The following is a 57,671-nucleotide window of genomic DNA, read 5'->3' as shown; positions in this document are numbered from 1 at the left end:
AACGCCCACGGCTTACCCGGTGAAACCAGCCGTAGTAGTTATTCTGAAGCATAGCGGCGGCGGTGGGTACGCCGCTACGCTTCCGCAGCTCGGCCGGAGTGATACCGGCCGAGCGGGGAGCGCTTCCTGCGGCCAATACGGCCGCTGGAAGCGTGCTTGAGGCAGCGCTAGGGGCACCGCTTCGCGTGCCTGCCGCCAGCGCCTCCCGTGCTGCCGCGTCCCCGGCAGCACGGCTCTCCGGCGCTGAGCTCAGCGCCGGAACCTGTTCAGCGGTGCCCGCCGCTGAACGTTTGGCTGCTGCAAGTGAAGCCTTCGCAGTCCTTCTCTGCAGCGGCGGCGGCGTCCGCCTCCGCGCTTGCAGAGAAAGCGCGACACGCGCGCTTTCTCGCGGTAGGCCGTCACGAGCTTGACGCGCGTGCTGCCGCCGGTGTTGTAGTCTCCGCTGCGCTCGCGGAACTCATAGAGCAGGCGTTCGCGCCGCCGCTTATTGCTGCGCTGCGCAGGCGGCTTCTCGTCTGGCTCTACGAGCACCTCGACCAGCGGTGCTTTGGTCTTATAAAAGATAACAGTGATCAGCCCAAGACCGAGCCGGCGGCATAATCCGCTAAGCTCGCCCCAGCGCTGGTTCACCGCTCCTTTTTTATCACGGACACGTTCCACTGCGAGATAGACGGTGGGACTGAGCTTCAACCGTTCTACCCCTTGCAGCAGTAAGGCGAGATTGAATGATTTTTTCATCTCCACGATCAGAGGCTGTTCAACGTCCTCCCGAATCCCCACCAAATCGCAGGTCCGAACCTCACCTTTGATGCTGTAACCCTGCTTTTCAAAAAAAATCTTCAAAGGAGCATATAGCTCCGTTTCATGTCGTACCGCCATCTTGTCACTCCCGTAGGCCTTTATTTTCGGGTTTCCCAATAAGGTTTTACAGCCATTTTCTGATTCTCTATTATAGCACAGTAAAAAAGAGGTCAACTATTCCGCGCTTGCCGCATAGGTATGTAATACACTTTTTAACGCTATAGGAGAGCAAGTAGAAGAGCAAGTAGGAGCGCAAGAGGAGGCAGCGAGCAATGGACATTTTTGAGCGTATAGCTTCGTATCGGGCTGAGAACGACCGGTTGGCGTGGAGCGGCACCTTCAAGCAGTATATAGAACTGTTGAGAAAAGACCCCTCTCCCGCAAAAACCGCTCACTCCCGCGTTTATGACATGATTAAGTCGCACGGCGTAGAGGACATAAACGGACGCAAACGGTATAAGTTTTTTGAACAGGAGATTTTTGGACTTGATCGTGCAGTCGAAAAGTTGGTCGAGGAATATTTTCACTCTGCAGCACGTCGGCTTGATGTTCGCAAACGGATTTTGTTATTGATGGGACCTGTCAGTGGGGGAAATCGACCCTGGTCACGCCGCTTAAACGTGGTTTGGAACAGTACTCGCGGACAGATGCGGGTGCGGTATACGCAATAGAAGGCTGCCCGATGCATGAGGACCCGCTGCATTTGATCCCGCTGGAGCTCCGTCCGGAGATTGAGAAGGAACTTGGTGTACGTATTGAGGGCAACTTGTGCCCATCCTGCCAGATGCGTCTAAGAAATGATTATGCTGGTGACATTGAGCAAGTTAAGGTGACGCGTGTTATTTTGTCAGAAGAAGAGCGGGTAGGGATTGGTACTTTTAGTCCATCTGATCCGAAGTCTCAGGATATCGCCGATTTGACAGGAAGTATTGATTTTTCGACCATTACTGAATTTGGTTCGGAATCTGATCCGCGTGCCTACCGTTTTGATGGGGAGTTGAACAAAGCTAACCGTGGGCTGATGGAATTTCAGGAAATGCTCAAATGCGACGAAAAGTTTTTATGGAACCTGCTGTCACTGACGCAAGAAGGCAATTTCAAGGCTGGCCGCTTCGCGTTGATAAGTGCGGACGAAATGATAATTGCTCATACAAATGAAACCGAGTATAAGTCGTTTATTTCTAATAAAAAGAATGAAGCGCTCCAATCCCGTATGATTGTTATGCCTGTTCCGTATAACCTCAGGGTTTCGGAAGAGGAAAAAATCTACGCGAAGCTGATCGCCCAGAGTGATATGAGTCATGTGCATATTGCACCACATGCGCTGCGTGCCGCCGCTATTTTTTCTATCCTAACCCGTCTTAAAGAAAGCAAAAAACAAGGTATGGATCTGATCAAAAAGCTGCGGATGTACGATGGCGAAGAGGTCGAAGGCTATAAAGAGGCCGATCTTAAAGAGATGCAAACGGAGTATTTAGATGAGGGCATGTCCGGAATTGATCCGCGTTATGTTATCAACCGCATTTCCAGCGCTCTGATCAAAGGAGATCTGCAGTGCATGAACGCACTGGATGTCCTGCGGGCGATAAAGGATGGCCTGGATCAGCATCCATCGATTACAAAAGAGGAGCGGGAGCGTTATCTGAACTTCATCTCCATTGCCCGCAAGGAATATGATATTTTAGCGAAAAGCGAAGTACAAAAGGCATTTGTCTACTCCTTTGAGGAATCTGCGAAGACACTTTTCGAGAATTATCTAGATAATATCGAAGCTTTCTGCAACTGGTCGAAAATTCGTGATCCGCTGACGGATGAGGAAATGGAGCCGGATGAACGGTTAATGCGTTCGATTGAAGAGCAAATTGGAATCTCTGAGAATGCAAAAAAAGCGTTCCGTGAAGAGATCCTGATCCGGATTTCTGCGTATTCACGCAAAGGGAAGAAATTCGAGTACAACAACCACGACCGCCTGCGGGAAGCGATTGAGAAAAAGCTGTTCACAGATCTCAAAGATATTGTCAAAATCACCACCTCGTCCAAAACACCTGATGAAAGTCAGCTCAAACGAATCAACGAGGTATGCGCCAGACTTATTGATGGACATCACTACTGCCCAATTTGCGCCAACGAGCTGCTGAAATACGTGGGAAGTCTGCTTAACCGTTAAAAAAGAGTTCATTTATGCGGGGTGTTCCAAAAGCCATGAAAATGGCTGTGGAGCACTCTTTTTTTGCCCTCCCATGTTGTATTTTCTTCCTTTTACCCTCCTAATGTTAATCTAAACGCCGCAACCCGTCTGACTAATTTGGCTGTTGTGCGTAAGAAGTTGCTAAAGGACACAGGTGACACTAAACGTAGATTTTGAGCATATTTCGCAGGCTATCGGACCCCATGGTCGCTATTAGCAGGAAAAACCCTAAATATGAGCCGTTTTTGACTAATAGCTGCACTGGAGTCCGAAACTCCGCTCAAAAGGCGATATTTTTGCAATTAACGTCATCTGGGTCCTTTAGTCAGTCGTTGGGAGCAACAGAACTGAAGAGTAAGTAGTTACGTGGATCCAGCGTTGTCTACTTCGAGGCTTACCCAAAATGATGGTGACTAAGAATACGCAGAGTTGTGATCTTTTTGTAAATGGAGGATCACTGCTCTGTTTTTCTATACAGGCAATAATGCAGCTCAGCAAAACAGGAACAGTCCATTTCCAGCGCAGTTGATATAATGAAATCACCGTACGGGGAAAGGCTGGTGCTGCACTTGAATTACAGTAAAGATATAGAAAAATGTGTTGAATATATAGAAGCTCATATTAAAGAAAATATAACGGTTGAAGAAATAGCGACGGAGGTCGGATATTCGGTGTATCATTTTTGCCGAGTGTTTAGCTTGTGCAAAGAAATGTCTGTGATGGAGTATGTGCGGAGCCGAAAATTATCCTTAGCCTCAATTGAATTATTTGCTGGAAAAAAGATCATTGATATTGCGCTGGACTATGGTTTTGAAACACAAAGTGGCTTTACTAAAGCTTTTCGCAAAACCTTTGGTTATAGTCCGACACAATATGCGGCACGGATGGATGGGTTTAGTAAAGGAAATTCAATATTTGATATCGGAGGTTATATTATGAATCCTGTTTTTGTTCGTAAGCCTGCTTTTAAGGTGGCTGGTTATGGTATCCAAACTAATGTTGCGGGTAGTATGTACACTAAGGATATTGCTTCTTTTTGGAGCCATTATGAGGGTGAAAACCTGGAGTCCAAAATGTATAAAATACTAAACCCGCCTAAACACGGAGAAGTTGGTTTATGTATTCCGTCTTCAGATAACGGCAATGCCACCTATCTTTTGGGTGTTATTGTTGAGGACTACTCCAAGGTAGAAGCTGATATGTTGACGATGGATGTGCCAGAAGCCGAATATGCCGTGTTTACAACACCTCCAGTGGATACTTCAACGGATACAGAGCAAATAGAGTTTGCCCAAGTCATAAAAAGCGCTGGAAGTACATCTTCGAAGAATGGTTTAAGGACAGTGGTTACGTTTATGACGAGACTAAGCTGGATTTTGAGTTTTACGATGAACAGCGCCATTCGCGGCCAGATACAGTGATGGAGATTTACGTTCCTGTGAAAAAGTTGACTGAATAGTCGATAAGGGCAAAGACCGCGCGGTGATAATTGTAATTTCAGAAATGTTTGGACTTTAGGTCGCTGACAAAGGCGAACGCTACGCGCCTACATTTTCAAACTTCCTTACGTTACGTTCACCTGAGCATTTGCCATGTGCAGTTATTAAGTTGATATGAGGGTGTCGATGGAGGTCCGCAACAGTTAAGTTGCGGACTTTTTTTTAATGCTTAAAAGGACTATCCCTAGGTGGATTTTTTAGACATGAAATCTGCTTACTCTCGACAAAAAGAGACACCCATGTAAAAAACAATATGATATGATCTCTATGAATTATCTAGCACTATTGTACTAGAAGTTAAGGGATTAGAAGTGGTTTGTAGTTCATTTCGTAGATAAGTAGGAGGAGAAACGTGGTTATTAAAAAGATTTTATCTAAAAAGGCTATTGTATTCATGCTTATTGTTTGTTTAACTTCATTACCTTTAGGTACTGTTTTCGCAAGTAAGGTTTCAGATATTCAAGGGAGTTGGGCGGAAGCGCAAATTTCTAAATGGATGGAGAAGGGGCTAATATCAGGTTATCCAGATGGGGGCTTTAAACCTGACCATTCGATTACTAGGGCTGAATTGGTTGCATTAATCAATAAGTCATTTGGATTTGTTGAGTTGGAGGAACGTTCTTTTAAAGATGTAAAAGCTTCAGACTGGTATTATTCTAGTCTTTTAGCGGCAAATGCTGCTGGTTACATACAAGGTTATTCAGATGGATCCTTTGGACCTAATAAAAAGGTAACACGTCAAGAGTTTGCAGTGATTGTTAGTAAATTACTTGCACTGCCTTCTTCCGATTCTGCTAATAAATTTAGCGACACATCAACAAGTCCTTTATGGAGTAAAGTAGCTATCGGCTCTGTATACGATAAGGGTATTATGTCGGGGTATTCAGATAACACCTTTCATCCCGAATCGTTTACTACTCGTGCTGAGGCTGTTGTAATTTTGGACAGATCGTTAACAATCAAGGGTGAATCCTCATTTGGAACCCTCTCTTACGATATAGCGGGTACTTATGGTCCTGCAACAGGGGAAGAAAGTAAGCCAAAACGTAATCATTAACTCTTCTGATGTAACTCTACAAAACATGACGATCTTAGGGAACTTATTACTAGCAGAAGGAATTGCTGAGGGAGAAGTGTTCTTAAAAAATGTTACTGTTAACGGTGTTACTACGGTTAGCGGTGGGGGAGCGCATAGTGTTCATTTTGAGAATGCTAGACTAACCTCGGTGATCATTGATAAGAAGACAGGGATTATTAGAATTGTTGTTGAAGGCTCTACAGTTATTAGTGATATTCAAGTTCAATCCCCTGCAACAATTCAATCTTCTAGTGGGGCTACTATTCATACAGTTACTCTATCCAAAGCGCTTCCTAAAGATTCGCAGATGAGTTTGCTTGGAAGCTTTAAGAATGTAATTGTTTTGGCGCAAAATATCAATATTGGATTGCCACAAGGCGGCGTTCAAAATTTTAGTTTTAATAAAGATGCAAGTGGAAATAAGCTAAACAATGGGGCTAGTATTCTTTCTTTGATTATGAACGCTAGCACGAATGTTGTAGGGAATGGGACTATTGATCAAGCGGTTATAAATGCATCTGGAATTACTATGGAACATGCTCCACGCAATTTAGAAGCTGGAAAAGATGTCCCATCAAATGTGAATGTGAATATTGGTGGTGTAAATAGACCGGCAGCAACACCTACACAGGCACCAGCAGTAACAACACCAATTTCACCAGTGTCCCCGGGAACATCAGATGGAACAGTAACGCCAACAGCGACACCAGCGGCAACGCCAACAGCAACGCCAACAGCGACACCAGCGGCAACGCCAACAGCGACACCAGCGGCAACGCCAACAGCGACACCAACGGCAACGCCAACAGCGACACCAGCGGCAACGCCAACAGTAACGCCAACAGCGACACCAGCGGCAACGCCAACAGAAACACCGATAGTCACGCCATCAGCAACGCCAGACGTGACTCCACTGCCAACGTTGTCTCCAATTCCGACAATGGTGCCGACTTTTACTCCGGAACCGACACCGCCAGGGCCAACACCGCAACCAGAACAGTATAATGTAAATGGAACTATTATACGTGCAGATGGGAAGGAAATATTTAAAGAGGGTATTCTTTATATAAGTAAAGTTCAAGATAATATGACTATTGGTTATGAGACTAAATTGGTTGACGGGAAATTCAGTATTAATTTGTACGATGGGGATTACCAGATCACAAAAGTATCTGATTTGAATTCTTCAGATTTTATTTCGCTTTTCTATACCTTTAAGGTATCTAATGAGAAACCTATTCCTAGCTCGCTTGATATTGTAATTCCAGAGAGGCATGAAGGAACTATAAAATATCAAGATGGTACCTCAATAAGTAATGGTTCGTTATTAATTTTAAGAATAGAACCTAATTTATCTGTCGGGTTCAGTGCGCCGATCAAAGATGGTAAATTCACTTTGTATTTACCTGATGGAGACTATCTAATAAAAAACCAGAATAATTATGCTACTGAAGAGCAAATTTCACTATATTACACATTCAAAATTGTTAATGGGCTGACTGAGCCAAGTCAAATTGATATAGTCATTCCTTCAAAAATCAAGGGGACTATAGTTAATTCGGAAGGGGTAGCAGTTCCTTCTGGAACACTTATGGTGCATAGAACAGATACTCCAGAATTAAGTATTTATTATGCTCAAATTTACGGGGGGAATTATAGCTTATTTTTACCTGACGGTTCTTATCAAGCCGATGGTTTCTATCCTGTTAATATGTCAAGTCGGATTTCAATTGACTATAGATTTACAGTGAATAATGGAAAGACCACACCAAATCCATTAGCCATTACAATACCGAAAGGATACAACGGAACGATAAAAAATGCAGATGGAAGAATCTTTAGATATGGATCGATAACTGTTTATAAAAATAATGAAGATGGTTCTCAGTCTTTTTACACAGCCCCTATATTCTCAGGGGAGTTTAAGTTGTTTTTGCCAGAGGGTACTTATCAAGTGAATAGTTTATTTAACGGTGAAGATCAAATCCCATTTAACTATACCTTCACCATTGCTGAGGGTCAGTCTGACCCGAATCTATTAAATATTCTAGTGCCATAATGAACTTCGGCTTTATTTACCGGAAGACTCATAACAAAATATGACGATTGATCAATCCTATCATCTTAATCTTATAGGGTATATGAGTGAGTTTGCATCCCAAAACATTGGAACTTCCATATGGAAACCATTGATAATTTTGGGGTGTTTTTTTATCTAATCAGTTTATGTTTGACGAGTATGATCTTCCGTAGTGTAATAGAGTCAATAAGTAAGGTAATTCGAAAATAACAGGGAGTGAAGCAGATGATTAGAGAAGCGAGAGCTGATGACTGGAAAGACATAGCGGAATTATTAGAACAGTTGGGATATCCGGATACAGAAGTGTTCATGCAAGAAAAAATAGAAAAGCTAATCCTACATCCGGACGAGGAATTATTGGTTTTTGAGGAAGATGATCAAGTGGTAGCTTGTATTTCCATGCATTACATACCCCAATTAGGTCTGGTAGGAGAGACTGCAATTATAAGTTATCTTGTGGTGAGCAATGCCATTAGGAGCAAAGGTATTGGACGAAAGCTTGAGGAGTATTGCGCTGATTTAGCTAGAAAAAGAAACTGTGATAAAATTCAGGTTCATTGTCATTCCAGAAGAACTGATGCGCATAGATTTTATGCTCGACAAGGATTTGTTGAGGCTCCAAAATATTTCTCGAAGTCGTTAAAAGAATCTGAATCCTCATTTTAGTCATAGCAAAAAGCGGCAGACCAGGGTGTTAATACCCGTTTAGGTCTGCCGCTTTTTTTAGTTTAAATAAACTTCCGCTGCACCTTTTTGCCATCGTATGAAAAACGCGCCTTTTTGTCTTCCACAACCGTCTGTAGATGAACCGTCCGCCCCCATAAAGAGTAGATGTGAGGGAGTGTGCGCTCCAGATACTTCAGATCCAGCTCGATGCTTTCATAGCGATGAGTTATAAATAATTCACCATTCTTCTCGAAGTCTGCGTCCTCAATGACCAAGTAAGGAGACCCGCCATTGACCCGGGCGAGCACCAGTTGATCTCGTACATTTTCCCATGCTTTATCGGTGATTTTCCATTCGGGGCCTTTTTTCTCAAAAACATAAAGATCGAGGTCGTTCACCAATTCCTTCGACAGATAGCTGCGGATAAAGGAGGTATCGGATTCCAACTCACGTACTTCAAAGATTTTCTCACGGTCCCAGCGGCGTTCGATGTCTTCAAAGATTTTCAGCCCCAGATAGTAAGGATTCAGGCTTTGCCGTGAGGGCTGCACGACGGATGAATTTAGTTTTGCGTATTCCACTGTTTCCTCTTCGGTCAGATCTAGTTCGCGAACGATGCGCTGATGCCAGTAGGAAGCCCAGCCTTCGTTCATGATTTTTGTCTCCATCTGTGGCCAGAAGTAGAGCATTTCGTCATGGAGCATCGTCATAATGTCACGCTGCCAATCCTCCAAAACAGTGGAATATTGCTGGATAAACCAGACCATATCTTTTTCTGGCTCAGGGGGGAAAGCACGGTTTCCAGAGGATGCTTCCTGCGGCCCGGTATTGCTTTTATCTAAATTCCATAATTCGTCATAAGGATTGGTTGATTTCGAGCCGCCTGGAGGGGCGTCTTTGAGCTCCTTCATCTTAGCTTCCAGTAGGTGAGTTTTGCCCAGCTTGCGTGGCTGGATCAGACTGGGGTCTATATGCTCCTGGATAGCCAGCACTGAATCGATGAAGCTCTCCACAGCATCAGTTCCGTAAGTTACAGAATAACCGGCAATCCGATCTGCTGTAGCTGACATGCTCTCGACCATATCTCGGTTGGACATGGAGAAACGCATATTATTTTTGAAAAAATCACAGTGCGCTAGCACATGGGCAACGATCAGCTTATTCTGAATCAGTGAATTTCCATCCAGCAGGAAGGCATAACAAGGGTTGGAGTTAATAACGAGCTCGTATATTTTGCTCAGTCCGAAATCGTATTGGGATTTCATTTTATGAAAGGTTTTTCCAAAACTCCAGTGTCCAAATCGTGTAGGCATTCCATAAGCGCCGAATGTATAAATAATATCTGCGGGGCAAATTTCATAACGCATGGGATAAAAATCTAAACCGAAGCCAGTGGCTATTTCCGTAATCTCGGCAATGGCCCGCTCTAGCGCATTAATTTCTTCGCTTGGCATGAATCTTTCTCTCCCTCCAGCTTGGGCTTATGCTGCAACCTATTCTGACAAGGCTGCAAAGGTTCCGCGACAACGTCCGGGACTGTTCCATTTAAGTATATGGGAGAGAAGATGAGTGTATGACGTTCTGAATTTCTGAGTGAAGATAATGTGATTTTGTATACATTATTGGAAGGAAGCACTAGCTTTTTTTGTATGCGAATTCTATCAACGGTATCCTTCTCGGTGAATTCGGACTCAGCTGACGTTATTTGCAAATTTCCAGCCTTTTGAGCAGGGTTGCGGACCCCACAGACGCTATCCCGCAGAAAGAGGCTCATATGTGGTGTCTTTCTTGCCAATAGCGGCAATGGGGTCCGTTAGCATACCAAAAGTGGAATAATACTGCGATTAGTGTCATCTGTGTCCGATAGGTGCCCAATAGGTGCTCCATATGTGTTCGAGGAGCAGTTCCATAGGTGCCCGATAGAAGCTCCACAAGTATCCGATTAGTACTCCATAAGTGTTCAAAAAGTGCTCCACAAGTGTCCAATTAGTGCTTCACAAATTCCCAATTGCTCACCACACGAGCATAAGCAGTTCAGAGAACGTAACCTTCCCCATAGTTCCCAAACCCTCAGTACCCAAACTCTCAATACACAAACCGCCGTTGCGCCCAATAGCTGAAAAGGAAGATTGAAGCCTCGGTCAGTAGCTTGGCGGCGACAAGCGGAATAATCAGCTTTTCATTATAGAAATAGAGTAGCCCATAGTTGAATAGCAACACGAGGATCACCAGCGCAAAATATTTGGGAAGCGAAGCCTGAATCTTGGAGCGTTTGCCGCCTGTGAAGACGTATTTTCGGTTCATAGAATAGTTAAAGACAGAGCTGCACAATCTCGCGGCCGCGACGGACAGGAATAGGTTATGGCTGAGCCTCTGAAACAGGAATAAGAGTGTGAAGTCGAGCAGGGCTGACAGCAGCGAAGAAGTGCTGAACATCAGTATCGGCAGATAAATCCGGAAGGAGTCCATCAGAGGCCGGAAATGGGATGATTTATTATCGTCCAGATAGACGGTATCGATGTACTCTTCCGTAATGGTGTATCCCTCTTTATGGGCAGTCAGCAGCATGTTCATTTCATATTCAAACCGTTCGCCGGGAATCTGGCATAGCCAATCAAGCATTGATAGGGGGTAGCCGCGCAGCCCAGTTTGTGTATCATAAATCTTAGTACCTGTAGTTAAGGAAAAGACCGTCCGGGTTACAGAGTTGCCGAAGCGGCTGCGCAGAGGAATGGTTCCGGTGAACCGGCGGCTGCCGAGTACGATTCCCGGAGTAGTCTGGTTCCGCAGAGATTCAACGATCCGGTTAATATCATAAGGCAGATGTTGGCCGTCGCTATCCGCGCAGACTACATAATCCGGCAGACCGGCCTCCTGAATATACTGGAACCCTGTCTTCAGAGCACGTCCTTTTCCGAGGTTGACTTCATGGGTTAGGACAGTGCAGCCGAATGCTTCGGCCATATCGAAGATTCCACGGTAGTGCGGGCCGCTGCCGTCATCCACAAGAACAATAGGTTCAAGCTGGAAATTATGCAGCTGTAAAATCAAATCGAGCAGTCGTTCATCGGGCTCATAGGCTGGGATCAGTATAGTCATGATGTTGCATCCTCCTTGATATAAAGAATGTCGCTGACGCCCCGCTCCTTGTTTTTGCCCTGCGGATTATTTACGACCCGTCCCATGAAGTACATAGTGGATGAACCACCGCCGTCCAGATTGTAGGCTTCTGTGGCGCCAAGGTCGGACATTACATCAGCTAGCTCAGTAAGGGTCATCCCACGGCTGTACCCTTCCTTGCGCCCGTCAACTACGACAAACACATAATGGTTTGGTGCGATCATACCAACTGCGGTGCGGGGATTCGCGTTCTGGATGGAATGGTTGCCGAAGTTGGTATCGATTTTGACATTGCTGAAATCACTGGCAATCTCCCCGTCCTGAATCAGAATCGGACCAAAGGAAAGGGTATCGGTGGCCCCTTGCGCCAGCAGTTCAGAGGAAGAAATCTCTTCCTCGTTATAGGTTTGCATTGTCCCATCATCGAACAGCGCCATTGCATCCCGCACAGGATCATCACGATACACCGTGCCGTTACGGATTATCACTCCGTCATTGCGGAAGCCATAGTAATCACCATTGATGGCAAAAATCGCATGGTTCGCGGAAGCAATGTCCGAGGTATCCTCAGTGATGTTTGTTCCAAAGCTGTTGTCGGCAAAAGCAGTGCGCAGACTGCTCGCTTCCTTGAGGACGATATCAGCGACAAAATAAGTGATCTGGTCTGAACCGGAACCGGTCTGCACTTGGTCGATCTGGATCTGAATATCATCGCTGGAGTAATTCCAGTCGTCAGAGGTTGCGTTAACTTCGGCAGTTGTAACGGCTGTAGCTCCTGAGCTGCTAGTTGTAGCTGCATCATCCGCAACTACGACTTCCACATGTTCGATTAAGTAACGATCTGCCAGACTATATATCACTGTGCCGAGAAGCAGGAGGACAATGATCATCACGATCAGCAGCTTTCGTTTGAAGCTCCAGGCTTGCTTACTTCTCTTGTTCAACATTGAAGCATCACCTCATTTTGTAAGTTGTTATGGCCATAATACCTGGGCTACCTTTAATGAAACTGAAATAAAAGCTGAAATAAAAACCGAAATAGTAAGAGCACCGGGAAATTGGTATAATTTAACGAAGAGGTTTTCGACTACGGGGAGGTTTGGACATGACACAGCGTGTGCTGCTGATTGAGGACGACGAAGCAATCAGTGAAATGGTCAGGTCTTATTTGGTAAAAGAAGGTTATGAGATTGAAGCTGTATTTGACGGTGAAGTAGCGGAGAGAACATTTCGGACCGGTGGTCCATTTGATCTTGTACTGTTAGACCTTATGCTGCCGAAGCGTAGCGGGACTGACATTCTTCAGACTATTCGTGCGGGGAGTCTGGTTCCAGTGTTGATCATGTCCGCCAAAGACAGTGATGTAGATAAAGCGCTTGGGTTAGGCTTTGGGGCGGATGATTATATTACGAAGCCCTTTTCTATGATTGAGCTAGCGGCTAGGGTGAAGGCAGCGATCCGTCGTGCAGGTTATGCATCTCCCAGTATCCAAGTGGAAGATCAAGCTCCGGTGAAGCAAATGATCTCCATTGGCCGATTGACTGTAGATTTAGATAACTTCTCTGCGTTGAAGAACGGGGAAGAAGTAAAGCTAACGTCGAAGGAATTTCATATTCTTAAGCTGTTTGTGACGCATCCGGGCCGAGTATTTACCAAAGCGCAGATTTATGCGAGCGTATGGGAGGATGATTATTTCGGGGATGAGAACGTCATTAATGTACATATGAGAAGATTGCGTGAAAAAATAGAAGACGATCCCTCCCATCCCGAATACATTAAGACGTTATGGGGCATCGGGTATAAGCTGGGAGAACAGCTATAATGATTGCGGTGCTAGGTGTTGTCATTGTGCTCTTACTCGCCGTCATTGTGTGGCAATATCAGAATTCGCGTAAAGCTTCTAATGATTTGCGATATATGCATGACAAGTTAAGCAGCATTATGGAGGAAGGCTCACATGAAAGATTGCTGCTGTTCAGCGGTAATTTGGAGCTGCAAAGCGTGCTGATTGACCTGAACCGGCTGCTGGATATCAATCATAAAGGAAGCATTGAGCGCGTTAGGCTGGAGAAATCCATGCGTAATATGCTGTCTAATATTTCTCATGATCTTAAGACTCCGCTAACGGTTGTGCTTGGTTATATTGAGACCATTCAACAGGATGAGCATTTGCCGGCCGGGGAACGGGAACGAATGATGAAGATGATTCATCAAAAAGCCAATGAAGTGATCCAGCTGATGAACAAGTTTTTTGATTTGTCCAAGCTGGAATCAGGGGATCGGGAAATTGCGCTTTCACGAGTTGAGGCAGGTGAAGTATGCAGACGCAACATCCTTTCTTTCTATGATATCCTCAGCGCTAAGGGCAGTGAGGTGGAGATTGAGATTCCGGATGAGGCTGTTTACTTCATGGGAAATGAAGAGGCTCTTGATCGAATATTGTCCAATCTGTTGTCGAACGCAATTTCTTATGGCGACGCTGGGAGCGTATTAGGATTAAAGCTCTATAGTGATGAGAACAAAGTATACATAGAGGTGTGGGACCGGGGAAAAGGCATCAGTGAAGTACACCAGGATAAAGTATTTGAGCGTCTGTATACGCTGGAAGACTCAAGAAATCGGGCTTATCAAGGCAGCGGTCTAGGTCTGACGATCACCAAAAGATTAACGGAGCAAATGAATGGAACGATTACACTGGTTAGTCAGCCGTATGTGAGAACGGTGTTTACCCTTACTTTTCGCAGATTACGCTTCTAAGGAATAGAATTGTGCGCAGCTTAAGATTTTCGTAAGAAACGAGTAATAAAAAAGAAAATTCTGCTGTGTACAATAAGAACTAAGGAAGACGAGACGAAAACAAAGGGGAGCGCGGAATTGACTACAATACTTCGGACAAGAAATTTAACGAAAACCTATCAAGGTAAAGAAGTCGTCAGCAATGTGAATATGAATATTAAGCAAGGTGAAATTTACGGGTTTCTTGGACCCAATGGTGCTGGCAAAACTACCGTGATGAAAATGGTCACGAACCTCGTTAAACCTACGAGTGGAGAAATTGAATTTTTTAATGAAAAAATGACTGAGCATTCTTACGAAATGCTGAAGCGGATGGGCTGCATCATTGAATATCCAGTGTTTTATGATAAATTGACAGCCAAAGAAAATCTGATTTTGCACGGAGAGTACATGGGCTATTATGATCCGCAAGCGATTGGTGAAGCGCTGGAGCTGGTAAAGCTCACAGGTGTCGATAAAAAGCCGGTGAAGCAATTTTCACTTGGGATGAAGCAACGTCTGGGTATTGCCAGAGCCTTCATGACGAAACCTGAGCTGCTCATTTTGGATGAGCCGATTAATGGGCTAGATCCTGTGGGAATCAAGGAGATGCGTGAAGTGTTCCGGATGCTTAGCCGTGAATATGGAATGACGTTACTTGTATCTAGTCATATTCTGGGGGAAATAGAGCAGATTGCTGATACGATCGGTGTGATCCGGCAGGGTGCTCTGGTAGAAGAAGTGGCGATGGATTCCATTCGTGGCCAAAATACTGAATATATCGAAGTGGTTACGAATGAGATTAATAAAGCAGTGTATGTGTTGGAGCATAAGCTTGGGCTTAATAATTTCAAAGTGCTGGACCATATTACAGTTAGAATATATGACGGTGGAATCTCACAACGTGATCTGAATAAGGCGTTAGTGCTAGCAGATGTGGAAATTGAAAGTATCAGCAAAAAACAACATACGCTTGAAGATCATTTTCTGCAATTGATTGGGGGTGAAGGCATTGCTTAAATTAATATCTTTGGAGATTCGGAAGAATAAGCTAAAAACGCTTCTTACAGGTGCAGCAATCGTCAATCTTGCGATTCTTGCGTTTATGATTATGGTTTTATTCGTTGATCAAAATGAGAGCGAACCGTCATTTGCTTCTTATGCAGAGTTGTTTGAGGGCGTGTTCGTTTTTGTAAAGGCTGCTTATATTATTTTCGCTTCGGTTATTATTAGCAAGCTGGTGATTGATGAGTATAAGAACAACACCATTACTCTTCTCTTCATGTATCCTATCTCACGTAAAAAGCTGATGACTGCGAAAATATTGATAGTGTTCGCCTTCACATTTGTTGCCATAATCGTGGCAGACATTGTAGTCGGCGCTATCCTAATAGGATTCAATTCCTTTGCAGGGCTTATTCCGGGTGAACTGACCCTTCATGTAATCACTTCAGAGCTGATTAAGTTAGGCGCAAACGCTTTTTACGCAGCGGGTATTGCTCTAATCCCATTGTACTTTGGAATGAAGAAAAAATCGGTCCCTGCCACCATCGTCTCAGCTGTGTTAGTTACCTCCTTAATTTCTGGGGGATTTGATCAAGCTCGCTTAGGTAATTTAGCGGCGGTGTCGATCTCACTTGGATTGCTAGGAGCAGGTATTGCCTATATGGCTATTCGCAACATTGAACATAAAGATATAGCCTAATAGATTCGGAATTCACCCCCTTTTATAACCCTTTTGTAACGATGAAAAAGCATCGTGATTGGGATTATAAAGGGGGGATTTGACGTTTATCTACGACTGATTTCCGTAATTTTGATATAATAGATATGAAATATATTTTAAATTTTAGATGAACATTGCTCGTTTAGGGGTAATGATAATGGATGAGAGAGCCTGAGGGGATGTGAACTGTGGATAAAGACTGGACGTCCATTCTGAGACGGTTGCTTTCGGAAGAGAGCGCTTATAAATCGTTATATGACCAACATCCTGATTTGATATTCGTTCTGGATAGACAAGGTCGCTGCGTAGGAACCAACCGAACTTTTCATCTAGGCTTGAGCGCAGAAGCGAAGTTGCAAAATACAAGTCCGATATCAGCAAAGAGAAAAAATCTTGGCAATATTGCTAGTTTTGAGGCTGCTCTGCAGGGGAACTCCTCAAGCTTTGAGCTACAAGATTTAGAGAATCCCAAAAAAGGCTCGGATTGCGTAGGCGTTAAACTTTTACCCATCAGAACGGAAGAAGGGATCGCCGGGGTATTCGCGATTACCCAAGTGGCTAACGGAAGCGCTCTTTTACATGCGGAATTGTTACAAGACTGGCTAGATGAATTAGCGGACACCTTAGATACTGAATTACCTATCACGGGCGAAGTGGAGATAAGCTCCAAAGATAGCTCAATAGTAGCTGTGAAGGATCAACAATCGAGTCTCATTCTGAATTCCGTCTCTGCGGGAATCTTTGTGCTGGATACAACGGGGCGCGCTCTATTTATTAATCGTGAGGCAGCGGATATGTTAGGCTACCAACCAACAGAATTGATGGGTCTGAAGCTTATGGATTATATCCATCATATCCAAGGTGATGGTTCACGTTATTCGACACCTGATTGCCAGATTAGTCTTACGATAGAGGATGGAATCATCCGCAAGAAAGATGATGAGATCTTCTGGCGTAAGGATGGCACCAGTTTTTTTGTTAATTATCGGGTAGCACCTCTTATTGATGAAGGGCTGATCGCAGGTGCGGTTATTGCCTTCAGTGATATTACGAATGAGCGAGAAATCATTCGTGCGAAAGAATCAGCAGAGCAGGCAGCGCAAGCCAAATCTGATTTCTTAATGATGATGAGCCATGAAATTCGGACGCCGATGAACGGGATGATCGGAATGGCTGATCTATTGTTGGATACTGAACTTGGAGAAGAGCAGCGAGGTTATGCCGAGATTTTACGCAGCAGTAGTTATACGTTATTACAGATCTTGAATGATATTCTTGATTTCAGCAAAATGGAAGCAGGTAAAATGTCACTGCAATCCGAGAAGTTTGATCTCCGCGAGATGATCTCAGACGTCATTGATTTATTTGCACCGAAAGCGGAAGAGAAGAAGCTGGCATTACGTTGGTGGATGGATACTAGCGTTCCAACCATAATCATTGCTGATCCGATCCGCTTACGGCAGATTGTCGTGAATCTGGTAGGCAATGCGCTGAAATTCACGGAACGTGGGAGCGTGACCCTATCGGTGAAGAACATTCCACTATCTGATGAACAAGAATTTTTGTTGGAGTTTTCAGTGCGGGATACAGGTGTAGGAATTGCCGGTAACAAACTCAATCTATTGTTTCAATCTTTCTCACAGCTGCATCCGTCCATAAACCGTAAATATGGAGGTACAGGATTGGGACTGGCTATTTGCAAGCAGCTCGTTGAGCTGATGGGTGGGACGATCTTTGTAGAAAGTGAAGAGAATCACGGTTCTACGTTTCGTTTTATGTTGCCTTGCAGAGCAGAAGATATAGAGCTGGAAGTAACTTCAAACTAGGGGGGGTACACACAAATCTCCGGTCCATTTGCTTAAGAGGCAATGGCCGGAGATTTGTGTGTTATTAGTCCTGAAGCATATACATGAGACCTACAGTATGCGGCCCACAATGGCTGCCAATTACACAACCCGCATGGAGGATTGCTATTTCATTAACTTGAGTTTTCTCTCGTAGTGCTGCCTCCAGATAGAGCGCATCTTCTTCCGCCAAGGTATGGACCACGATGAGCAACTCATTATCCATTCGATCGACATGAACCAAAGCGTTCTGGAGCATTTGTTCCACAGCTTTTTCTTTTTTGCCACGGATTTTGCTGGTAGGTATGATGCTTCCATCTACCAGTCTAAGAACAGGACGGATTTTGAGCAGACTACCGATGAAGTTCTGCATGCCTGAACAGCGTCCACCCATATATAAGTAATCTAGCGTATCCACAACGAATTCAGTTTCCACAAGGCTGCGGCTGTGCTCCAGCATGGCTGCAATCTCTACGGCAGAGTGGCCCTTTTCAGCAGCTCTGACAGCCTTCATAACAAGGAGGGCAATGCCTCCGCACAAGGTTTGTGAATCTATAACCTGTACGCGTCCCTCAGGAAATTCCCCGGCAGCCAAAAGTGCATTCTGATATGTAGAGGATAGTGAGGAGGAGAGACTGATATATACAATATCTTGTCCGCTGCTAATCACGGGTTGAAATGCAGCAATGAAATCTGCTGGCGAAGGTGCTGCCGTTTTCGGCAATACTCCACTAGCGGCTACACGGCGATACACTTCCTCGGGTGTAATATCTTCACCATCTTTGTAGGTACCTTCTTCAAATACAACATAAAGAGGAACGATGCCGATGTCATAAGTATCCTTCCAGTTTTGAGGTAAATCGGAAGTGCTGTCTGAAAATATTTTTACAGTAGACATGAAATTCTCCTTCACCGATAATTCGGATGACAATAATCATTATAGAACTACATAATCTATTTATTATACCAAGACTATGCCAATTCTCAAAATGAAATAGTAGGCAATCACAAGAAAAAAAGACTATCGGGATTTCGATAGTCTTTTTAGTTCTATTCTTTTTTCGTAACAGGGATCCATATCTCACAGCGATAGTCCTCTGCGTCTGGTCTCCCTGGAAGATATAGCTCAAACTCAGGTCCGCCTGTGTGCTCGTAGCCTGTGGAAGGGAACCACTCCTGGAAAATGCGTGCCCATACCTGCTGGATCGCATCAGGCATCGGCCCTACTGAGGTGAACACAGCCCAACTTGCAGCTGGGATTGTTGTAGAAGCAAAGCCCTGTGCATCAGTCTCTGGAGTAGCTTCGACAGCGATCCAATAGGAGAAGGTTTCCTTATCATGGTTCATGTCAGAGCAGATGCCTAATAAATCCTTATCTTCACCGAGCTCAATCAGCTTATCTGACGTACCATTTTCATTAGCTTCTATCCACAACTGAGGGATGCGGCGCAGATTCTCCCCATCCTTCGTTGTCATTTCCTCTACTAGTCCGATAACATTAAAAGCGTCTCTTTTCTCAATTCTGTAGTCCATTTCTTTATCTCCCTTCAGTGATAGATGGAAGGAGAGTCTAGGGAAAGCCTTGAGCTGTACCCCTGACTCCCGCGCAGCAGAAGGAGTAATTCCATGTGCCTTGCGGAATGCTTTGGCAAACGACTCGGGCGAGTCATATCCGTATTTCAGTGCAACATCCAGCACTTTAACTTTAGAAATAGCAAGCTCCTGTGCAGCCAGAGTTAATCTGCGCTTACGGATATAGTCTTTGATAGATACTCCGGTAAGCATATTGAACATGCGCTGGAAATGAAAGGGGGAGGAGTAAGCAACCTTGGCGATTTCTTCAATGGTCACAGATTCCTCCATCTTGCTCTCCATATAATCTAAAGCTTCTTTCATGCGGATAAGCCATTCCAAGTCCGTCATCTCCCTTTAAGTTCATACTATCAGGCTGCATTTGCAAAATCCTGTTATTCCGTGCTCTCTAATGACAGGTAGCAGGCAGAAGGATAATCTCATAAAAAATCATCCTAAATAGTATAACTCAGGAAGATAGACAAAGTTAGTCTTTCAATCGATACACTCTTGCTTCATAAGGTCGTAATAATTCCCGTGTGGGTGCATCATCAGGGTAATTTCCAATAATAAGTTCCGTAGCCTTACTTAGCTCTGCGGAAAGATCAACAGTCTGTGGAACCTCATTGAAATTGAGCAGCACCAGCCACTTCTCGTCATCCAGAGTACGCGTATAGGCATAAATATCCTCATGCTCTGGCAAAAGTAGCTTGTATTCGCCATAAGCCATGATCGGATTTTTTTTGCGCAAAGCAAGCAGCCTTTGGTAATAATAGAAGATGGAATCCGAATCCGCCAGGGCCTGCTCCACGTTAATTTCCTTGTAGTTCGGATTAACTTTGAGCCACGGCTCCCCTTCAGTAAAGCCGGCATTCGCAGAATCATCCCATTGCATCGGAGTGCGCGCATTATCACGGCCTTTGATATGAATAGCGTTTAGCACGCTGTTAGGATCAGCGCCGTCTTCGGTAACCTTTTCGCGATACATATTGAGGATTTCAATGTCTTTATAATGTTCAATGGCTGTGAACTTTACATTAGTCATCCCGATTTCTTCGCCTTGATAAATATAGGGCGTTCCTTTCAGCGTGTGCAGTAAGGTAGCGAGCATTTTGGCAGAGATCACACGATACTTACCGTCATCCCCGAATCTTGAGACCATACGTGGCTGGTCATGATTGTTAAGATAAAGACTATTCCAACCCTTATCCGCCAGACCCACTTGCCATTTATGAAGAATATCGCGCAGCTTCGACAACGTCCACGGGGCTACGTCCCATTTGCCGTCAGGACCCGAGTCCACATCCATATGCTCGAACTGGAATACCATTTGCAGCTCTTTGCGTTCCTCGTCCGTGTAAAGGATGGCATCTTCAACTGTAGCACCAGGAGTTTCGCCGACAGTCATAATGTTATAGTTGGATAACACTTTGTCATTCATTTCATGTAAAAACTCATGAACACGTGGTCCATTCATATAATATTCGCCACCCCAAGCAAGTTCCCCGGGAGCAAGGCCGTCTCTATGAGAGGAAGGGAGACCTTCCACTTTGGAAATCATATTGATTACATCCATTCGTAGACCATCCACACCCTTGTCGAGCCAGAAGGTGATCATCTTGTATAACTCCTCACGCAGCTGCGGATTCTCCCAGTTGAGATCCGGTTGCTTGCGCGAAAACAGATGCAGATAGTATTCACCAGTGGTTTCATCCAGTTCCCAAGCCGGGCCGCTGAATACAGAACTCCAATTGTTGGGGCGCTCACCATCTGGTCCACCCGGACGCCAAATGTAGTAATCGCGATATGGATTATCTTTTGAAGAACGGGATTCTACGAACCAAGGATGCTCATCTGAGGAATGATTGATTACAAGGTCCATCATCAGTTTTATGCCACGGGCGTGCAATCCAGTCAGTAATTCTTCCCAATCCTGCAATGTGCCGAACTCATCCATAATATCTTGATAATCGCTGATGTCATAACCGTTATCGTCATTTGGTGATTTATATACAGGTGACAGCCAAACTACGTCGACACCTAGCTTTTGCAAATAATCCAGACGTGAAATGATTCCCTGCAGATCTCCAATCCCGTCACCATTGCTATCTTGAAAGCTGCGGGGATAGATTTGGTAGACAACGGCTTCTTTCCAAAAGGTTCTGTTCATTCAAAATCACTCCTTATATAAGTTATCTTCCTAAAAAATAAAGAGACCCCAAAAGCATTAAGCTTCAAGGGTCTCTTGGGTGTAAGTTTTATACTGTAACGGAATTGCTATCAGCAGTGATGCTGCTTAGTCCGTTTACGGTATATTCTTTGTCGTAGATAGTAATAGAAGCAGGGATATCAGTTTCATTCGTAACAGTAACTTGTGCATCCGTAACACTTACTTTCAGACGGGAGCCGCGGAACATGATTTTAAAAGAGTAAGCGGTCCAGTGACCTGGGTTAGATGGGCTCAGTGTCAGTCTGCCGTCATGCACGCGGAGTCCGCCGAAACCATGTACGATTGACATCCAAGTACCAGCCATGCTAGTGCTGTGCAAGCCGTCTTCTGTATCATTGTTATAGTTATCAAGATCCAGTCTTGAAGTACGCAAGTACATTTCATAGGCCTTATCCTTATATCCCAGCTCACTGGCTAGAATGGAGTGGATACAAGGGGAAAGGGAGGACTCATGAACAGTGATCGGTTCATAAAAGTCGAAGTTACGTTTTTTGGTATCGAGATCGTAACGGTCACCCAGGAAATATAATCCCTGCAGAACGTCTGCTTGTTTAATGAAGCAAGAACGCAGGATACGGTCCCATGACCATTTTTGGTTGAGTGGCAGATGCTCACGTTCCAGATCTTTGACTTGAATGATCTCTTTGTCCAGGAAGCCATCTTGTTGTAAGAAGATACCCAGCTCTTCATCCGCAGGATAATACATCTTAGCAATGATGTCTTTCCATTTTGTAGTTTCGCTCTCTTGCAGCCCTAGTTTGTCAACTAGCTCAGCATAACGAGTAGGCTCATTTTCTTGCAAGTATGCCAGTGCTTCCATGGTATATTCCATAGTCCACGAAGCCATACGGTTCGTATACCAGTTATTATTAACGTTATTCTCATATTCATTCGGGCCCGTTACGCCGAGCATTACGTATTTGTCTTTGCGTGATGCATAGTGAACACGTTCTTCCCAGAAGCGGGAGATTTCCACGAGAACCTCAAGGCCATATTGTCCCAGATAAGCTTTGTCTCCGGTGTAGTTCACATAGTTGTAAATAGCGTAGGCAATGGCACCATTCCGGTGAATTTCTTCAAATGTAATTTCCCACTCGTTGTGGCATTCTTCACCGTTCATCGTAACCATTGGGTATAGCGCACCTTTTTTGAATCCAAGCTTACGGGCATTTTCTTTAGCTTTCTCTAAGTGCTTGTAACGGTAGATCAACAAATTGCGGGCAATGGAGGAGTCCGCCGTACTGAGATAGAAGGGAACGCAATACGCCTCAGTATCCCAGTAAGTGCTGCCGCCGTATTTTTCACCGGTAAAGCCTTTCGGGCCAATGTTCAGGCGGTCATCTTCACCATTATAGGTTTGATTGAGTTGGAAAATATTAAAGCGAATCGCTTGCTGAGCCGAAACGTCACCTTCAATGATGATGTCGCTTTCTTTCCATTTTTCTCTCCAAGCTTCAATTTGTTCGGTCAAAAGAGTTACAAATCCGGCTTCCTTAGCAGCTTGCAGAGCAGTTTGGGCGGCGTCGACCAATTGTCCCAGACCGTGATTCCGAGAAGTAACATTGGCTACATATTTATAAATGACGATTTGATTGCCCGCTTGTGCGGTTACGTCCAGTTTGCTGGCTACATATTTCTCTTGTTCGATCGCTTCTGCTTCGGCAGTTACCTTCTCACCATTGACAAGGATATCAAAAGCCATAGCAGAGGTGACATGGAAGTCGAGTTTCTTAGTCTTAAGAGTGAGATGTCCATGATCAGGTCCCGCTTGTTTCTCAACTTCATTCCAGAATTTCTCGTCATAGTTGGAATCCTTGTTCTTCACATCACCATCAAGATAAGGAGTAATCGTAATCTTGCCTGAGAAATTAACAGGAATGATGGAATAGCGAATCGCGCCGATTTCTTGACGAGTCATGCTTACGAACCGGATACTTTCTACTTTAACTTCCTTACCATCTTCGAGAGTGGCAGTGAAGCTACGGGAGAGCGTTCCTTCTTTCATATTAAGTACACGGCGGAATTCGGAAACGGTGCACTTTGCCAGATCAAGGGGGGTACCCTCGATATCAATGTTAATACCGATCCAGTTCGTGCTGTTAAGTACTTTGGCAAAATATTCAGGATAGCCGTTTTTCCACCAGCCAACACGTGTTTTGTCAGGGTAGTAGACGCCCGCCATGTAGCTGCCTTGCAGGCTGTTGCCGCTATATTGCTCTTCGAAATTGGCCCGGCCACCCATAAATCCGTTACCAAGACTAAATACGCTTTCAGAAATTTCTTGCGTCTGTGGATCAAAGGATTCCTCAATAATGGACCATTCATCAATTGTTAAATATTGTTTCACGATAACCGCTCCTTTAAATATGTTAGGGGGATATATAAAATGAACAAATCTTTTGTTAAACTTCCGGTGATATAAAAGTGACTGCGATGAATCTTTGGACTTTCGATCGCTGTTATAATCAGATTTCTATATTTAAACCACATTTTGCGGATGAAATCTGATTATAAAGGCGAACGCTATGCTTCTACAGTTCCAAAATTCCTCTCCGTCACTTCATCACCAGAAAGTTAACGATTAATTATTAGTTCATTTAATCTCTGGTAGGAATGTCCATAACAACTCAAATCAGTACTATTTGAGTTCATTATGTTCACTATATTTATGCAAAAGATTCTTTGAGCATGGACACACTCATATGAGCGAGCGATGGAACCACAATATTCGCGGCACTGAGGGTTTCCGGCGAACCAATGCCAACACTGAACATACCGGCCCGGGTAGCGGCCTCAATTCCCGCTTCTGCATCTTCGAAGACTACACAATGTTCAGGTGCGGCATCCAGTGCATTGGCTCCTAACAGGAACACTTCCGGATCTGGTTTAGCAGCACTAGTATGAGTTCCATCGATGATTGCATCAAAGTAAGGGGTTAATCCGGTATTATTCAAGATCGTCATAGCGTTTTTACTGGCAGAACCGAGAGCGACTTTGATGCCATTCGTACGGCACTCTTTTAGGAAATCAAGCGCACCTGGCAGAATCTCAGAACTGTCCATTTTTGCAATATATTCGACATAACGATTATTTTTCTGTTCCGCAAGCTTAGCTTTCTCTTCTTCAGCAATCGTTAGTCCACCGATTTCCAGCAAAATATTTAGTGAAGCCGTTCTGCTGACTCCCTTAAGGCGTTCGTTATCTTGTTCTGTGAAAAGAAACCCCAGTCCATCTGCAAGCTCTTTCCAAGCGATATAATGGTATTTGGCTGTATCGACGATTACTCCGTCCAAGTCGAACAAGCAGGCTTTAATTTCCGACATTGTAGTACCTCCTAAAAGTTTTGACAGCGTCGTGATCCAGCGGATGCCGTATTAGAATCTTATTAAACCGTTTAAACTTTGATTAAGATGTGTAAGTTTATCCTAACCTAAGATCCTAGAAATCACCCATAAAGAACTGGATCATTAAGTATTGTATGATTTAGCGCAAACGTTTGTACAGATTTTCAAAAAATAAATGAAGCGATTAAACGCTTCACTTATTCATTCGGTTTTATGCTTTGCCTGAGAGTGCATGGATGACTCTCTCACGATCAGACGATGGGGAATGACAAATCGGTTGGTATGACCTGAACCGTTATCCGGACTCTTGATATTTTGGATAAGTACTTGTGATGCGGTGTAGCCAAGATGATAAATTCCTATATCAATACTGCTGATCGGAGGACTAGATAATTCAGATAATGGAATATTGTTAAAGCTTACAATGGCGAGATCGTCTGGAACCTTGTATTTCAGTTCATTCAACCCGCGCAAAATTCCGAACGATACCATGTCATCCACCGCTACCAGCGCAGTGGGTCGATTCGGCAAATTCATGAAAAAGGACATCGCTCTATAGCCGCTATCCTGTAGAAATTCACCCTCTACAATCCATTCATCCCGCATTTCTAAACCGCTATTCTGCAATGCTTTACGATATCCGGCGAGACGGTCACGAGAAACGATTAGATTAGGTGGTCCACTTACGAAGCCAATACGTTTATGCCCCATGGAAATGAGGTGGTTCGTAGCATCGTATGCTGCCATCACATTATCATTATCGACTGATAAAATATTCTCATATTTATCACTCCGGCCAACAAGCACGAATGGATAATCGTTGCTCTCTAGAAAATCAATAACGGCATCATCCGTACGAGAGTAAAGCAGAATAACGCCGTCAACACGGCGACCCTTCAGAAGTCGTGAAACGGCTTCCAGTTCTTCTTTCTCGTTCGCTCCGGAGCTTATCAGCACATCATAACCGGAACGGCTGGCTTGTGTAACGATCCCGCGAATTAATTCCATAAAAAATAGATTAGAGAACAGCTCTTCAGCAGGTTTAGGAAGACTGAAGCAGATGCTGTTAGTAGTTTTCGACACCAAGCTCTTAGCCATCATGTTAGGGGTATAGCCCATATCCTCCATAATAGCTTTAACTTTGCGGGAAGTTTCCAGGCTGATTCTGGGATGGTTGGACAATACCCGGGATACCGTGGAGGGAGATACTCCCGCTTTCTTGGCCACATCCTTAATGGTAACTGTCATTGAAACCTCCTTATGGAACCGTTTGCTTTACACAGTAATATTAATCTAAGAGTTCTAAATTGTAAATAGATAAAGTCATTCAAAAGGAGGAAATTGCTACTTTTGGAAGGAACACAAGAAATTTCAATGCAATATTGTTGCTTTTCACCAAAAAAGTATGAATGATTCGGGAATTTTGATCTTAATATGTATAAATGCGGTCTGAATTTTGTGAAAAGAGCATTCGCTGAATGCAAACGTATGGCTTAAAGGATGCAAGAACTTAGCTGAAAGGAAGGGAAGAACAAGTTTCGTTTTTATTGCGGCTTTAAATTGAGATTTTATTTTAGAAAATACTGGTTGACAATACCGTAAATTCGGCATTAGTATGTAAATCAAAATACAGCAAGCGTTTTCATTGGGTATTTTTAGGTTGTAATCAGTTGCGCTAACGATCGGGTTTTATGGACTAGTGTTTGTGCATAGCTTTTTGCAAACGATTGCACTAATTTTGACATGATGTATCAAGCTTTTACTTTGATAGAAGGATGGTGACAGCGTTGAATTGGCTTGACGAGCCCTACATATAGACCTTCTTCACCTTCAGAAGGAATTCGCATGATTTATAATCTCATAAATTGGTGGGGTTTGTGAAATCATGTATCCGCTTGCAAAAAGGGAATTCATAATTATGGGAGGTTTTGCAAAAATGAAAATAACTTTATGGGGGAAGAGGGCATTTGCGATCTTTATGATCATTGCTCTCGTGTTCTCTGGTCTTGGACTACATCCTGTTAATGTTACAGCAGCAACGACGAAGGTTGTATTGGTTGGGGATCTGCAGTCTAAATTTACATCGACAGATGCGGAAGCGCCGGGTAAGGATTGGGATGAGACATCGGTAGTTACCCAAATGACCTATTCAGATAATGGCCTATATTCTTTTACAGGCACACTGCCGGCAGGAGAATATAACTACAAGGTTACTCTAAATGATTTATGGGATGAGAACTATGGATTCACAAGTTACACCAATCCTCAGGGGAGCAATGATGGGGAGAATATTCATATCAAGCTAGAAACAGAGACTGCCGTGACCTTTTATTATAATGACTTAACTCATAAAATAGCCGATTCCACGTATTACACACCGATTGCTTCCGCTAAACTACCAAGATTGACAGGAAACCTGCCGGCAGAAGCACTTACCACATTATCTGATCCTGATTTTGATGATGTTTACAGTACGGTGGCTACCCTTCCTAAGGGAGATTACACCTACCAAGTTTCTGTTCCAGGAGACGGTGAAGCCGGGGATCAATTGTATCCCGAAACTGCTAATAATCTGAGTCTTCCTTCCGATCTGCCGGTTACCTTTAAATTTAATCCACTGGATGGCAGTGTGACAGCTGAATATAAAATTCCTTCTGAACCTGTTGAGGTTACCCCTGTTCCGGCTGGACACATCCGTATTCACTACAATCGGACAGCTGGTGACTATGAAAATCAGGGATTATGGACATGGGATGATGTTCAATCCCCTTCCGCAAATTGGCCAACAGGGGCAACTTCATTTCCTGAAGGGCAAATCGATTCTTATGGTGCTTATGTTGACGTGCCAGTGAAGGATGGAGCCAAGAAAATTTCGTTCCTTGTGGTAAACCGAGTCACTCAGGCTAAGGATGAAGGCGATAAACTCTTTGCTATTAACACGCCTGAGACGAATGAAATTTGGATCAAGCAAGGGTCAAATGATGTAACACCGTATGAACCAGTTGCACTTGCTCCTAATACAGTGCGAATTCACTATACCAGAGCTGATACAAATCATGATCAATACGGACTGTGGCTGTGGGATGACGTCGTAGCCCCATCCGAAAATTGGCCGTCTGGTGCCACTCCTTTTGTGGCAGATCAAACAGATCGTTATGGTGCATATGTTGATGTTCCGCTTATTGAGAACGCGAAGGAAATTGGCTTTATTGTGATGAAACCTTCGAACGGTGATAAGGACGGTGACAATAAAACCTTTAGCCTGCTGGATCGATACAATCAGCTATGGGTTAAAGAAGGAGACAACAATGTTTATGTTTCTCCGTTTGGAGAGACACCAATTGGCTTAGTATCCGCAGAGGTGTTGTCGACGAGCAAAATCCTTCTCGGCTTCACACTGACTGACGGTTTGGATCCAGCAGCCTTAAAGTCAGCAATTACAGTTAAGGATAAAGAGGGTGCTGCAGTCCCGATTACTGCTGTAACCCTTACAAGCAAAACTTCAATCGAAGTGGATACAGAAGCTTTTGATTTGGAAAAAGTTCCGCTTAGCGTTACCTATTCAGGTAAAACAGTCTCCGCCGCAAGTGGCTGGAGAATGCTTGATGAAATGTACAATTATACAGGAGACGATCTTGGAGCTACGTATAATGCTGACAAAACAGCCACATTGAAATTATGGGCACCTAAAGCAAGCGGAGTCGTTGTAAATCTTTACGATAAGAATGACTCTAACGTGCAAGTGGGTAGTGTTGCTTTAACACTCGGCGAGCAAGGGGTTTGGTCAGTCCAGCTGAAGCCAGCTGATTTGACAGGCACAACGGCAACAGATGTAAGGGGCTTCTTTTATCAATACGAAGTAACGAATGACGGTGTAACCCATAAGGTCCTTGATCCTTATGCTAAATCAATGGCGGTATTCACTGTGGATACCACAGGTGCTGCTGGTGCCGGCGGGGATACAGTGGGCAAAGCGGCTATCGTTGATTTAAGCCAGACGAACCCTGATACCTTTGGGTATGCTGATATAAAAGGCTACGAAAAACGTGAGGACGCCATCATCTACGAAGTCCACGTGAGAGATTTTACATCGGATGTATCGATCGAGGATAGTCTGAGTGGGGAAAGATGGGGTTCTTATAGCGCTTTTGAAAAGAAACTTGATTATATTAAATCTCTTGGTGTAACGCATGTTCAGTTGCTTCCTGTGATGGCTTGGTATTACGGGGATGAGACGAAGATGGGGACTAGAGAGCCAGATTATTCCGCAAAAAACAATGAATACAACTGGGGGTATGATCCTCATAGCTATTTCTCTCCGGACGGGGCTTATTCACAGAATCCTGCCGATCCAGAAGAGCGGATTAAAGAACTAAAAGGTTTGATTGATGCCGTGCATGAAGCTGGAATGGGTGTCGTTCTGGACGTAGTGTATACTCACATGGCTAAAAAAGAATTTTTAAACGACATCGTACCTAATTACTATGCCTTCCAAGATGCAAACGGCAACTTTATCGGGGGGTTCGGCAACAATTTAGCCACCAACCATAAAATGGCTGAGAAGCTGATGGTTGATTCGGTAAAATACTGGTTTGAAGAGTATAAGATTGATGGAATGCGCTGGGATATGATGGGCGATGCGACAGCTGATGCTGTTCAGCATGCTTATGATGCCGCGGCAGCAGTGAATCCGAAGGCACTCTTTATTGGTGAAGGCTGGAGAACATTCGGCGGCGCTGCGGCTGATCCTTCTCTCGCTGGGCAAGGTGCAGATCAGGATTGGATGGACAAAACGGATAGTGTCGGTGTTTTCTCCGATGAATTCCGTAATGAATTGAAGTCTGGTTATGGTTCCGAAGGTCAGCCTAGATTTATTACCGGTGGAGCACGTCCGATCGCTACAATCCTGGACAATATTAAAGCTCAACCTTCGAATACACCAGCAGATGATCCGGGTGATATCGTCCCATACATCGAAGCTCATGATAATCTGACACTTCATGATGTCATAGCACAATCGATCAAGAAGGATCCGGATATTGCTGAGAATGAGCTTGAAATTCAGCAGCGGATCAGATTAGGAAATATGCTCGTATTAACTTCTCAAGGTACAGCCTTCATCCATGCCGGTCAGGAATATGGGCGGACTAAGCAGTGGAAGGGCACAACGGATCCTGAGGATAAATTCACAGAGATGTTCGACAATAACAACCAATCGTTTGGCTATTTCATTCATGATTCTTACGATTCATCGGATGCAGTTAACATGTTTGATTGGACCAAAGCAACGGATGAATCTAAGTTCCCAGTACAGAACACGACAAGAAAATATACGTCGGGTCTGATGGAGCTAAGAAAATCAACGGATGCCTTCCGATTGGGCGATAAGGATTTGGTTGACTCTAACATTAACCTGATCCCTGCTCCAGAAATGAAGGATAACGATCTTGTCATCGGTTATTCCAACAAAGCAACAGATGGTACTGGCATCTATTATGTCTTCATGAATGGTGACAGCACAACTAGAAAACTGACCTTATCTGAGGATTTGACGGGTGGTCAAGTGCTTGTGGACAACGATGAAGCTGGTGTTACAGCGATACCGGCTGCGCAGCAGACAGGTTTTATTTTGACAGCAAATTCAATTACATTAGAGCCTTTGACGGCTGTGATTATTCAAAAGGAAGCTGCACCAGTTAAGCTGACCTCTTTGGAAACAGATAGTGCAAGCTACACGCTGGCAGCAGGAAATACGCATCAAACCGCTGTTTTTGCGAAATATGATGACAATAGCAGAAGTAATGTTACTAAGAAGGCTACTTACCTTTCCAATAAACCTGAAGTGGCTACAGTAACTGATAAAGGTCTAGTCAAAGCGGTTGGGCTAGGAACGGCAACCCTTACTATCTCTTATGAGGGTGTTTCCACAACCGTCACCGTTAAAGTTACTGACAAACGATATGTTCAATTCACTTATACCCGTAGCGATAAGGACTATAAGGATTGGAATATCTGGGTTTGGAACACTGGAGCTAAAAATGACCAGATTGATTTCACAACCTTTAAGAATGGCACAGCGAGCGTTCTGATTGAGGTTGCGGAGAATGCAACAAGCGTTGGATTTGTCCTGCGCAAAGGTACGGATTGGAACACGGGAAAACAAGACTACCCGGACGATCGTGTCATACCGTTGACCCCTGGTGAACCGTTCACTAAAGTGTATGTAACCAGTATGGTTAAAGAGCTTGATATCAAACCAAGTATTAGCGGCCCCATTTTAAAAGATGGAACGATTACTTTCAGATACCGCGACGACGCTTTGTTCCGTACTGGAAATATGGACGCAATAACAGCTGCTAAAGTAAAAGTGAACGGCACTTCGTATCCAATGATCTATGATCCGGCTAACGAGTGGTTCACTTATACACTGGCTGATTTAAAAGAAGGTATGTATAAATATACTTTCTTGATTACTAAAGACGGCGTCACTACCGAAATTACAGATCCAAAGAATACGGTGAATGATGAATCTGTTATTGATTATCATCAACCTGTCGTTACGATTACGGCATCCGTAAGTCCAGAGGCAGTCACATCCAATCAGAATGCTGTTGTAAGCATCAACGCTTCCTCTTCGGAAAAAGTAACTTACTCTGAAGCATATATGGATTTAACCAATCTTGGAGGACCTAGCAAAGTTAAGCTGGATACGGAACTCTTGAGACAAACGGTTGCTGTGAAAGACACGGTGTCAGCGGGCATCAAGGATATTCCGATTACGCTCGTAGACCAATACGGCAATGCACATAAGGAAAAGGCTACACTTGAGGTGAAAGCAAGAACCTATACAGGGGATAAGCTGGATTTTGATTGGGATGAGGCCCGGATTTATTTCGCGCTTACAGACCGGTTTAAAGACGGTGACCCAACGAATAATGAGAATGTAAATAAAGATCATCTGGAAGCTTATCATGGTGGAGATTTCCGGGGGATGATCGACAATCTCGATTATTTGCAAGAGCTAGGAATTAACACGTTATGGATCACGCCAATCGTAGATAATATTGATTTTAACAAAGGCGTTGACTTTGGCAGCGAACAATATGGATACCATGGGTATTGGGCAAAAGATTTTACCAAGCTCGACGAGCATCTTGGCGATATGGCAACCTTCAAGGAGCTGATCGAAAAGGCGCATGACAAAGGGATCAAGATCATGGTTGACGTTGTACTCAATCATACGGGTTACGGTCTGAAAGCTGAGGATACCTATCCGACAATTACAGCTGAGGATAAAGCACGTTTCGAAGGGATGCTGCGCACGGATGGTGTATCCGCAGATACAGATCCAATTAAGGGTGAGCTTGCTTTCCTGCCAGATTTCAAGACGGAAGATCCAGCCGTTCGTGAAAAAATTATCGCTTGGCAAACAGGCTGGTTAGACAACGCACGTACGGAACGTGGAGACACGATTGATTATTTCCGTGTGGATACAGTCAAGCACGTGGACGATACGACTTGGAAAGCCTTTAAAAATGCACTGACAGCGATTGATCCAAACTTCAAAATGACCGGCGAATACTTCGGTGGAACCATTGATAACAATGGTGGAATGCTCGAAACTAGCCAGATGGATGGTCTGCTTGATTTTGGATTTAAAGATGCAGCCAGAGATTTTGCAAATGGTAAGGTAAACAGTGTGGATGCTTATCTGCAGGAACGTGAATTAAAGATCGATAATACGAAGATGATGGCTCAATTCCTGAGCAGTCACGATGAGAATGGTTTCTTGTCTGATTATGTGGGAGGCGATAAAGGCAAGCTGAAGATTGCTGCAGCTCTGCAAATTACCGCCAAAGGACAGCCGGTAATATACTACGGAGAAGAACTGGGGAATTCCGGAAGCAATGCTGGAAATATGTCTGAAGGTCAATTCAGTGAGAACCGTAAGGATATGCCTTGGGATCAATTGACGGCAGAGAAGCCACTACATGACCATTATCAAAAGCTGTTGAATATCCGTGCGAAGTACTCCAAAGTGTATTCCAAAGGTGCGCGCACGAAGCTCGCAGGTTCAGATGATTCAGGTTATTTAGCTTTCAACAAATCTTATGAAGATGAGAACGTAGTGACGGTAATCAATACTAAAACTAGTGGGAATTCTGTAACGATTCCAGTACCGTTTGCTGCCAATTCATCGGTAACCGATGAATACAGCGGTAAAACATACATGGTTTCCGAAGATCAAAAGGTAAATATTGATCTGCCAGGCAGAGATGATGGAGGCACGGTTATTTTGGCGGAGGTATCGGATGTTATACCGACACCAACGCCGACGCCGACACCAACGCCGACGCCGACACCAACGCCGACGCCAACGCCGACGCCGACACCAACGCCGACGCCGACACCAACGCCGACGCCAACGCCGACGCCGACACCAACGCCAACGCCGACGCCAACGCCAACGCCGACGCCGACGCCGACACCATCGTCGACGCCAACGTCGACGCCAACACCAACACCAACACCAACATCAACATCGACGCCGACGCCGACACCAACATCGACGCCAACGCCGACACCAGAAGTGACACCGTCGCCTGAGGTGACACCAACGCCAGAAGCCACAGCGGCACCAACCTCTGGAGTTGTTGTTAACCCTAGCCCTACGCCGCCAGCGGATACTCAGGTTGTGAATGAGGATAGCTTGAAGAATGGTAAAGACGGCAAGGTGCAAATTGATGTTGCTGCCGGTAAGACAGCGGTACGCTTACCTTTACAAGCTGCACAAATACTAGGAACTAATGATCTTGTGTTTAAAATGGGAGATCTGTTAGTTACTATCCCTAGCCAGCTTTTAAGTACAATGCCAAGTTTAGCTTCAGGTATTGATGGGGTAGGTGCCCAAATCTTGCTTGAACTGAACCCACTGGCGCAGTCTGCTGCGAAAGCCATAGTAGACGGTATAAACAAAGATAGTGCTCATATTAGCTCTCTTTCCGATGTATTTGAATTCAGACTTAGCGTGCTGATGAAAGACGGTACTCGGATTGTAATTAAGCAGTTCGATGAGCCGATTACGATCTCATTCAAGATTAAAGGGCAATTCAACAAGGACTTAATCGGAATCTATTATTTAAGTGATAATGGCGGGTTAGAGTACGTGGGAGGACAGCTGAATGGAGAGGTGATCACGGCACAAGTCACACATTTCAGTAAGTATGCTGTGCTTGAAATCGATAAGTCGTTCAAAGATGTTCCTGCAACCTATTGGGCATTTAAGGCGATTCAATCACTTGCCGCCAAACAAATTGTGTCAGGGGTCACTACCTCTGAGTTTGATCCAAAAAGTAATGTTAGCCGTGCGGAATTTACAGCACTACTAGTACGTGCACTTGGCTTAAAAGCGGAAGGGCAGGTCCTGTTTACTGACATCAGGTCAGATGCATGGTATGCCTCATATGTAGCCACAGCTACTAAGCTGGGTATTGTTAGTGGACGGAGTAATAATAGTTTTGCGCCGAATGCATCAATTACCCGTGAGGAAATGGCTGTTATGGCGATCCGCGCACTTGAAGTGAAGTCTGGTAAGAAGCTTGAACCTGTAGCAGCCTCTACGGCATTTACTGACGCTTCAAGTATTAGCAAGTGGGCGGAAGCCTATGTGAAGACTGCAGCAGACTTAGGACTCCTGCAAGGCCGAGAGAACAATCGATTCGCTCCAAAAGCATGGATGACCCGCGCAGAAAGCGCACAGGTTATTTATACGCTGCTGAGCAAGTAGGCTAAACTAAGGTGTGCTGAATTCTGGCACCCCTTAGTTTGAGCAGCGGTTAGCATTTTAGTATGCTCCAAAAGAAAACAGGGTATCCCGAAGCGATTATCGCTTGCGAGATACCCTGTTTTGTTATGCTGTATGGCTGGGCAGTGGGAAGAAAAGAAATCTTTTAGATGATTGCCTTTAGGATAGCGAATCCATAGGCTGGCATTTTCACGATCAGCTTGCTGCGTTCTGTGCGCATTGTTTCGCCTGTAAACAAGTTCTCCCAATCCCGCTCGTCTACGTCAATACGGAAGGTCTGAGCGGTCTCTTCACTGTTGATTAGTACCACAATCGTCTGCAGATCCAGCCGGCGCTCATAGGCTAGCTTGCTGCCTTGTTGTCCTGCCTCAAGGAAGGTAAATGTACCTGTGCGGAGAGCAGGGTGGTCATTGCGTATTTTAATAAGCTGACGATAGAACTCGAAGAGCTCTCGATCCTGCTTTTCAGGGTTCCACTCCATGCATTTGCGGCAACCAGGGTCACCTTCACCGTCCATGCCGATCTCGTCACCGTAATAGATGCAGGGAGTGCCCATAAAGGTGAATTGGAACAGTGCCGCTAATCGCATCTTGTTTTTGTCTCCAGCAGCCAGCGTAAGCAGTCGTGGAGTATCGTGGCTATCCAGCAGATTAAAAGCAACTTCACTAGCCTGCAGCGGGTAGCGTGATAACTGTTTACCAATGGAATTGGCGAATCCTTCAGCATCAAGAGTGCCATGCACAAAGAAGTCAAGGACGGCGTCAGTGAAAGGATAGTTCATAACGGCATCAAATTTATCGCCTTCCAGCCAAGGTGCAGATTCATGCCAGATTTCCCCCAATATGTAGGCCTCAGGATTAGCACGTTTAACCACCTTGCGGAATTCCCGCCAGAAATCATGATCCACTTCATTGGCAACGTCCAGACGCCAGCCATCGATCCCGACTTCTTTGATCCAGTATTCTGCGACTTTCAGTAAGTATTGTTTAACTTCAGGGTGTTCTGTGTTTAGCTTTGGCATTAGCGGTTCAAAAGCAAAGGTGTCATAAGTAGGGACACCGTTTTCAATCTGAAGCGGAAACTTACGAATATGGAACCAATCTTTAAAGGCGGAAGCCTCTCCTTTTTCTTGAACATCTACAAAAGGAGCAAAGGTTTTGCCAGAATGATTGAATACGGCATCTAGCAGGACACGAATCCCACGTTTATGGCAGCTATCGACGAGCTTTTTTAAAGTCTCAATATCTCCAAAATGCGGATCGACTTTCATATAGTCTTCTGTATCGTATTTGTGATTAGTAGTTGCATCAAAGATAGGTGTGAAATAAATAGCAGTGATCCCAAGCTCGTTAAGATGATCTAAATGATCAATAACCCCTTGCAGGTCGCCGCCAAAAAAATTGGTTGGTGTTGGTTCGGAGCCCCATGGCTGAACATTTTCCGGATCAAGGCTCGGGTCACCATTTGCAAAGCGTTCTGGGAAGATCTGATAAAAAACAGCGTCTTTTACCCAGGCAGGCGGAGCGAATACATCAACGCGGTTAATGAAGGGGAATTCGAACAGCTTGTTTGGGTTTTCCGGCCGCACCGTTTGAAAGTCACTTTCGGTCATCCAAATTCGTTCGTTATCTTTTTGAAGTAAGAAGCCGTATTTCAAGCGGCGGTAGAGAGGTACTGAAGCACATTCCCAATAGTCAAACATAGCATCGGAGGTGAAGAGGGTCATGGGAATTAGCTCTTTTGTGGTATCCCAAGCATATTTATCTCCAGCAAAGGCGAACACTTCGGTTAAATCCCCTTTTTTAGCGCGTAGACGCAGGTGAATCGTACTTTCATTATAGGCATAAGACCAATTTAACCGCGGACGATGATACACTGCTTCCAGTAACATGATAAATCCTCCTAAAGTTTTGTTAGCGTTACTTCCTCGGATACTTCGGCAAAACCACATCGAAAGCATAGGCTAAGTTTTGTTAGCGTTACTTCCTCGGAGACTTCGGCAAAACCGCATCGAAAGCATACGCTAAGTGTTGTTAGCGCTACTTTCTCGAAAGCATAAACTATTCCCGGACGATACTCCACAGAGCGCGTGGAATGTAGAATGTCGCTATTGTTATTGGTTGCACAGTTTTTTATGCAACATGCACTAAATCAGTAGCCGAGTAGCACATAACAAAGAGGCACAACCACCGCGAAGTAGCTTGCCCGAGGTTGTACCTTTGATAAGTAACATTGCCTTTTAATTATATAGAACAGGAGGCAGACAAGGGATGTTGTGCTTCATGCTGGACAGCCTCTTAACGTTTTGGATTATAGCATGGAATAAAAGGGCTTTCAATACTCTTGTTCAAACCATTGCACTAAATTTCACTAAAGTAAACGAGCATTGTGAAGGGCAATTTATGAGAAATCTCTTGAAATAGAGAAAATGTGGCATATTAGGGGCAAATAAAATAGATATTCCAATAATAAACACATGAATTATCGACTAATTAAAAGATATCATGTGAAAAATGGAGATATATGCCTATAATGTATATCAAATAATGGAAAATGACCCAATACAGTATATGCAAACGTTTTTAAAAACAATCGTTACTGTTGTATGATGTACTCATGAATGAAGCGCTTTCTTACCTGTGAAATGCAGATACAGAAGGAGCAAGCTAAAAGAAGAACTTTTTTTTTAGCCTTTCTGAAATCGTTTGCGCAGATTGCAGCACTACTATTTTCCATCTTACGTTTTTAAAAATTGGGAGGGGTTAAAGTAATGAAATTGAAAAAAATGATGGTTATCACCGCAGCTTTCTCAATGGCTCTGTCCGTTACAGCATGCGGTTCCAACAACAACAGTACGAATAACGGGGGCAACAACGCAGCAAAAGCTACTAATAATGCTACTACAGAGACTGCAGCGCCAGAGAGCACAGATGCAGCAGCAACAGATGAAATTGTACCTGAAGATGGCGCAACTCTAGTGGTATGGGAAAGTAAAGAAGAAAGACCTTTTGCAGATGAGATTGCTAAACAGTTCACAGCAAAATATAACGTTCCAGTCAAGGTTGAAGAATTGGCACCACCAGATCAAGTAACTAAACTTACTCAAGATGGTCCTTCAGGATTAGCGGCAGACGTTATTCTTATCCCTCACGATAACTTAGGTAAAGCGGCAAGCGCGAGCTTGGTTCTTCCTAACGATGTCTTCGGTGAAGAAACAAAAGCTAACAATACTGAAGCTTCGATTATCGGATCTTCGTACGAAGGTGAATTGTATGGTTACCCAAGAGCAGCAGAAACTTATGCATTGTTCTACAATAAATCGCTTGTTAAAGAAGCACCTAAATCATTTGATGATGTTCTTGCATTCAGCAAAACATTCACGGATAAATCGAAAAATAGATATGGGATTATGTGGGAAGTAGGAAACTTGTACTTCAACTACATGTTTATCGCTTCCGATGGCGGATACCTCTTCGGTAAGGATGGTACGGATAAAGATGATATCGGTCTTGCTAACGATGGTGCAATTGCAGGACTTAAAGAATTTGTGAAACTGAAGGAAGCATTGCCAATTAAGAGTGGTGATATCAACAGTGATATCAAACGCAGCTTGTTCAACTCTGGTGATGTAGCTATGGATATCACAGGTCCATGGGAGCTTGGAGGATACAAAGAAGCTCTTGGTGACAACCTTGGTATTGCTCCAATCCCTACAGTGAATGGCAAAACAGCAATTACATTCTCTGGTATTAAAATTTTCGCAGTTAACTCGTTTACTCAATATCCGAATGCTGCTAAATTGTATGCGAATTTTGCTTCAAGCAAAGACGCTCAGCTGTTACTGAACAAAACGATTGGTTCGGTTCCTACAAACAATGAGGCGCTTCTTGATCCACAGATCTCTAGCGATCCATATGTCTCTGTTTTTGCAGAACAAGCTAAGAACTCCCAACCGATGCCTTCTATTCCTGAAATGGGTAACGTATGGAGCCCAGTAAATGCTGCCCTTCCAGAAATTTGGGATAAAAATGGGGATCCAAAAGCAGCAATGGACAAAGCTGTACAACAAATCAAAGATTTGAATAACAGTGCATCCCAATAAGGATCATAATTCACTGTCTTAACAGCATACAGTGAATCAAGCTGCCCGCCGCATGTTTAGCGGCTGGCAGCTTCTTATTTTCACTCGGAGAGGAGAACGGAAGCGAAATGCAACGACATCGCACGAGGGCCGCAATACTGTCGACGATTTTTATGGGATTGGGACAAATATATAACCGCCAATTCGTTAAAGGAATATTATATTTAGCCGTAGAAGCTGTAGCCGTTTTTTATTTTATTGAGAACCTTGCCAACTCTTTATGGGGCATCGTAACACTAGGAGAGAATCCGAGTCGTCTGGTTAAAGTGAAGGGGATCGCCAAGATGGTTACCGGTGATCACTCGATTTATATCATGATCCAAAGCTTGATCACCATCCTTATTCTTATTCTATTGATTATCGCCTGGTATTTGAATATCAGAGATGCTTACAAGATTGGAGAAAAACGTGATAACGGTCTTCAGGCAAACACTTTTAAACAAAGTGTTCGTTATATCCTGGATTACAAGTTTGCTCAAGCGTTTCTAGTCTTGCCGGGCATTGGTGTTCTATTCTTTACGATTATGCCAATTATCTTCATGATCCTGTTGGCCTTTACGAACTATTCCGCACCTGATCATCTTCCACCCGCCAAATTGGTGGACTGGGTTGGATTTCAGACCTTTCGTAATTTATTGGTCCTTAAGACATGGAGCCACACTTTTTATGGTGTATTAACATGGACAATTATATGGGCAGTTCTTTCAACCATTACTACATACTTCGGAGGACTGTTGGTCGCTTTGCTGGTGAGTCAGAAGGGCATTCGCTTCAAAGGAATGTGGAGAGTAATTCTGATTGTGCCTTACGCGGTGCCACAGTTAATCTCGCTTCTGCTCATGCGCAACTTATTTAACGGTCAATTCGGGCCTATCAATCAATACATGGGGTATTTTGGATTGGATGGTTTACCGTGGCTGACTGACCCATTCTGGGCTAAGGTTACCGTAATTATCGTTAATATGTGGGTAGGTATTCCTGTTTCTATGCTGCTTATCATGGGCGTTCTGACTACTATCCCACGGGATATGTATGAAGCTGCTGAGGTGGATGGAGCATCGGGTTATCAGAAGTTCCGTATCGTAACGTTGCCGATGGTATTGTTCTCTACAGCACCAACCTTGATTACACAGTTTGCAGGTAACATCAACAACTTTAACGCGATCTTCCTATTAACTGGTGGTAGTCCGGTAAATGGTGACTATCAATATGCCGGTTCTACGGACTTGCTAGTAACCTGGTTATACAAATTAACGCTTGATCAGAATAAAAACAACATGGCTTCGGCAATAGGGATTATTATCTTTATCATTGTCGCTTCATTCTCCCTGTACAATTACCGCCGGACGAAGTCATTTAAAGAGGAGGATATGATCCAATGAGCAGAAAAGTCGCGAACTTTATTCGCTTAGCAGGTAGTTATATTATCTTGATTGCTTTGTCGATAGCTGCACTCTATCCTGCCCTTTGGATTCTTTTAGCTTCTTTCCGACCTGGTAAATCATTGTACAGCAAAACGTTTATTCCCGAGCAATTCACTTTATCACATTACAGAGAATTGTTCACATCACCCAGCTATATGTTTGGGACTTGGTATGCCAATACCTTGAAAATAGCTGTTTTCTCGATGCTTATCGGGGTAGTTCTTACTTTGTTAACCAGTTATGCCGTATCCAGATTCCGGTTTAAAGCGCGTAAAACAGCGTTATCCACCGTATTGATTCTTGGTATGTTCCCTGGTTTTATGAGTATGATCGCTATTTATATGCTGCTTAAAGAGTTTAATTTGCTGGATACACATATTGCGTTAATTATCGTTTATGCGGCCGGGGCGCCGCTGGGAGGGACCTTTATCGCCAAAGGTTTCCTCGATACGATTCCTCGTTCCTTGGATGAGGCCGCTCGTATTGACGGGGCGAGCAATTTCGGAATATTTATGCGAATCATCTTACCTTTGTCACGTCCTATGATCACATATATGGCGCTGACTCAGTTTGTTGGACCATGGGTGGACTTCATTTTTGCGAGACTCATTCTGCGGACTAAGGAGAACTGGACAGTTGCAGTGGGGATGTGGGATATGGTTAACACCAATCAAAACACTAACTTTACCTTGTTCTCTGCGGGTGCGGTTTTGATCTCCATTCCAATTATGATTTTGTTTGTATTCTTGCAACGTCTGCTAGTAGATGGCTTGACAGCAGGAGCTAGTAAGGGGTAAACCCATTCGCTCGCTTCATGCTAATAAATGATCAGGGTACAGCCTTTATACAGAAATGGAGGGCTGTACCCTTATTTCGTCATGGGGAGTGAACTTAATGAAAAAGTCCTGGACTCTATATTTTAAATCTGTTGGAGTTAAACTGTTCGTTATTTTATTTAGTTCTATAGTTCTCTTATCCTCCGTGCTAGGATTGACTTCCTATTTTGCCGCTAAAAATATCATTACGAATGAGGTTGCTGCAGCCTCCACACAATCTGTAGTTCAGGCAGCGGACAAGCTGGATTTTGTGCTGGCAGAGTATGAGGCACTATCAAGGCAGTTTGCACTCGACTCTGTGTTAAAGGGTGATTTAGAAAAAATAAATAGTGGCGAGCTTACAACTGTGGCCAAAGCCGGTGCTGAAGATCGGATTCGCAGAAAGCTAGACTTGGTAAAAGGGTCTGATGAGCGGATGTATGGCGTCAGGCTGGTATCCAAGAGCTTGGTAGACTCAGAATCTTATAAGTCTGCTGGTATAAGTGGGATTCGTAGTGATGAAGGCATTTCCGCAAGATTAGAGCAAATTGCCGCAGCTAAAGGAGAGCCAGTCTGGTTTCCCGTTCGTGAGAAAGGCTTTTTTGATGCTTATACTGAGCCCTCCTTAACTATGGGGAGATTGCTACGTAATCTTTTACATCCCGAAGCGGAGTATTACATGCTAATCGAAGTGAAAGGGAAGGCCATGACTGAAATGCTGTCTAACCTTCAGATTGGGATGACCGGTGAAATTCGTATCTTGAGTGCGGATGGCAGCATTGTGTATGGTGCGGATCATGCCAAGCTGGGTCAACCCTCTTACATAAAAGTTTCAGAAGAACAAGGGAAAGAGCAAAATCATTCATTTACAGCGGAGGATGAGAACGGAAGTTCTCAGCTTGTTGTATACCAGCCCCTGGCGACTGCCAAGTGGATGCTTATGGGGTATGCTCCTGTCAGTGATTTTACTAAGTCTGCGGACAAGCTTTTATATATCACATTTTCTGTGGTGCTGGCGGCAGCCTTAATAGCACTACTAATTGGTTATATTCTTGTTCGATTGGTAGGGCGCCCGCTGGGTAAGCTGGCAATCTTGATGGAGGAAGGAGAGCGTGGGAACCTACAGGTACGAACCAATTTCAAGGGCAAAGATGAGATTGGCCGCTTGGGTCAAAGCTTCAACAAAATGATGGAGCAGATCTCCTTACTTGCAAGGCAGAGCGGGAATTCGGCAGATGAGGTCCTCCTTACTTCGGAACAATTAGTACAAGCATCAAGTACAATCTCCCTCCATGCCAGAGAGGTTGCGACCGCTACCGGTGAGATTGCAGCGGGGTCAGCCAGCCTCGCTGTTGAAGCCGAACGCAGTTATCACAATGTTGAGATTATCGGCAACAAAATGAGTGAAGTGACGGAAATAAATACAGTGATGGACCATTCAGCAGAACGGGTCATTGAGGTTAGCAATCAAGGTACAGAGCTGATGAAACTGCTGGTAGAGCAGAGTGAGTCTACGGTAGAGATGATCAATCGAATTCAAGATAATTCTACTAAGCTCAGAGAAAGCACTCATTTAATTCGCAGTATACTCAGCCCTATGATTGCTGTGAATAAGCAGACCAATATTTTGGCACTAAATGCTACCATAGAAGCAGTTAGAGCAGGTGCGGCAGGTAGAGGGTTCATAGTGATTGCTGATGAAATCAGGCAGCTCGCTAACCAGTCGAATGAATCGATTCAATCGGTCTCCAAGATCACGGAAGAGATTGGTCTACATATCGAGAACACCGTTAAGGATATCAATGAAGCCGCTCCTAAGTTCCGTGAACAAATCTCTTCTGTAAGAGAGTCGTCAACGATATTCGCGAGTGTCAAAGAGGAAATGGAACATTTCATGAGACATATTAGTGAATCTTCTGCTTCTGTCCTCGAACTGATTGAGTTCCAGCGTCAACTCGGTGAATCCATGGCCAGCGTAAGCTCCATCGTCCAGCAAACCACTGCTTCGACGGAGGAGGTAGCTTCTATGTCATCTCAGCAATTCACGGTTAGTGAGGAATTGGTTGCCCTATCGGAAAAGCTGGAGGGCTTGGCAGCCGATCTTAAGCACTCTTTGGTTTCTTTTCAAGTATGACAATATTATTCTAATAGAGACGGGCAATTTTCCAATATAATGGAGAGTTGCTCGTTTTTGTTGATTTGATTGCTATCGGACGTTATCTTGTCTTCGAAGTGGCTAAAGAGATACACTTGTATTAAGTAATAAATGAAGAAAGTAGTGATCCATTGACGAACTTAAATCTGAGCCCCAGCGGGAGTCTTTTTCAGCAGGTTTTAATCGAGGGAGATTATAGTCCTCATTTTTTTGCTTACTATTATAAACAGTGGAATAACTACAATATGTCTTACCATCAGCATAATTCAACGGAAATCATGTATTTGATCTCAGGAAGTTGTATCGTGGATGTCCGTCCAAGCTCAGGAGGAGAAGAGAGAGTTCGGCTGAAGCGGGGAGAATTGATCATCCTAGACGCGAATGTTCCGCATAGGCTGATTGTTGAAGAGGGGGCACCTTGTCGGATGCTAAATGTGGAATTTGGCTTCATGGAATATAGAGGGGTTGCACCCTCTGTTGGCAAGCTAGCCCGTAAAGAAACGGCGCTCGCAGAAATGCTGCAGCTTCCTTTTTCCAGTTTAGTAATGCCTGATCCGGAGGAAATCTATCATGTTCTAAAGGGACTTGTGTTAGAGCTTGATCAGAGCGGCGGAAAGGGTGGAAGTATGGTTGATTTATTATTTTGTGAGCTTCTGTTGCGGTTATCCAGACTTCGGCAAGAGCAGCTTCATACCAGCCAACAGCCCTCGCAGCTTTATGTGCGCCGGAGCATTGAATTCCTGCATCAGAACTATGACCAGAACATTCAGGTTAAGGACATCGCTGCCGCAGTTAATCTGCATCCCGGATATTTGCATCGAATTTTTAAGAGCCATACGGGTCGGACGCTCAGCGATTACTTGAATATGCTGCGAATGGAGAAAGCGAAGATGCTGCTTGGGCAGAGCGACATCCCGATTGCTGAAATTGCAGATTACGTAGGAATTAGCAGCAGGCAATATTTTCACCTTCTTTTTAAAAAATACGCCGATTGCACGCCTGTAGAATTCCGCAATTCCATTGAGCGTCACGCCTGGAGTTATGAAGAGTATGATTTTCAGTAGATAGGTTAGGATTTTTGACACCTTCTTTCAAAAGAGGTCATGATATTGGTTACGCTTTCCTAAGGTCCCTTGCTACAATGGACAGGAACAACCAATTCATTACCGGAGGATGATAACCATGTCATTTAAAGTGTCTTTTATAGGGGCAGGCAGCATTGGATTTACCCGTGGATTGTTGCGGGACTTACTAACTGTACCGGAATTTAAAAATATCGAAGTCTTATTTATGGATATTAACAGCCACAATCTGGAGATGGTCACGGAGCTATGCCAGCGTGATATTAAGGAGAATGGTTTAAATATACAAATTCAGGCGACAACGGATCGCAGAGAAGCACTGAAGGATGCCAAGTACGTATTTTGTACTATTCGGATGGGTGGGCTTGAAGCCTTTGCTACGGATGTGGACATTCCCTTAAAATACGGAGTTGATCAGTGTGTGGGAGATACTCTGTGTGCGGGTGGCATCATGTACGGGCAACGCGGAATTGCGGAGATGCTGAATATTTGCCGTGATATTAGGGAGATGGCAGCACCGGATGTGCTTTTGCTTAACTATTCGAATCCGATGGCTATGCTGACCTGGGCCTGCAATAAATATGGTGGTGTTCGGACCATCGGTCTATGTCATGGTGTACAGCATGGGCACCAACAAATTGCGGATGTGTATGGTCTTAAGAAATCCGAAGTTGATATTATCTGTGCGGGCATCAATCACCAGACCTGGTATATTTCAGCAAGTCATGAGGGGAAGGATCTGACCGAAGGTCTTTTAGAGGCTTTTGAGAAACATCCGGAATTCAGCCGTACGGAAAAAGTGCGCATCGATATGCTTCGTCGCTTTGGCTACTATAGTACAGAATCCAATGGACACTTAAGTGAGTACGTGCCATGGTACCGTAAACGCAGTGATGAAATTATGGATTGGATCGATCTTGGGAGCTGGATTAACGGAGAAACAGGCGGTTATCTGCGTGTCTGCACGGAAGGTCGGAATTGGTTCGAGACCGATTTTCCAAACTGGATGAAAGACCCGGCATTGGAGTATACGAAGGAGAATCGCGGGGAAGAGCACGGCTCTTATATTATAGAAGGATTGGAAACGGGACGAGTGTACCGGGGGCACTTTAATACAGTGAACAATGGTGTAATCTCTAATCTGCCAGATGATGCCATCATCGAAGCACCGGGATATGTAGACCGGAACGGGATCTCCATGCCATTGGTAGGTGAATTGCCGCTGGGTCCTGCCGCCGTATGTAACGTGAGCATTTCAGTGCAACGTCTGGCGGTTGAAGCAGCTGTACACGGCGATGATAAGCTGTTACGTCAGGCATTTATGATGGATCCACTCGTTGGTGCTGTATGTAATCCAAAAGAAATCTGGCAGATGGTCGATGAGATGCTCGTCGCAGGGGAACAGTGGCTGCCTCAATACAGCGAAGCTATTGCTAAAGCCAAGGAACGTTTGGCTTCAGGAGAGCTTATCCCAACGAACGCTAACAACGAGGGCGCTGCTCGCCTGAAGGTGAAGACGGTGGATGAGATGATGCAGGACCGGGAAGCAGCGAACAAAAATGCTGGTGAGTCTGATAAAGGCAAGGATAGAGAGAAGGTTCAATAAGGTGTAGCATTGAAAGCTTTTTAACTATAAATAACCTCCACATTCCATAGTTTGGGATTGGAGGTTTTTTTAGGATGGAAATCTAAGAGGGGGAAAAACAAAACAGCAGTCATAGCTTACGAAAATAAGCTGACATGGGTGGGGAGTACAAGTTTATCGGTACCGATCCAAATTGTGAAATTAGGTTTATAGTAGGAGTTATTATGTAACTGAAAAAAGAAAGTTAGTTTAATTTCACTGGCTTATTTTTTTATCTATATCGTAGCGCCGAGGGCTACAGTAATCCCACACAGTTGCCCTACATACTATACTGACGCATTCCTCGATACTTACGGACTCAGATGAGCAATTTGCCCATCCCCGATACTTGCGGAACCGGATGACGCTATTCGTCCATTCCACGATACTTGCGGGCCTAGATGACGCTATTTGCCCATCCCCCGATACTTGCGGACCTAGATGACGCTATTCGCCCATCCCCCGATACTTGCGGACCTAGATGACGCTATTTAGCAATTTATCGCCTTTGGAGCGTATTATCGGACTCCAGTGCAGCTATTGCTCAGAAAGAGGCTCTTTTTTGGTGTTTTTCATGCCTATAGCGGCTATGGGGTCCGATAGCAAGCCAAATATGCGATAAAGCTACGTATAAGGTCATCTGTGTCCGAAAGCGCCGATCCCACAGTAATCCCTCAGTTGCCCTAATTGGATTTCCAGCGCATTCCCTGATACTTACGGACCTAGGTGACACTATTCGTTTATTCCCCGATACTTGCGGACCTAGATGACGCTATTCGTCCATTCCACGATACTTATGGACCCAGATGACGCTATTCGTCCATCCCCGATACCTACGGACCTAGATGACTCTATTTAGCAATTTATCGCCTTTGGAGCGTATTATCGGACCCCATGAAGCTAGAATAAAAAGTGGACAGTAGTTAACAGACTGGCGATAATGAGTCCACGGAGGTGTGTTCACATGGGAGAACATCGACAACGGTATAACGAAGAATTTAAAAAACAGACAGTGCAGTTCATTCAAGAGCAAACAAAGACAGTGGGCGACTTGGCGGAAGAGCTCAACATCCCAAAAAGTACCCTGCATCAATGGATGAGCCAGTATCGAGAATTAAAGAATGAACCGGCAGCTAGCGTGGATCGAGTACGAGAACTCGAGGCACAGTTGAAAGAAATGAGCCGTCAACTTCAAGAAAAAGATAACAAGATTGCCGATGTGGAAGAGGAATTAGCGATCGTAAAAAAAGCAGTGCACATCTTCAGCAAACCAAGGAACTGAGATTCCAGTTTATTGAAAAACATCGCTCCGAGTTTCTCTTGGAGAAGATGTGCATGACCCTACATGTGTCACGGAGCGGGTACTACAAGTGGCGGACAGAAAAAACCAGTACGCATATGCTTCGTAAGGCTGCGATAATGAAGCGAATTCAGTATCATTTTGCAGACCATCAAAAGCGGTATGGGAGTCCGAAGATCACCCGCCTGTTACATCAAGAAGGTTATACCGTTACCGAACGCACGGTGAGTGTGTATATGCGACATATGAAGCTTCGCTCCATTGTCTCCAAAACGTATCGCGTACAGACCACTGACTCCAATCATGACCATCCAATTGCCCCGAATACGCTGAACCAGCAATTTAAAATACTCAAACCCAATTCAGTATGGGTTACCGACATTACGTACATTCCTTGCCGGGGAGGGCGCTTGTACCTGGCAAGTGTGATGGACCTTTGCACGCGCGAAATCGTGGGGTGGCGCTTGGAGAACCATATGGAAACTAGCTTGATTTCGGGCGCTTTACAAGATGCTTACGAAGCTAAACAACCGGAAAAAGGTCTATTACATCACTCCGATAGAGGTTCTCAATATACTTCTCATGAATACACGAAGCAGTTGAAAGCGTATGGCATGGAGTCCAGCATGAGCCGCAGAGGTAACTGTTATGATAACGCCTGTATCGAGTCGTGGCACAGCATTTTGAAAAAGGAGCTCATTTATTGTAATCCGCGATTCAAAACTAAGGAGCAAGCCTACCAGACACTTTTTCAATATATTGAGTTTTACTATAACCGCAAGCGAATGCATGGCGCGCTGGGGTATCTTTCTCCAGTTCGTTTTGCTGAGCAATTGACTAGAATGTCTGTTGCGTGACTGTCCACTTTCTTGACAGAGGTCCACCAGTGCAGCTATTGCTCAGAAAGAGGCTCTTTTTTGGTGTTTTTCGTGCTAATAGCAGCTATGGGGTCCGATAGCAATCCAAATGTGCGCTAAAGCTACTTATAAGGTCATCTGTGTCCGAAAGCGCCGATCCCCCAAAATCCCACAGTTGCCCTACATACTATTCTGACGCATCCCCGATACTTACGGACCCAGATGACCCTATTTGCAAATTTATCGCCTTTGGAGCGTATTATCGGACTCCAGTGCAGCTATTGCTCAGAATGAGGCACGTTTTTGGTGTTTTTCATGCCTATAGCGGCTATGGGGTCCGATAGCAAGTCAAATATGCGATAAAGCTACGTATAAGGTCATCTGTGTCCGAAAGCGCCGATCTCCCAGAATCCCCAGTTGCCCTAATTGGATTTCCAGCGCATTCCCTGATACTTACGGACCCAGATGACGCTATTTGCCCATCCCCTGATACTTGCGAACTTAGATGACGCAATTTACGAAGTTTGTTGTTTTGGTCAAGAAGGTGAGACGCCAAAAACGCGGATGTTCCATCAGCCATTTTTGGCTTTTGGGACATCCGCGTTTTGGAGTGGGGGATTAAGAATTAACCGTACCTTTTGGACTAAAGAAGGTCTTCAGCGCCTGATACACTTCTTTTTTGTCTTTAATGACGTAATGCATGAATTGTTCATGTTTCAGATGGCGATAAGCTGACATCAAGGTACTGCTACGATTGTATTGGTTCACCTCACCGTAGCCGAACATATTGCTTCGTTTCAGCAGTTCTCCGATCAGCTTCACGCAACGTTCGTTGTCGGAGGTGAGATTATCACCATCGGAGAAGTGAAATGGATAAATGTTGTACTGCGCAGGTGGGTAGCGGCTATCGATAATTTCAATCGCTCGCTGATATGCCGAGGAACAAATCGTTCCCCCGCTTTCGCCACGGGTGAAGAAATCATGCTCACTGACTTCCTTAGCCTCCGTATGGTGGGCGAGAAAAACAATCTCTACCTTCTCATATTGGCGGCGCAGAAAACGGGTCATCCAGAAGAAGAAGCTGCGGGCGCAGTATTTTTCAAATGAACCCATCGAACCTGACGTATCCATCATCGCAATAATGACCGCATTGGAATGAGGTGTTCTAATATCATCCCATGTTTTGTAGCGCAGATCATCTGGGCTGATACTGTGAATGCCGGGATTTCCGCTGCTTGCATTGCGTCGGAGATTCTCCAGCAGCGTACGTTTTTTATCGATGTTGGACATCATCCCTTTTTTACGAATATCGTTAAAAATAATGGATTTGACCTCGATCTCTTCCTTATTCTTAGGCTTCAGATGAGGCAATTCCATATCCTGAAACAGAATGTCCTCCAGATCTTCCAGATTGACCTCTGCTTCCACGGTATCTTGGCCCGGCTGATCGCCTGCTTTTTCTCCTTTACCGGGCTGTGCCGATTGTGAATCGCGCCCAAGCACATCGCCAACCTGACTTTCCCCGTCCCCCTGTCCTACATGCTTCTGTTTACGGAAGTTATAAATAATCCGGTATTCATCCAGACTGCGAATCGGAACCTTCACAATCTGCTTACCGCCTGACAAAATAATATTTTCTTCGGTAACGAGGTCAGGCAAATTATCCTTGATGGCTTCTCTGACCTTTTGCTGATGGCGTTCCTGATCCTGATGACCTTTACGATGAAGGGACCAGTCTTCTTTTGAGACTACGAAGGAAAAGGGACCGGATGATTGCGACAGGATGACCACCTCCCATGGAATATGAATGTTGATTGAGGGAATTTTTTACAAAGTATATAGTTGGATCCCCCGCAAAGTACCTGAGTACGCATAGAAAGCAAAGCCTCACTTTGTGGGGATGTTTTGGGGTTGTAACTAAAGTATATTCATGGGGATGAGGGATATGTGATTTCTTATTCACTGATCTCATCTACGGTCAGCACATAGCTGTTAGATTGGCTTTCGCCAGAGTAGTTACGTCCATCCATATTGAAAGAGAATTGAGCATTTACGGATCCCTTAAGGAAACGACCCATTACCTGTTCACTCACCTGGACAAAATAATGAATGTTAACCATAGATGCAGCATTAACTATCCCCAGCGGCAAGGTGCCGGTAAATGAAGATTGTGGGTTCGGAACTCCATCAATCACAATGCTGTTGGGATCAAGAAAACATTTTTCCGGGGTTAGACGATTCAGAGATATTTCCGCTGGCCAATTTCCGCTATTGGTTAGTGAGATCCAGCATTGGACTCGCTCTCCTGCTTCTACGATAGTTGGTTTTGCATGGACTACGAGTGAAATGACAGGTGTGACTACTAGGGTGGTAACTGTATTGGAACGAGAGGTTTGCCGTACGGTCCGTCCGTCTGGAAGCACAAAGGTATACTGAACACTACCATGGTTTTGTACGGCTGCGATTTCATGAATGTTAATGGCTGCAGGTATACTCACTTGAAAAACTACAACTGCTGTAGTTCCGCCTCTTAAAGTACCTAACTGGATGCCTTCCGCTGGTCGTGCACCTTTTTGCAACACTCCATTTAAGAGAACACTATCCCATACGAAAAGAGTACCTGAAGGTATGGCATCTGTTAGGACTGCATTTACAGCCAGATTCCCGTTGTTCGTTACCGTAAGCTCATATCTCAAATTATCGCCCGGAGCTGCTGTAACATGATCCACTTTTTTACTAATGGTGACCCCCGCTTGGACAAGTGAGACAACCGCAGTGTTACTTTCGGTCGTAATTGTATGCTCATCGACTGAATAGGTGACAACCGCGCTGTTGGTTAAGGCCAACGAGGGAGAAAACTCTGTTACTCGGACACGATAAGTAATATCAACGCTTAGGTCTGTGTCCAGGGAACCGAGTAATATCCCCTGTGCCGGGTCTGATTCTGGGTAATAAATCCCACCTGCGATGACACTCCCCGGTATAAACACCGCCCCGTCTGGAATAGAAATTGTTGCACTGATTTGAGTTAAGAGGCTGTTTCCTTCATTTGTAAGCCGCAAGGTGTAAGTGACTACATCCCCTATAAAAGAAGTCGGAGTACTTGCAGACAAGGAGGTCGAGAGCTGGTAGGAGCGTAAAGAAACCTGTACGGAATTTGAAAATAGATCTCCTTTAACGATTCTTCCCTCCGGTGTGGAAAAAGAAAAACGGCCTAGCGCTTTATTTTGCAGCACTAGGGAAGACGGCAGGGAAATGATGACGACTTGAAAGGCGATGCTCACTTGATTCTGCGGTGCAATAGAACCAAGGGGGATGCCTGAAGACGGTGTAGCCCCCGGAAGAGGCACACCGTCTCTGAGCACACTGTTGGAAATAAAGGATACACCTTCTGGAAGAATGTCAAACACCGTCAAAAAAGCATCTGTATTTCCATTATTACTGGCTGTAATGGTATACACCAAAGTGTCGCCTAAAGAGGCGTGGAGTTTATCTGTACTCTTCAGCAATGAAAGCACGGGGCCCACGACCGGGGTGTTAACGGTATTGGAATAGACAATTCCGTCAACACCCGCTGCCGAGTTGAAGAGTACCATGGACTGATTGGTTACGACAGGTTGGGTACGTGAGCCGGGAATCATAACGCTACTACCTGAACCTGGAAGGTAATGGTTGAAGAAGCACCTGCAGCAATTGTACCAATTGCGATTCCCGAAGCCGGACTGCCACTAGGACGTGGGGCTCCATCTACGGTAATGCTTCCCGTTACGAACTGGCTGCCAGCTGGAATAGGGTCAACCATGATGACATTATTAACTGGTGAAATCCCTAAGTTGGTGACAACAATCGTATAGGTGATGATATCGCCCACAACCGCATCAATAGAAGTAGTGCTCTTAACCACACTTACGTCTGGTGAAGATACAGGGATAATTAGGACGTTTGAGACAGAGGATCCCGTGAGTAAACGTCCATCTGGTGGTGTGAATGTGAAATTTGCTGTAGCTTGATTGACTAACTGTTGTGGCGAAGGGAGGGAAGCAATAGTAACCTGCAACGTAATGGTTACTGTTACTGTACTTCCCGGAGCTACCGACCCAATACTTAAGCCAGTAGCCGGATCTGATCCTGGTTGTGGTACCCCATTCACGAGCACGCTGTTTGGAACAAAGACAGCTCCGTTCGGAATGGTATCGGTAATAACTACATTTGCTATGAGGTTACCAGTATTCGTCACATTTAAGGAGTAAGTAATCGTATCTCCGACAGTTGCGGCGGTTCTGTCCGCCCCTTTGACAACTACAATGATAGGTTGATATACCGGAATAACAAGTGTATTTGAGAATGAAGATCCTGAGAATGCGCCGGAGGTGAAACTGACGGAAGCTTGATTACTAAGCGTTGCAGGATTAGGCAGCACATTGACAATCGTGTTGAACGAGACTTGAAAAGATGCTCCCGGTGCAAGTGTACCGAGCGAGATCCCGTTGGCTGGATTGGCGCTAGGGCGTGGAGTGCCATCTACGGTCACACTGCCAGCGACAAAGCTAGAGCCTGCAGGTATTGGATCACTGAGGTTAACGTTACTGATATTTGCTATTCCGCTGTTGGTAACAGTGAAGTTATAAGTGATGGTATCGCCAACAACGGCATCGGTAGCTGTCGAAGATTTAGTGACGATAACGTTCGGTGAGGATACTGAGATTGTTGTTGTATTGGAATTGATCGAATTGTTAAATGTCCGTCCATCTGGAAGTGTGTATGCAAACGCGACGGAAGCTTGATTGAGCAGCTGTTGGCTTGCCGGCAATGTTGTGATAAGCACTGAGAACATTACAGACAGGCTTCCATTCGCGGAGATTACCCCCAGTGGGATCCCGGCAGCTGGGTCTGCTCCTGGAGCAGGAGCGCCTTGAATGAGTACACTGTTTGGAATAAACGTTGTACCCGCTGGAATGGTGTCACTCAGGGTTGCTAAAGCTCCGTAGTTACCTGTGTTGGTCACATTTATAGTATAAGTAATCGTATCCCCAACGGTAGCATTGACTGAATTGGAGCTTTTTGCTGCTGCAAGGATAGGCAGATAGACAGGCGTCGTGACGATATTTGAGAAGGCTACATTTGAGACAACACCTGAGGTGAAGCTGACTGTTGACTGATTATTTAACAATCCAGTAGGCGGTAGTGAAACTACATTTACGGTAAAAGCAACAGTTACGGTTACACCGGGTGCTATGCTGCCTAGGGTCACTCCAGTAGCTGGGCTAACTCCTGTGCGAGGCACACCGTCCACAAGCACGCTGCCTGTCACAAAGGTGGTGCCGGCAGGAAGGGCGTCTGTGAAGACCACATTATTTACAGTGGCAATCCCGTTATTAGTTAAAGCTATGGAATAAGTGATTGTGTCACCGACTGTAGTTGATGTTGTGGTTGTAGTTTTAATTACAGCAATATTAGGTGAGGAGACCGGAATAGTGACGGTGTTAGAGAGTGCAGTCCCATTAAGTGTACGTCCGTCGGGTAAGGTGAAGCTGTATGCTGCGGTTCCTTGATTGACCAGTTGCTGAGGACTAGGCAATGAAGTGATGTCAACCGTGAAAATGACTACGGTCGTTCCTCCAGGCTGTATTATTCCAGCTGCAATTCCGGTGGAAGGATCCGCTTGCGCTAAAGGGAGTCCATTGATGAGCACGCTATTCGGAACAAAAGCCGTACCTGCGGGAATATTATCCGTCAATGTTAAATTAGCAGCATAGTTTCCTGTGTTACTCACTGTCAGTGTGTAGCTAACGGAATCGCCAACCGTGGCATTGGCTGTACTAGCACTCTTGACTACGGCAATGTTCGGCTGGAACACAGGGACTGTAACGGTATTAGAAAAAGTGGAGCTTGAAATAACGCCTGAAGTGAAGGTAACGGATGCCTGATTGATGAGTGAAGCTGTAGGAGGGACGGAGGTAACAGTAACACTGTAGGTAACCAGCGCTGATGCACCAGCTGCTAGAGTGCCGATAGATATCCCCGAAGCAGGATTCAAGTTCGGGAATGGAACTCCGTTGACAGACACGCTGCCTGTTACAAAAGTACTCCCTACCGGTGTAGGATCATTGAGTAAGACGCTAGTAACAGATTCTATACCATTATTAGTTATATTGACGTTGTATGTGACCGTTTCACCAACAGCAACTGATGTTGAAGTAGTGCTCTTGGTAACGACAATGTTAGGAGCAGAGACTTGTAAAGTTACAGTGTTAGACACAGCAGTCCCAGATAGCGGTCTACCGTCAGGCGGAGTAAAGGTAAAGCTTGCAGAAGCCTGATTACTAATCTGCTGAGGTGTTGGCAGGGAGATGATATCAACGGTGAAGCTGACTGCAATACTGGCACCAGGAGCGACATTTCCTACAGCTATCCCTGTATCAGGGGCTGATCCGGGTTGAGGCATACCACCTACAATGACACTATTAGGAACAAAAACTGTACCTGCTGGAATGTTATCAGTTAGCGTAAGATTTGCAGCCAGATTACCTGTGTTGCTAACAATCACTGTGTAGATGACAGAATCACCGACAACTAAAGCATCGAAATCGCCGTCTCCATCAGCGGCACTTTTTACTAAGGAGATTTGGGGCTGAATAACTGGTGTAGTTGTGATATTAGATGAAGAAGAACCGGAGAATACACCGGATGTAAAACTGACAGACGACTGATTGTTAATCTGTGATGGTATCGGCATCGTTATCCTCACCTCGAATGTTACGGTAGCTGTGGCGCCAGGGCTCAAACTACCGATTGGAATGCCGGCGGACGGAACTGCTAGCGGCAGGGTAGTGCCACTTACAATTACGGTTCCGGGAATAAAAGCGACATTCTCAGGCAGAGGATCGCTGAGAATGATATTGCTTACTGTTGCAATACTGTTATTGGTCAATACAGAGGTAAAGGTAAGGATATCACCAGTAACAGCAGTAGCAGCGTTTACGCTTTTTACAACACTGACGTTAGGGGCGGACACTGGGACAGAGAGCGTATTGGATACTACATTTCCTCCGAGCTGACGCCCGTCTGGAAGGGTAAAGCTATATGTCGCTGAAGCAGAGTTCAGTAATACTTGTGATGGAGGCAGGGCTGTGATTGTGACCAGAAAACTTACGGTGACACTATCACCAGGAGCGAGCGGTCCAACTGGAATGCCAGTTGCCGGATTATATCCGGGCAAAGGTGTTCCTCCAATAATGACACTATTCGTGTCAAACACGGCTTGGGGTGGCAGGATATCAGTTACTAATAGAGTAGCTGCAATATTCCCGGTGTTGCTGATCAGGATGGAGTATGAGAGAGATCCCCCTACAGATGCCTGTGCTGCATTGGCGCTTTTGACCATACTAAGGATGGGCTGAAATACAGGTGTTACTATCGTGTTTGAGAGCGAAGAACCGGTGAACGCCCCAGAGGTGAAGGAGGCGCTGGCTCTGTTTGTAAACTGTGCTGGACTTGGCAAGGAAGCAACATTCACTCTAAAAGACACCGTGACAGAGCTGCCCGCGGCGATACTTCCGATAGCTATACCTGTACTTGGGTTAGCCGCTGCAACCGTCGAACCGTTGACAGTCACACTGCCTGCTACAAAAGCTCCCCCCGTAGGAATAGGGTCAGAGACAACAACGTTAGTAACAGTGACGCTGCTTGGGTTGGACACTATGACTGAATAAGTAAGATTTTCTCCAACCGCTACATTAGTTAGATTTGCAGTTTTGGTTAGTGTAATGTTTGGAGCGGAGACCGGAATGGTTAGGGTATTGGATAGACTGGTCCCGGAGAATGATCTTCCACTTGGCAGTTGGTAGGTGTAATTGCTATTGCCTTGATTATTCAGAACAGGTGGAGCAGGCAGAGATTGTACAGAGACAAGAAAGGTCACAGGAACAGCTGCCCCTGAAGCTAAAGTGCCTAAGTTAATTCCTGTAAGTGGAGAGTCAGCAGGTCTAGCAACACCGTTAACAGTTACACTTCCCGAGACAAAGGTGCTTCCTGAAGGAATATTGTCGCTCAGGGTTACAGCCGCCCCGATATTCCCTGAATTCTGAACATTTAACGTATAAAGAATATTGCCACCTACAGTTGCACTGGAAACGTTCGAGCTTTTTGCAATTTGGATTACAGGCTGATACACGGGAGTTGTAGTCGTGTTTGAGACTGAAATGCCAGTAAAAGCACCCGAGCTAAAAGAGGCACTAGATTTATTCAATAGCTGAGCGGGACTTGGTAATGAGATAACGTTGACTTGAAAAGTGACGGCGACGGAGCTTCCTGGAGCGATGGTACCGACAGCAATCCCTGTTCCAGGATTAGCTGAGGGTTGTGATACACCGGCGACGGTGACACTTCCGGGAACCAGCGATGTACCCGCAGGTATGGTATCTGAGAGTGAAACGTTGGTAACTGCTGCAATTCCGTTGTTACTGATTACTGAGGTGTAGAGCAGTATATCTCCGACAGTTACGTCGGTGAATCCAGCGCTTTTGACTACGGTAACATTGGGTGTTGTAACGGGAATAGACAAAGTGTTGGACGAGGCAGAACCAGCTACCGTTCGCCCATCTGGAACTTGAAACGTATAAGCGGCGCTTGCTTGGTCAACCAACTGCGGCGGTGAGGGAAGACTATTCACGATGACCCGAAATTGAACAGTAGAACTGCCACCGGCTGGAACCGTACCGATAGCAATCCCCGTGGCAGGGTTACCAGCGACAGGATTTCCATTGACGGTGAAGCTGCCTGCGACGTAAGAGCTGCCTGAGGGAATGTTATCCGTAAGTGTTGTTAACGCGCCGATATTTCCTGTGTTCGTGATTTGAAGAGTATAGGTGATCTGATCTCCAACCGTAGCATTGGCGGTACTGGCTGATTTCACAATGTTAAGGACGGGTGAATATACAGGTAAGGTTACTGTATTAGATGGAATGACCCCCGTCATGATAGGGCCTCCGGCTACACTTTGAAACGTAAAGGCAGCGTTGGCAGTATTTGCGATATTTTGTGGACTTGGCGGCAATGAAGTGACTTTGGCTTGATATGTAACCGTTATTGAACTGCTTAAAGCTAATGAGCCTAATGGGATTCCTGCTGTAATATCAAAAGTAGGCCTTACGACGCCAGCAACGACTACGCTTCCAGTTACAAAAGTGGATCCTGCCGGCAGCGCATCTGATAAAACGACACTTGCTGCTCCTGCTGTTCCTGTATTACTGACAGTCACCGTATAAGTTACCGTATCACCGACTATGGGGCCGGCTACATTAGCGCTTTTAGTGAGGTTTATTTTAGGAGCATTGATATCAACCTGTATGGCATTACCGTTGAGTACATAAGCATCGCCTGAGGTGGTTAATTGTAATACGGCTGAAGATTGATTGTTTATCAGCCGGGCGGAGACGTCAACATTGGTAATATCCCAGCCTTGACGGCCGCCGATAATGTTGGTCCCTGGGTTTCCATTGGTTTGATTGCGGTTTCCAAAGGTACCTGTTGTGTTTAGATTACCT

32 protein-coding genes and 4 pseudogenes (2 of these 36 cut by a window edge) are annotated in these 57,671 nt (G+C 44.8%); 21 read left to right on the top strand and 15 right to left on the bottom strand.

The features are described from left to right. Positions 1 to 70, bottom strand: a pseudogene (locus MKY14_RS18590) (DUF2161 family putative PD-(D/E)XK-type phosphodiesterase); its annotated part reaches 92 nt to the left of the window's first position; the annotation flags it as partial. Positions 71 to 378: 308 nt separating this feature from the next. Further along, positions 379 to 879 (bottom strand): annotated as a pseudogene (locus MKY14_RS18585) (DUF2161 family putative PD-(D/E)XK-type phosphodiesterase); the annotation flags it as partial. A gap of 194 nt (positions 880 to 1,073) precedes the next feature. Here MKY14_RS18585 and MKY14_RS30870 point away from each other — a divergent pair. From MKY14_RS30870 to MKY14_RS18560, 7 genes and pseudogenes are all read left to right on the top strand, one after another. Beyond that, positions 1,074 to 2,119, top strand: a pseudogene (locus MKY14_RS30870) (protein prkA); the annotation flags it as partial. Beyond that, entirely contained in the window at positions 2,096 to 2,968 is an 873-nt protein-coding gene (locus MKY14_RS30865) for a hypothetical protein (RefSeq protein ID WP_445669884.1), read from the top strand. The pseudogene MKY14_RS30870 and the gene MKY14_RS30865, both read left to right, overlap by 24 nt. A 554-nt stretch (positions 2,969 to 3,522) precedes the next feature. Beyond that, positions 3,523 to 4,191: pseudogene (locus MKY14_RS18575) on the top strand (AraC family transcriptional regulator); the annotation flags it as partial. A gap of 26 nt (positions 4,192 to 4,217) precedes the next feature. Beyond that, positions 4,218 to 4,448, top strand: a complete 231-nt coding sequence (locus MKY14_RS30860) for a GyrI-like domain-containing protein (protein WP_445669883.1) — start codon at positions 4,218 to 4,220, stop codon at positions 4,446 to 4,448. A gap of 392 nt (positions 4,449 to 4,840) precedes the next feature. Beyond that, positions 4,841 to 5,545 carry an S-layer homology domain-containing protein gene (locus MKY14_RS18570; protein WP_340977089.1) on the top strand — a complete coding sequence of 235 codons (705 nt, stop codon included), beginning with the start codon at positions 4,841 to 4,843 and terminating at the stop codon, positions 5,543 to 5,545. After that, positions 5,499 to 7,625 carry a hypothetical protein gene (locus MKY14_RS18565; RefSeq protein WP_340977088.1) on the top strand — a complete coding sequence of 709 codons (2,127 nt, stop codon included), beginning with the start codon at positions 5,499 to 5,501 and terminating at the stop codon, positions 7,623 to 7,625. Before MKY14_RS18570 ends, MKY14_RS18565 begins: the two co-directional genes overlap by 47 nt. A gap of 246 nt (positions 7,626 to 7,871) precedes the next feature. After that, on the top strand, positions 7,872 to 8,312 hold the full coding sequence (locus tag MKY14_RS18560; protein WP_076184672.1) for a GNAT family N-acetyltransferase: 441 nt from the start codon (positions 7,872 to 7,874) through the stop codon (positions 8,310 to 8,312). 62 nt (positions 8,313 to 8,374) lie between these two features. Here MKY14_RS18560 and MKY14_RS18555 read toward each other — a convergent pair whose 3' ends face one another. The 3 genes from MKY14_RS18555 to MKY14_RS18545 form a co-directional block, all read right to left on the bottom strand. Continuing rightward, on the bottom strand, positions 8,375 to 9,766 hold the full coding sequence (locus MKY14_RS18555) for a SpoVR family protein (RefSeq protein WP_340917358.1): 1,392 nt from the start codon (positions 9,764 to 9,766) through the stop codon (positions 8,375 to 8,377). A gap of 631 nt (positions 9,767 to 10,397) precedes the next feature. Then, the gene (locus tag MKY14_RS18550) at positions 10,398 to 11,411 is read right to left on the bottom strand and encodes a bifunctional glycosyltransferase family 2/GtrA family protein (protein ID WP_076195076.1); all 1,014 of its coding nucleotides are present in this window, start codon (positions 11,409 to 11,411) and stop codon (positions 10,398 to 10,400) included. Next, complete coding sequence (locus MKY14_RS18545) at positions 11,408 to 12,379, bottom strand: phosphodiester glycosidase family protein (protein WP_340977087.1); 972 nt, start codon at positions 12,377 to 12,379, stop codon at positions 11,408 to 11,410. The genes MKY14_RS18550 and MKY14_RS18545 overlap by 4 nt, the downstream gene beginning before the upstream one ends. 158 nt (positions 12,380 to 12,537) lie before the next feature. Between MKY14_RS18545 and MKY14_RS18540 the strand changes: the two genes are divergently transcribed. The 5 genes from MKY14_RS18540 (at position 12,538) to MKY14_RS18520 (ending at position 17,759) form a co-directional block, all read left to right on the top strand. Continuing rightward, on the top strand, positions 12,538 to 13,254 hold the full coding sequence (locus tag MKY14_RS18540) for a response regulator transcription factor (protein WP_340977086.1): 717 nt from the start codon (positions 12,538 to 12,540) through the stop codon (positions 13,252 to 13,254). Continuing rightward, positions 13,254 to 14,189: a sensor histidine kinase gene (locus tag MKY14_RS18535; protein ID WP_076195080.1), complete on the top strand. Its 936-nt coding sequence runs from the start codon at positions 13,254 to 13,256 to the stop codon at positions 14,187 to 14,189. The genes MKY14_RS18540 and MKY14_RS18535 overlap by 1 nt, the downstream gene beginning before the upstream one ends. A 117-nt stretch (positions 14,190 to 14,306) precedes the next feature. Beyond that, complete coding sequence (locus MKY14_RS18530; RefSeq protein ID WP_076126453.1) at positions 14,307 to 15,227, top strand: ABC transporter ATP-binding protein; 921 nt, start codon at positions 14,307 to 14,309, stop codon at positions 15,225 to 15,227. Further along, positions 15,220 to 15,912, top strand: coding sequence for an ABC transporter permease (locus MKY14_RS18525; protein WP_076126455.1), 693 nt, complete (start codon positions 15,220 to 15,222; stop codon positions 15,910 to 15,912). The genes MKY14_RS18530 and MKY14_RS18525 overlap by 8 nt, the downstream gene beginning before the upstream one ends. A 209-nt stretch (positions 15,913 to 16,121) precedes the next feature. Beyond that, entirely contained in the window at positions 16,122 to 17,759 is a 1,638-nt protein-coding gene (locus tag MKY14_RS18520; protein WP_076281056.1) for an ATP-binding protein, read from the top strand. A gap of 64 nt (positions 17,760 to 17,823) precedes the next feature. On the opposite strand, the gene MKY14_RS18515 is transcribed toward MKY14_RS18520, so the two are convergent. The 6 genes from MKY14_RS18515 to MKY14_RS18490 all read right to left on the bottom strand — a co-directional run bounded on the left by MKY14_RS18515 (position 17,824) and on the right by MKY14_RS18490 (position 26,171). Next, on the bottom strand, positions 17,824 to 18,675 hold the full coding sequence (locus MKY14_RS18515; RefSeq protein ID WP_076126458.1) for a DegV family protein: 852 nt from the start codon (positions 18,673 to 18,675) through the stop codon (positions 17,824 to 17,826). Positions 18,676 to 18,827: 152 nt separating this feature from the next. After that, positions 18,828 to 19,691 carry an AraC family transcriptional regulator gene (locus MKY14_RS18510; protein WP_175618914.1) on the bottom strand — a complete coding sequence of 288 codons (864 nt, stop codon included), beginning with the start codon at positions 19,689 to 19,691 and terminating at the stop codon, positions 18,828 to 18,830. A gap of 145 nt (positions 19,692 to 19,836) precedes the next feature. Beyond that, entirely contained in the window at positions 19,837 to 21,519 is a 1,683-nt protein-coding gene (locus MKY14_RS18505; RefSeq protein WP_340977084.1) for a glycoside hydrolase family 13 protein, read from the bottom strand. Positions 21,520 to 21,607: 88 nt separating this feature from the next. Continuing rightward, entirely contained in the window at positions 21,608 to 23,926 is a 2,319-nt protein-coding gene (locus MKY14_RS18500; protein ID WP_076126463.1) for a glycoside hydrolase family 65 protein, read from the bottom strand. A gap of 319 nt (positions 23,927 to 24,245) precedes the next feature. After that, positions 24,246 to 24,902: a beta-phosphoglucomutase gene (pgmB, locus tag MKY14_RS18495; RefSeq protein WP_340034199.1), complete on the bottom strand. Its 657-nt coding sequence runs from the start codon at positions 24,900 to 24,902 to the stop codon at positions 24,246 to 24,248. 222 nt (positions 24,903 to 25,124) lie between these two features. Further along, positions 25,125 to 26,171 (bottom strand): LacI family DNA-binding transcriptional regulator, encoded by a 1,047-nt coding sequence (locus tag MKY14_RS18490; protein ID WP_076195090.1) that lies wholly within the window; start codon positions 26,169 to 26,171, stop codon positions 25,125 to 25,127. 688 nt (positions 26,172 to 26,859) lie between these two features. On the opposite strand from MKY14_RS18490, the gene MKY14_RS18485 reads away from it, so the two are divergent. Beyond that, positions 26,860 to 34,710 (top strand): pullulanase, encoded by a 7,851-nt coding sequence (locus MKY14_RS18485; RefSeq protein ID WP_340977083.1) that lies wholly within the window; start codon positions 26,860 to 26,862, stop codon positions 34,708 to 34,710. A gap of 163 nt (positions 34,711 to 34,873) precedes the next feature. Here the strand turns inward: MKY14_RS18485 and MKY14_RS18480 are convergent, their stop codons facing one another. Beyond that, positions 34,874 to 36,619: an alpha-glycosidase gene (locus MKY14_RS18480; protein WP_076126468.1), complete on the bottom strand. Its 1,746-nt coding sequence runs from the start codon at positions 36,617 to 36,619 to the stop codon at positions 34,874 to 34,876. An 879-nt stretch (positions 36,620 to 37,498) separates the two neighbouring features. Here MKY14_RS18480 and MKY14_RS18475 point away from each other — a divergent pair. From MKY14_RS18475 to MKY14_RS18440, 8 genes are all read left to right on the top strand, one after another. Beyond that, complete coding sequence (locus MKY14_RS18475; RefSeq protein WP_076126469.1) at positions 37,499 to 38,830, top strand: sugar ABC transporter substrate-binding protein; 1,332 nt, start codon at positions 37,499 to 37,501, stop codon at positions 38,828 to 38,830. Positions 38,831 to 38,937: 107 nt separating this feature from the next. Next, positions 38,938 to 40,251: a sugar ABC transporter permease gene (locus tag MKY14_RS18470; protein ID WP_036684375.1), complete on the top strand. Its 1,314-nt coding sequence runs from the start codon at positions 38,938 to 38,940 to the stop codon at positions 40,249 to 40,251. Further along, entirely contained in the window at positions 40,248 to 41,090 is an 843-nt protein-coding gene (locus MKY14_RS18465) for a sugar ABC transporter permease (RefSeq protein ID WP_076126471.1), read from the top strand. Before MKY14_RS18470 ends, MKY14_RS18465 begins: the two co-directional genes overlap by 4 nt. A 97-nt stretch (positions 41,091 to 41,187) precedes the next feature. Further along, positions 41,188 to 43,242: a methyl-accepting chemotaxis protein gene (locus MKY14_RS18460; RefSeq protein WP_081383145.1), complete on the top strand. Its 2,055-nt coding sequence runs from the start codon at positions 41,188 to 41,190 to the stop codon at positions 43,240 to 43,242. Between the two features lie 167 nt (positions 43,243 to 43,409). Next, complete coding sequence (locus MKY14_RS18455; protein ID WP_076184739.1) at positions 43,410 to 44,327, top strand: AraC family transcriptional regulator; 918 nt, start codon at positions 43,410 to 43,412, stop codon at positions 44,325 to 44,327. A gap of 118 nt (positions 44,328 to 44,445) precedes the next feature. Then, positions 44,446 to 45,951 (top strand): alpha-glucosidase/alpha-galactosidase, encoded by a 1,506-nt coding sequence (locus MKY14_RS18450; protein ID WP_340977081.1) that lies wholly within the window; start codon positions 44,446 to 44,448, stop codon positions 45,949 to 45,951. 982 nt (positions 45,952 to 46,933) lie between these two features. Next, positions 46,934 to 47,251, top strand: coding sequence for a transposase (locus MKY14_RS18445; protein ID WP_036683594.1), 318 nt, complete (start codon positions 46,934 to 46,936; stop codon positions 47,249 to 47,251). Beyond that, positions 47,200 to 48,126: an IS3 family transposase gene (locus tag MKY14_RS18440; RefSeq protein WP_143766647.1), complete on the top strand. Its 927-nt coding sequence runs from the start codon at positions 47,200 to 47,202 to the stop codon at positions 48,124 to 48,126. The genes MKY14_RS18445 and MKY14_RS18440 overlap by 52 nt, the downstream gene beginning before the upstream one ends. Positions 48,127 to 48,744: 618 nt before the next feature. On the opposite strand, the gene yhbH is transcribed toward MKY14_RS18440, so the two are convergent. The 3 genes from yhbH to MKY14_RS18425 all read right to left on the bottom strand — a co-directional run. Beyond that, entirely contained in the window at positions 48,745 to 49,908 is a 1,164-nt protein-coding gene (gene yhbH / locus MKY14_RS18435; RefSeq protein WP_036684553.1) for a sporulation protein YhbH, read from the bottom strand. A 173-nt stretch (positions 49,909 to 50,081) separates the two neighbouring features. After that, on the bottom strand, positions 50,082 to 51,767 hold the full coding sequence (locus tag MKY14_RS18430; protein ID WP_340977080.1) for a hypothetical protein: 1,686 nt from the start codon (positions 51,765 to 51,767) through the stop codon (positions 50,082 to 50,084). Beyond that, positions 51,764 to 57,671, bottom strand: partial view of a DUF7507 domain-containing protein gene (locus MKY14_RS18425; protein ID WP_340977079.1) — the 3' portion only. The gene runs 830 nt beyond the window's last position; the window shows 5,908 of its 6,738 coding nt (coding positions 831-6,738); its start codon lies off the right edge, out of view; the stop codon is at positions 51,764 to 51,766. The genes MKY14_RS18430 and MKY14_RS18425 overlap by 4 nt, the downstream gene beginning before the upstream one ends.

The organism is Paenibacillus sp. FSL R5-0887, assembly GCF_038002305.1.
Lineage (GTDB): Bacteria > Bacillota > Bacilli > Paenibacillales > Paenibacillaceae > Paenibacillus_AQ > Paenibacillus_AQ odorifer.
This window is presented reverse-complemented; position numbering and strand designations above follow the sequence as displayed.

What these genes read in the sequence shown, in the direction of transcription:
- MKY14_RS18545 (WP_340977087.1), bottom strand. Translation starts at nt 12,379, where the DNA reads ATGTTGAACAAGAGAAGTAAGCAAGCCTGGAGCTTCAAACGAAAGCTG.
- MKY14_RS18480 (WP_076126468.1), bottom strand. Translation starts at nt 36,619, where the DNA reads ATGTTACTGGAAGCAGTGTATCATCGTCCGCGGTTAAATTGGTCTTAT.
- MKY14_RS18450 (WP_340977081.1), top strand. Translation starts at nt 44,446, where the DNA reads ATGTCATTTAAAGTGTCTTTTATAGGGGCAGGCAGCATTGGATTTACC.
- MKY14_RS18555 (WP_340917358.1), bottom strand. Translation starts at nt 9,766, where the DNA reads ATGCCAAGCGAAGAAATTAATGCGCTAGAGCGGGCCATTGCCGAGATT.
- MKY14_RS18565 (WP_340977088.1), top strand. Translation starts at nt 5,499, where the DNA reads ATGGTCCTGCAACAGGGGAAGAAAGTAAGCCAAAACGTAATCATTAAC.
- MKY14_RS18475 (WP_076126469.1), top strand. Translation starts at nt 37,499, where the DNA reads ATGAAATTGAAAAAAATGATGGTTATCACCGCAGCTTTCTCAATGGCT.
- MKY14_RS30865 (WP_445669884.1), top strand. Translation starts at nt 2,096, where the DNA reads ATGAGTCATGTGCATATTGCACCACATGCGCTGCGTGCCGCCGCTATT.
- MKY14_RS18560 (WP_076184672.1), top strand. Translation starts at nt 7,872, where the DNA reads ATGATTAGAGAAGCGAGAGCTGATGACTGGAAAGACATAGCGGAATTA.
- MKY14_RS18505 (WP_340977084.1), bottom strand. Translation starts at nt 21,519, where the DNA reads ATGAACAGAACCTTTTGGAAAGAAGCCGTTGTCTACCAAATCTATCCC.
- MKY14_RS18515 (WP_076126458.1), bottom strand. Translation starts at nt 18,675, where the DNA reads ATGTCTACTGTAAAAATATTTTCAGACAGCACTTCCGATTTACCTCAA.
- MKY14_RS18465 (WP_076126471.1), top strand. Translation starts at nt 40,248, where the DNA reads ATGAGCAGAAAAGTCGCGAACTTTATTCGCTTAGCAGGTAGTTATATT.
- MKY14_RS18535 (WP_076195080.1), top strand. Translation starts at nt 13,254, where the DNA reads ATGATTGCGGTGCTAGGTGTTGTCATTGTGCTCTTACTCGCCGTCATT.
- MKY14_RS18550 (WP_076195076.1), bottom strand. Translation starts at nt 11,411, where the DNA reads ATGACTATACTGATCCCAGCCTATGAGCCCGATGAACGACTGCTCGAT.
- pgmB (WP_340034199.1), bottom strand. Translation starts at nt 24,902, where the DNA reads ATGTCGGAAATTAAAGCCTGCTTGTTCGACTTGGACGGAGTAATCGTC.
- MKY14_RS18445 (WP_036683594.1), top strand. Translation starts at nt 46,934, where the DNA reads ATGGGAGAACATCGACAACGGTATAACGAAGAATTTAAAAAACAGACA.
- MKY14_RS18460 (WP_081383145.1), top strand. Translation starts at nt 41,188, where the DNA reads ATGAAAAAGTCCTGGACTCTATATTTTAAATCTGTTGGAGTTAAACTG.
- MKY14_RS18470 (WP_036684375.1), top strand. Translation starts at nt 38,938, where the DNA reads ATGCAACGACATCGCACGAGGGCCGCAATACTGTCGACGATTTTTATG.
- MKY14_RS18430 (WP_340977080.1), bottom strand. Translation starts at nt 51,767, where the DNA reads ATGATTCCCGGCTCACGTACCCAACCTGTCGTAACCAATCAGTCCATG.
- MKY14_RS18490 (WP_076195090.1), bottom strand. Translation starts at nt 26,171, where the DNA reads ATGACAGTTACCATTAAGGATGTGGCCAAGAAAGCGGGAGTATCTCCC.
- MKY14_RS18485 (WP_340977083.1), top strand. Translation starts at nt 26,860, where the DNA reads ATGAAAATAACTTTATGGGGGAAGAGGGCATTTGCGATCTTTATGATC.
- MKY14_RS18540 (WP_340977086.1), top strand. Translation starts at nt 12,538, where the DNA reads ATGACACAGCGTGTGCTGCTGATTGAGGACGACGAAGCAATCAGTGAA.